The sequence below is a fragment of the Micromonospora sp. NPDC047527 genome, from assembly GCF_040643015.1.
Lineage (GTDB): Bacteria > Actinomycetota > Actinomycetes > Mycobacteriales > Micromonosporaceae > Micromonospora.
Genome location: NZ_JBEYTK010000001.1, coordinates 55,290 through 112,960 on the forward strand (window position 1 = coordinate 55,290; position 57,671 = coordinate 112,960).

Sequence of the window (57,671 nt, forward strand, 5' to 3'; positions counted from 1 at the left end):
GCGCGGCAACCCGCTGGCGCTGCTGGAACTCCCCCGCAGTACGCGGCCCACCCAGCTGGCCGGCGGGTTCGAGCTGCCCGACACCCTCAGCGTCCCGTATCGCGTCGAGGACGAATTCCGGCGCCGCTCCGACGATCTGCCCCCCGACACCCAACTGCTACTGCTGGTCGCCGCCGCCGAGCCGACCGGCGACGTGACGCTGCTGTGGCGCGCCGCCGCCGAGCTGAGGATCGCCCGCGAGGCGGCCGCACCCGCAGAAGCCGCCGGACTGCTCGAGATCGATACCAGGGTGCGGTTCTGTCATCCGTTGGCGCGTTCGGCGATCTACCGGGCCACCACGCCGCCCGACCATCGCCGCGCCCACGGCGCCCTGGCCGCCGCCATCGACCCGCAGACCAACCCGGACCGGCGCGCCTGGCACCGCGCACAAGCGGTCCTGGGCACCGACGAGGAAGCCGCCGCGGAGCTGGAGCGCTCGGCGGACCGGGCGCGGGCCCGTGGCGGGCTGGCCGCCGCAGCCGCATTCCTGCAGCGCGCGGCAGCCCTCACCCCCGATCACGCCACCCGTGCTCGGCGGATGCTGGGAGCCGCCCGCGCCAAGCACGAGGCCGGCGCGTCCGACAGCGCGCTGGACCTGCTCACGACGGCACCGCTCGAGCCGCTGGATTCCCTGCAACGCGCGCATCTCGACCTATTGCGAGCCCAGATCGCCTTCCACCTGACCCGAGGCACCGAGGTGCCGGGCATGCTGATGGATGCCGCCAAGGCACTCGCCCCGTTGGACGCTGCGCTGTCCCGCGAGACCTACCTACATGCGCTGGATGCGGCGATCATCAACGGAGGGGGTGACGCGGCGCGCATCGCCGAAGCGGCCTTGGCCGCCCCCGCACCCGGGACGCCGACGCGACCGGTGGACCTGCTCCTCGACGGGCTCACAACGACCTTGAGCAAGGGCTGTGCGGCGGGAGTGCCAGGTCTACGGCTCGCGTTGGAAGCGTTCCGCGACGGCCCGCAGGCGGAATCTGTGCAGTGCAGCCAGAGCGACCGGTGGCTGTGGCTGGCCGGCCGCAACGCCGTGGCGATCCTCGACGACGAGCTGCTCCATGTGCTGGCCAGCCGCAACGTCCAGCTCGCTCGTGAGGCCGGCGCGCTGGCGACGCTCCCCGCCGCACTGAACTTCCTGTCCATCACATCGGTCCTGACGGGCGATCTCGCCCGCGCCGACGAGCTGGCCACCGAGGCCACGGTGATCACACAGGCCACCGGGGGCGTGCCGTTGCGCCATGGTCGCGTCATTCTCCACGCCTGGCGTGGTGACCAAGCCGAGACCACCGCGCTCGACGCCGCCGTCGCCAGCGATGACACCTACCCGGACGAGGGCGCGGAGGTCTCCCTGGCTCAGTACGCGATGGCAGTGCTCCACAACGGGTTGGGCAACTACTCGGTCGCGCAGGAAGCGGCGACGAGGGCGTGCAGGTCTGACGAACCGTCGATCAGCAGCGCGTGCCTACCCGAGCTCATCGAGGCTTCCGTCCGTGCCGGCGAGCCGGCACGAGCAGCGCTCGCACTAGAGCAGTTCACCTCACTCGCAGTTGCGTGCGGCACCACGTGGGCGCTGGGCCTGGCCGCGCGCTCACGAGCGCTGACCAGCGCAGGGCCTGATGCCGAGGAGCACTACCGCGAAGCGATCGAACGGCTCGGAAAGTCCCGGATGGCCGGCGACGCGGCTCGTGCTCGGCTCGTCTACGGCGAGTGGCTGCGCCGCGAAGGGCGGCGCCAGGACGCGCGCGACCAACTCCACACCGCCCATCAACTGCTGTCGGACATGGGCGCGGGCGCATTCGCCGAGCGGGCTGCCCGCGAACTCCGCGCCACCGGCGAACACCCACGAAAGCGCACCACCCACCCGACCGACGCCCTCACCCCACACGAGGTGCACATCGCCCGGCTGGTAGCCACCGGGGCGACCTCCCGGGAGATCGGCGCACAACTGTTCCTCAGTCCCCGCACCATCGAAGCCCACCTGCGCAACATCTTCCGCAAACTCGGCATCACCTCCCGCCGGCAACTCAAAGATGTGCGGCTGCCCTGAGCGGGCCGGCACCCCGCCGCCGTCTGCGAGATTCACAAGCGTCAGCCGGGACGGGTGAAAGGTGCCGTCAGTGGCGAGCCCAAGCCAGGGCTACGAGCGGTCGCGATGCTCGCATCGTCCTCTTCCCGTACAGGGCAGCGACGGCGACGCCCTCGGCGGCTCGGCGTACGATCTGGATACGCTCGATGCTCAACCCGTCGACGGCGAACTGCTCGCTCCACCAGGCGCTGCGCGACCGCAGCTACAGCGGGGATCGAGTGAAGACCGATCCAGATCGCCGCTGATGGGACGTCTACGCGGCGCCGGCATCCGAACGTCCCGCGCAGAGTACGCGAACGTAGGCACGGAGCATTTTGCCGGGATAGTTCTCCGACACCCCGACGACAGCAACTGCGAGTGCCACTGGGGCAGCGCGCAGGACCTTGCCCTGCTCAAGACCGCGGACGTCGAGTTGCACCCGGATCTGCTGCGCCGCACCTACTGGGCCGTTTGCACTCGGCCGTTGGCAGCAGTGGCCCGGCGAGTGGTCGGGGCCGGTCCGCGACTTCCTGGACGCCTGGTGGTTCGTCGTGCTCACGGAGCAGGACGCCGAGGTTCCGGCGTACTCGGTTCTGGCCATGCTGGTGGAGACCTCCGGCGGGCTCGACCGCTGGCTTCGTGCCTGGGCAACGGCGACCAGTCCGGTGGCGAACCAACGGCTCGCCGAGGCGTTCGGAACATGGGAGTACGACCTGCTCCGCGACGATCTGCCGTGGCGAACCTGGTCGTTGACGGACGACCAGGAGGAGGCCCTTCGCGCGGAACTCACCGGTTGGCTGCTCCAGCACGCACCGGCCCGGCTGCGGATGATCGGCGCCGACCCGGACCTGCTGGACCGGATCAGGCTGCTCGGCATTCCCTGTCCGGCCAGGTGGGACGACCCGCACTGGCCGGACCATGCCTACTGACCGGGCCGCCCACCCACCAGCCAGCCCAGCCGGGCGAGGCCTCGCCCGCCGTGGCGGGCTCCCCTCCCGGGAGGCGGGCCGGTGGCACGGGACGACGCGTGCGGCGGAGAGGCGGTGATGCCCACAACCTCACGGACAGCAGCAATGCCCGTGTCACTCAGCGTCGAGCGACCAACTGGGTGACGACATCGGCCGCCGGCATCGACGGGCGAGCAAGCATTGCCCGCTGGTCTGCGACGCGTCCGACTGGCGCAGCGAGCGGGTGAGTGGCCAACCGGGTGACGATCGTCATCCCTGTCATCAATGGGCTTCGCGGTGCGGGCCGCCGCCGCTCACTGCGGTCGTTGCCAGATCGTTCAAGGAGAGGTTCCCAGGGCGGGCAGGATCACGTCACGTGCGCTGGTCTCGTATCCGGCCACCTGCCGGAAGCTTCACGTGGCGCGCCGCTATAGCCGCAGGTCGCGTCGCCGGTATCCCGCAAGGCCGATCGCCACGGCGATGACCGCCACCGCGACCATGGCGGCCATCGCAGGCCAGTCCGGCCCCGCCGAGGGCACGGCCGCGAGATGGGTGTACGGCGACAGCCCACGCACCCAGCCTGGCGCGTCGAAGCTGTCGGCGGTGACCGTGAGCAGGAATCCACCGGCGGTCGGCACGACCCCCCACGCGACCACACCCTGCGGCGTGTGGCCGAGGGTGAGGACCGCGGCGGCGAGGCTGAGCAGCGCGACCGGCAGGACGTTCCAGGTGCCGGCGAGCGCCGCCGGCAGTGGCAGATCCGCGCCGACCAGGGTCGAGCCGAGCCATGCCGCCATCCCGGCGACGGTGACGAGGACCGCCGCGCCTGCCGTGGTGGTGAGGATCTCGGCGCGGAGCAGTCGGACGCGGGTGGTCGGCCCGGCGTGCAGCAGGGTCAGGCGCCCGCCGGTCTCGGCCGAGGCGAACGCGCCGAGACGGACGGCGGTGAACGCGCCGACGGGTACGGCGAGCAGGGCGAAGAGTGTCGCCGCGTACCCGCGGACAGTGTCGAGACCGGCGAAGCCGGCCTGTGCCGCCAGGTCGGCGAAGCGAGGATTGTCGGCGAGGAAGCCGGTCAGGGAGTCCGCGAGCAGGCCGATCAGCAGGAAGTAGGCGCCGATCCCGGTCGACCAGCCGGCCAACGACCCGAGCATCCGTCGGATGGCGAAGGTCTCCACCGAGCCGAGGAGCCGAAGCCGGCGCGTCCGGCGGGTAGCGGGGGTGAGCAGTCCGGCCCTGATGTCCCGCCGCCCCGCCAGGGCGAGCGCGCCGACGGACAGCGCGACAGCGGTGAGCGCGAGGACGACCAGCGGTGCCAACCGGTCGTCCCGGTACGGACTGAGCAACGCCAGCGGACCGTACGGTGGCAGCCAGCGCAGCCAGCCGAGGGCGGTGACGCCGTCGCCGATCATGCGGGCCAGCAGTCCCACGCCGAGGAACGCCAGCGTGGCTCCGGTAGCCGCGGATCGGGCCGGGAAGACCTGCGCGGCGAGGGCCGCCGCCGTGACCGCCACCGCACCGGCCAGCGCCAGACCCGTGGCGTGCACGAGTGCCCCACGGGCCGGGGTGCCGACCGCGGCGAGCGCCACGGCGAGTGCCAACCCGATCATGATCATCACCGCCGTCAGCACCGCGAGGTGCCGGCCGAGCACCGCCGTCCGGCTCAACCGTCCGGCCAGCAGAAGGTCCCACCGGCCGGTCTCCTCCCCGCCCCGGGTGACACGCGTGGTGACCAGCAAACCCCACACCGACAACAGGATGGCGAGGATGGTGCCGGTGCGCCAGACCGTGAACCCGCCGACGGTGTCGAGGCCGACGGGCTCGCCGAACAGCGTGCGGATCGCGGGATTACCGGCCAGGGCGGCGAGTGCCTCCGCGCCGTCCCCATCCCCGACGGTGCTGGCATAGGTGGCGGCAACCAGCACCGACATGCCGACCACCACGATCAGCACGACGGCCGTCCCACGGCGTGGCGGCGAGCAGTTCCAGGGTCTCCGCGCCGGTGAGCTGTGGCCACAGCGCCACGTCGGCGGGCACGTACGCCAGCAGCCGGTGAGCCGCGCCGACGTCACCTGCGTCGACGTCGAAGACCCAGGCCCGGCCGGCGGTCGGTCGGGCCAGCCCGAGCAGCAGTCGGATCGTGGTGGACTTCCCGGCGCCGTTCGGGCCGAGGAACCCGAACACCTCGCCGGCCGGCACGGTGAGGTTCAGCCGGTCGAGGGCCAGCAGCCTCCCGTAGCGCTTGGTCAGGTGTTGCGTGCGGATGGCGGATGCGGCCACGGGTGCCTCCGGTCGACGACGTGTCACGACTGCCGACCAGGCTTCCCGGCGCACCGGGAATCACCGTACTCCGCATGCCACGTCCCGCTCGGTCATGGGGATCCCTTCCTCGGTCCTGACCAGCGGCGGTACCCGCATGAGCGACCGGGAACCGGATCAACGACCGTCCTTCGTCCAACTCGCCACCGCGGGGAGCAAGGCCCGCACGGCGGCGATCAACCAGGTGCACGTGGCGTCGACCTTTTCGCTGGAGTGGCCGAGCTGCGCGGCGGTGGGTTCTGGCGCGGTACAGGGGCCGTCAAGGGAGGTTCGCGCTGACGGCGATGGCGATCGGCGTTGATCCTTGAGTGAGTTCGAGGATCTGACGCCGGATCCGTGGTTCGTGGAGCAGCGCTGCTAGCGTGGCGGCGACGTCCTCGCGCGCGATCTCGTCGTGCGGCTGGGCTGGGCCGAGGGACACGCTGCCGGTTCCCGGCCGGTCAAGCAGCATCGACGGCCGCAGGATCAGCCAGTCGAGGTGGCTCTGGCTCACCACGACATCGACGATCTTTTTGACCGCGAAGTAGAATTCCTCGTCGTCGCTGAGGTCCTGGTCGCGCCCGGCCTCGGGCATCACGGACACCAGTGTGAAGCGGTGCACCCCCGCCAGAGTTGTGGCCTCAAGAACTCTGATGACGCCTTCGCCGTCGATCGCTGCCGTGACATCCCTGGCGCCGCCGTTCGATCCCGCTGTGTACACGACTGCATCGACCCCACGGAGCATCGATCCCAGGGAGTCCACGGTCATGTCCGCGAGCTGACCTACGGATGCGTGGACGCCCCGCCTCATGAGCTCGAACTTCTGCTCGTCCCGACGCACCAAGCCGGATACGGTGTCGCCGCGCTTGGACAGGTCATCGGCGAGCAATCTGCCCACGGCGCCACTGATGCCCAGGATGAAGACCTTCATCGCGGTCCGATTGGGCCGTGCAGCGTTTGGAGCGTGGTGATGACCTGCGCTTCCTCAAGGACGAAGGATGTGCCTGCCGGGAAGGGCGATTCGGATTGGAGCATCTCATCAGGCTCGCAGCAGCGGTGCGGCTTCGCGTCGGTAGAAATCACCGATACTCGTGATGCCCGCGCCCGCCTGGTCAGGGAAGGTGCAGCTCCTTGAGTTGACGGCGTGAGGTGATGCCGAGCTTGCGGAAGATGTTGCGCAAGTGGGCCTCGATGGTCCGAGGGCTGAGGAACAGCTGTGCGCCGACCTCACGGGATGTCGCTCCGGTGGCCACCAGGCGCGCGACGTGTAGCTCCTGGGCGGTCAGTTCGTCGGTCGGCTGCGAGGATCGCGTGCTTGGGTGCTCGCCGGTCGCGCGCAGTTCGCGTGCGGCGCGGGCCGCGAACGCCTCCGCTCCCATGTCGGTGAGGAGTTGGTGGGCGGTGCGGAGCTGATCTCGGGCGTCGCGGCGGCGGCCCTCACGACGTAGCCACTCACCGTAGACGAGGTGGGCGCGGGCGAGGTAGCCGCGCATCCGGCTGTTCCCGAGGTGTTTGATCGCCGTACGGTACTGATCTTCGGCCGACGATCCGGTGCTCATGAGCGCCCGTGAGTTCGCCGCCAGCCCCAGCGCCCACGACGTGCCGCTGGCGCGAGCCCGGGCGTCGAACTGCTCCATCGCCTGGGTCGCGCGCTCCGGCTGCCCCGCACGGACGCAGGCCTCTATGAACTCCGTGAGGCTCGCGCCGATGATTGGCATTTCACGCGACGTGCAAGCCTGGGCCGCAGCCTCCTGGGCCACCGAGTAGTTCCCCAGCCCGTTGTGGAGCACCGCCATCGCGTACTGGGCCTGGGAGGCGTCAGTGCTCCCGTCGGGATAGGCGACGTCTTGGGCGGTGCTGGCGCTGAGCGCTGTGGTCTCGGCCTGGTCGCCACGCCAGCCGCCCAGGATGACGCGAGCATGCCGCAGCTCCACGCCGCTGGTGGCTTGCATGATCGCATCCGCCTCGGCGGCGAGCTGTTCGGCTAGGGCGAGCTCGCCCATCAGGACCGATGTGATCGAGAAGAGGTTCAGCGCGGTGGGGAGCGTCGCCAGCGCGCCGGCCTCACGAGCCAACTGGACGTTGCGGCTTGCCAGGAGGTAAAGCAGCTCGTCGTCGAATATCGCCACTGCGCTGCGGCCGGCCAGCCACAGCCAACGGTCGCTGTGAGGGTCCCGCCCAGCACCGTCGTACGAGCTGTCGCGAATCGCTTCAATGGCGCGCCGTAGCCCGGGTGCTCCCGCCGTGAATCCCCTCGTCAGAGCCGTCGCGAGGCCGTCGAGGAGCAGGTCCACGGACCGAGCCGGCACGTCGGCTGGAGGAGCGTCCAGGGCCGCTGCGGCGATGTGCGTCGCGTCGTCGCCGCCGTTGATGACCGCCGCATCCAGCGCGTGCAGATAGGTCTCGCGGGAGAGCGCGGTGTCCAGCGGGGCGAGCATCTTGGCCGCGTCCAGCAGCCTCCGTGGCACGTCGCTGTCTCGTGTCAGGTGGAACCCGATCTGGGCGCGGAGCAGTTCCAGCCGGGCGCGTGGCAGAGGGTCCAGAGGCCCGACAGCCGCGACCGCCAGCAGCTCAAGGGCGGCCTCGGGCGCACCGGACTCGTGCTTGGCGTGCGCGCCCGCAAGCGCCCGCCTCGCGCGGGCGCCGGGCTCAGGGGACAGCTCGGCTGCGCGCTGCAGGAACGCGGCCGCGGCGGCCAGGCCCCCGCGGGCACGCGCCCGATCGGCCGAGCGCTCCAACCCTTCAGCTACCTCTTCGTCAGCTCCGGGCACCGACTGTGCGCGGTGCCAGGCACGGCGATCAGGGTCGGCCTGTGGGTCGGTTGCTTCGGCCAGCGCGCCGTGGGCGCGGCGACGGTTCGGAAGGGTGGCCGCCTGGTACACGGCGGACCGCACCAGCGGGTGACGGAACCGTACCCGGACGTCGATCTCCAGCAGCCCGGCGACCTCCGCGGGTGTCGCAACCTCGCGAGCCAGGCCCAGGTGCGCGGCCGCACGCCACAGCAGGGCCACGTCGCCTGTCGGCTCGGACGCGGCGACCAGCAGCAGTAGCTGCGTCTGCGGGGGCAGGCTCGCTGACCGACGTCGGAAGCTCTCCTCCAGGCGCCGCGGGACGCTCAGCGCGTCGGGCAGCTCGAACCCGCCGGCCCAGTACGGCGACCGTATGTTGCGGGGCAGCTCCAGCAGCGCCAACGGGTTGCCGCCCGCTTCGGCGAGGATCCGTTCGCGCACACCCTCGTCCAGCGGTGTGCGTACCGCAGCGTTGAGCAGTACCCGCGCATCGGACGCGCCGAGCCGCTCCAGGCCCAGCTCTGGTAACCCGGCGAACGGAAGGCGGTCGCCGTCGTCGGAGTCGCGCACCCCGAACAGGAGGGCCAACCTTTCGGCTCCCACCCGTCGGGCCACGAAGGCCAGGACCTGCGCCGAAGCCTCATCCAGCCACTGCGCGTCGTCGACGAGACACAGCAGCGGTTGTTCCTCGGCGACCTCGGCCAACAGGTTGAGGACGGCCAGCCCGACCAGGAACCGGTCCGGTGCGGCGCCAGCGTGGAGTCCGAACGCCACCCCAAGGGCGGTCCGCTGCGGCTCGGGCAGCGTGCCGGTGCGTTCCAGCAGGGGAGCACACAACTGGTGCAGCCCAGCGAACGCGAACTGCGTCTCGGACTCGACGCCGGCCAAGGGCTCCACCCGGAAGGCCGAGGCGAGTGCCGTCTGGTGGGCGTGCTCGAGCAGGGCGGTCTTCCCGATGCCGGCTTCTCCGCGCACCACGAGAGAGCCGCTGCGCCCGAACCGAGCCAGAGAGAGGAGCTTCTCGACCGCGTCACGCTCTGAACGCCGGCCTACGAGATCCGTCACGTTGTGCCTCCCGTCAACGCGCCAGATGTAAGTAGCCGACACCGTAGGCGTCCCTGATGCGAAGTGCGGAAGCTGCAAGTTAGCACCTGCCACCTCAGTGGTTCTCGGTGGCGCTGGGCCGTGAGGACCTACGTGGTGGTGACCGACGCGAGGGCTCGGCCTGCGGTGCGAGCCTGATGACGTCGCCAGGATCGGGCATCCGGACCCCGGCGTACCCGGAGTTGATGGACTCCGGAGCCCGGGGCGGGCGTCTGAAGACCAGACGTCGAACCCGTTCCCGGTACACCGACAACGAGAAAGTTGGGAGGACCCATGAGTACGGATCGTGTGCTTGGCGGACGCTATGAGCTCTGCGACGTCCTGGGCAGGGGCGGCATGGCCGTTGTTCACCTGGCTCGTGACATCCGGCTCAAGCGCTGGGTCGCGGTCAAGGTGCTCCGCGCAGAGCTAGCCCGCGATCCGCTGTTCCGGTCCCGGTTCCGGCGGGAAGCACAGGCCGTCGCCCGCCTCAATCACCCCGGCATCGTCGCTGTTCATGACGTCGGACATGAGAACGTCGAAGGCAGCCGGGCGGACGAGCCGACCGTTCCGTTCATCGTCATGGAGTACGTCGCCGGCCAGTCGCTGGGGGCCCGACTCCGCGAGGGCGCGCTCACGCTGGAGGAGTCGATCCAGCATCAGATAGCGGTCCTGTCGGCACTCGAGTTCAGCCATCGTGCAGGCGTTGTCCATCGCGACATCAAGCCCGCCAACGTCATGGTCACTCTCGACGGCGCAATCAAGGTCGTGGACTTCGGCATCGCGCGTGTCGAGGGTGGTGCCGCCCCGGCAACGCAGACCCACGAACTCCTCGGAACCGCCCAGTACCTTTCTCCCGAACAGGTGCGCGGTGAGGTCGCCGACGCCCGCAGCGACCTGTACTCCGCGGGTTGCCTGCTCTACGAGCTGCTGACCGGGCGGCCACCCTTCGTCGGTGACAACCCGGTTGCCGTCGCCTATCAGCACGTGCACCAGGAGCCCTCGCGCGCCAGTGCCTACCGCACCGAGGTGACTCCGGCGATTGACGCGGTTCTCCTCACGGCGCTCGCCAAAGACCGAAAGGACCGGTTCCAGAGCGCCCGATCCTTCAGGGAGGCGCTCCAGTCCGCGGCGAAGGGCCTGGTCCGTGCGGACGAGCGCACCGACATGGACGCGTTGGACAACGCGATTCCGGTCCACCCGTCGTGGCGCACTGCGCTGACATCGACGATCTCCACCGCATCGCCATCGGACCACTCGCCTCGTCGACCCGCCCGTGACAAGGACAAGGCCACCCTGTGATCCACCTAGGCAACGGTCCGCGCTGGCTCACCACCTCTGGCCGCTCTGGACGCACGCAGGCGAGGTCAACGCCACCTGCGCACCTTTCGTGACTCCCTCGACGGCGAGGACTGCCGCGCCGCCACACGACGCACCCACATCGCAGGAAAGTGAGGACCAGACATGAGTCCCATCGAGCAGCTCATCAGCAACTTCCAGGAGCTCGTCGCCCAAGTGCCCGGGATCGTCCAGCCGTTCATCGTCATGCTGGCGGGCGCGATCCCGTTCGTCGAAGGTGAGGGAGCGGCCATCATCGGCATAGCCGGTGGTCTCCATCCGATTGTCGCAGGCGTCGCAGCAGCCGCGGGGAACTTTCTGTGCGTGCTGCTGGTCGTCGCGGTCACCTCACGCGCCAGGACGACCATCGTCGATCGCCGAGACAGCCTGGTCGGGGTGGGCGGAGGCGCAGGAGCGCGATCGAGCGCCCTCGGGGAGACGTACCAGGAGACGGCAGCCACGAAGCCGGAGTCGAAGGGGCGTCGGCGCTTCAACAGATGGCTCGTGCGTTTCGGCGTCCCCGGCGCGAGCATCCTCGGTCCTCTCGCCATTCCGACCCAGATCATGTCGGCGATCCTCGTGGGCGGCGGAACTCCACGCCGGTGGGTCCTGCTCTGGCAGGCCATCTCCATCGTCATCTGGACGACGTTTGGCACCCTCTTGGCGTGGGCCGCGCTCACCTACGTCGTCGAGGTGGCGTGAGCCATGACCGAGCAAACGCATACCGTTCCGCACGATGTCGAGTACCACAGGGTGCTGGCCGGGGAGAGACGTCGTATCGGTCGTGGGATCCTCGCGATCGTGCTTCTGATCGGCGGGATGACGCTGTCCGGCGTCGCTCTCAGCCTGATGGCGGCGTTCGTGGATTCCGCCGTCGACACCGACGGCCGCACCGAGTGGACGCCTCTGATGCACACCGCCGGCATGGTTTCCGTCGCACTGATCATCCCGTGGAGCATGCTCATCCAGCGGTGGCTCTACGGCGTGAGAGGCCCGTCGCTGCACTCGGTGATCTCGCGGTTCCGGTTCGACATCTTCGGGCGCGCGCTGCTTCTGATCACCCCCGCGTGGGTTGCCGTCATGGCGTTCCACTACTGGGTCCCGCTGCCGCAGACCGAATGGAGTTACACCGACGTCCTGTGGATACTCCTCGCCACGCTCCTGCTCACGCCCCTGCAGGCCGCGGGTGAGGAATACGGGTTCCGTGGGCTCATCTTCCGCGTCGCCAGTGGCTGGACGCGCGGAGCGCGGACGGGCCTCGCCGCCGGTGTGCTTGTTTCCAGCGTTGCCTTCGCGGTCGTCCACCTGTCGACCGACATCTGGCTGAACCTCTGGTACCTGATCTTCGGCATCGGGCTCACGCTCATCACCTGGCGCAGCGGGGGTATCGAGATCGCAGTGGTGCTACACGCGGGGTACAACACCCTGTCCTTCGTGTTCGATGCTGCGCTGCGCACCGATATCGCCAACGTCGTCACGGATCGCGCAGCGGGCGCCGCGACGATCGGTGTCCTCGTTCCCAGCGCAGTTGTCGTCATCACCGCCTTGGTGGTCTGGCTGCGCACCCGGCGCAGCGGCCCTCTGCGAACACCGGACTCGGCGGCCGTTCGACCCGCGTCCGCGCTCTCGAGGGCCGCAGCTCGCGGATAGCCAACGATGGCACCCGTGACGTTCTCGTGGAAGGGTCTCGACCCTGATCAACAGCGCACGCCGTACCCCGTCCAGGTTTCCGAGTTGCGAGAGACACGGAAACCGAAGATCGGGGTACGGCGTGCGCTGCTGAGCGGGTACTGACCCGCAGGTGAGCGGTTCGCTGCGGCGTTCACCGCGAGGGACAGGCCGGTGGAATGCCACGGAGTCGGTCCTACGGAGGGCTCGGCCAGCGCAGCTGAGCAGGGCCGTACGTGGCAGGGCCCCTTGCCGGCAAGGGGCCCTGCCACGTAGCTCAGTCGAGTAGTTCGGTCACGGTGCCGGCGGCCACGGTACGGCCGCCCTCCCGGACGGCGAAGCCGAGCCCGACATCCATCGCGATCGGCCTGCCAAGCTCCACCGACAGGTCGACGGTGTCACCCGGCAGGACCATCGTCAGATCACCGAGGTCTACCGACCCGACCACATCGGTGGTGCGGAAGTAGAACTGCGGCCGGTAGTTGGCGAGAAACGGTGTGTGGCGCCCGCCCTCGGCGGTGGTCAGCGCATAGAGCCTGGCCCGGAACCGCTGGTGCGGCGTGACGCTGCCCGGCAGCGCCACCACCTGACCCCGCTGCACCTGGTCACGCTTGACCCCGCGCAGCAGCACGGCGGCGTTGTCCCCGGCCTCAGCGGTCGCCAGGGACTTGCCGAACGTCTCCAGCCCAGTGGCCACAGTGGACAGCGTTGAGCTGAGACCGACCACCTCGACCGGGTCGCCGACACGGAGCACGCCCCGCTCGACAGCGCCGGTCACCACCGTCCCCCGGCCGGAGATCGTTATCACGTTCTCGATCGGCATGAGGAACGGCTCGCCGAGCTCGCGGGGTGGCACCGGGACGTACCGGTCGACCGCGTCGAGCAGCTCCATGACGGAGGAAACCCAGCGTGGGTCGCCCTCCAGGGCCCGCAGCGCCGACACCCGTACGACCGGAACCTCGTCTCCGGGGAACCCGTACTCGGACACCAACTCCCGCATCTCGAGTTCAACCAGGTCGAGAAGTTCCGGGTCTTCGACGGCGTCGGCCTTGTTCATCGCCACCACCAGGTAGGGCACGCCGACCCGCCGAGCGAGCAGCACGTGCTCGCGGGTCTGCGGCATCGCCCCGTCAAGCGCGGAGACAACCAGGATCGCGCCATCGACCTGCGCCACCCCGGTGATCATGTTCTTGACGAAGTCGGCGTGGCCGGGCATGTCCACATGGGCGTAGTGCCGGGTCTCGGTCTCGTACTCGACGTGGGCGATGTTGATGGTGATGCCGCGCGCCGCTTCCTCCGGCGCCCGGTCGATGCCGTCGAAGGACACGAACCGGTTGACGGCGGGGTCGCGGTCGGCGAGGACCTTGGTGATGGCGGCCGTCAGGGTCGTCTTGCCGTGGTCGACGTGACCCATCGTGCCGATGTTGAGGTGTGGCTTCGCGCGCACGAATTGGCTCTTGGCCATGATGAGCTCCACACTGGAGACGAATTGGCGGACGACGAACGCGGGCGGATGCCACTCCGCGAGAAACCGCGCCAGAACCGCATGTCACGGCGCGCTCACCAGCGCGCCGGACCACCGGGCCACCCTCCTCCGTGGTTCTGCCGGAGCGGGAGGAGGGTCAGCCTCGGGTATCAGCCAGCCATGCGCACACGTCAGCGGCAGCCGGCAGGTGGAAACCTGCGGGCCGCACAGAGCCGACGGTGCCGAACATGGCGATCACGCTAGCTCTGAACCTCGGGAGGGGCGACTGATATTCCCGGCCCTTCTCTGCCAGTCATCGGCGTCGAAGCCGCAATCGAGATCTTCGAGTGCGGCTGCCCCCGATGATTGGTGCGACGCGACGCCGTCCGGTCGAACGTTCCTGATTGTCGGCGCGTTGGGAGAGGTCTCACATGGCGGTGAGGGCGGTGACCGGGTGCAGGGCGTGGGTGGGGCTCGGCCGAACGTCGCCGACCGTGGTCGATCCCCGGGAGGCGTGGACAGCCGTACCCGGCGATGAGAAATGAATGCTGCCGGCCCTGGCGGCGCCCGCACCGGCAGGTCGTACGACACCTCGGAAAGCACCGACCGCGGCAAGGAAGGCACCTCTTGACGCCTGCGGTAGGGGGATCTGTTATCAGACGCACAACGGTGCCCGGGCCGCCGTCCGCGCCCACTAGTACGTCCCGTCCGACTGCTCGCGCAGCTTGCCGAGGGCCCGAGCCAGCAACCGGGACACGTGCATCTGGGGCACGCCTATCTGCTCGGCGATCTGCGACTGGGTCAGGTTGCCGTAGAAGCGCAGCGTGAGGATCCGCTGCTCGCGTTCGGTGAGCGTGGCCAGCACCGTGCCCAGAGCGACCCGCAGGTCGGACAGCTCGAACTTGCCATCCTCACCGCCGAGCAGGTCATCCAGTTCGGCGGCCCGGTCGCCGTCGCCGGTCGGCGTGAACAGCGACACCGCGTTGTACGCGCGGGCACCCTCCAGGCCTTCCAGGACCTCGTCCTCGGTGAGCTTGAGGTGGGCGGCGATGTCGGCAACCGTCGGCGGGCGGCCCAGGACCCGCAGCAGTGAACTGTTGGCGTCGAGGATGGTCAGCCTCAACTCTTGAAGACGGCAGGGCGCCTGGACGTCCCAGGTGCGGTCGCGGTAGTGCCGCTTGGGCTCCCCTGCGAGGGGCAGGTCGGTGGGCGGGCGCGGGTCGAGTTTCTGGGCGGCGCACGGTCTGGTCCGCTGCTCGCTGATCGTGTGCGCGGTCATTGATGATCCTCCCTGCACCCTCATCGCGGAGAAGAAACGTGGGGCTTCGTAGCACGCCTGACGAGCGCGAAGTCGGCAGGTGTCGGAGGACGGAACTTGCCGCCATCCGCGACGAACTCATGACCATGCCTTTTTAAATGGTCCGCAAACAGCGGGCACACCGGAACGACGGTGACACTCGTGCGAATGCTGTCCGCGAGCACCTCGCGGACCAGCAGCCCGGCCAGGCCCCGTCCACCGAACTGTCGGTCCACTTCGGTGTGGAATACGATTCGCTCACCATCCACCTTGGCGGAGTCGACGAAGTCCACACGCCCGACGGGTGATCCCTCAGTGAGGCTGATGGTGTAGGTGCCGATCGGGCGATTTTTGTTGAGTTCTACCGTTACGAGCGCCCCGGTGTTGTCATGGATTTCCCTAATCATTCGATGTCCTTTCGAGATGCTGATTGCGTCCGTGTCAGCTGCAATCCGGCCATGATTAGCCGCCACGGCGTGCCGCCTCGTTACCGCAGCGCTGGCCGTGAGGTCTCCACTGCTCAGTTTCTTCCTGGTCGAAGAATCATCTACCGGAGACCTCGCCGTCTCTCGATCACCGACTCGCCACGTTGATACAAGTCCGGTCGGCGACCCAGCCGCACTCGTGAAACACGACTCGGCACGAACACCGCTGCGGCTGAGGTTCCGCCTGGCAACGTCGATGACAGCGCTGACAGACATGGCGGTTCCTTTCGCGTCGACGGTCCGAAGCGGGGGGCGACCTCGCGGGTCAGGGCCGTTCCCGGACGGACGAGGTCTGGCGCTGGTCCGGTCGTTGCCGGTTATGGCGTGTTTTCAGGCTGGCATCGGCGGCGACGCCTTCGCGTCGGTGGAAGCCCCTGATGTCGTCGCCGGTCGCCACCGTGCAGAGAGGTGGATGGCCGTTGCCAGGGCGTGCCAGACCAGCAAAAGGGCCGGTGTGCGGGCAGGCCCGGCATGCGGCGACCGAATCGCCCACCCGTCCACGGTTTAGAACGGGGGTTGGCGGACGGGGTTCGCGTCGGTGACAATTACCTAATTTTTACAGTGCCGACAGATTCGAGTGGGAATGAAACTGGCGAATCTTCTAGGCCGGCACGCGGAGCGCGAAACGGTCAAGCAACTGCTCGCCCGGGCGCAGGCGGGGCGCAGCGGGGCGCTCGTGGTGCGCGGGGAAGCGGGCATCGGGAAGACGGCGCTGGTGGAGTATGCCCGCGACGTCGCGGCTCCTTTGGGGTTCCGGGCGGAGATTCTGGCCGGAGCGGAGTCTGAGACGCAGTTCGCATTCGCCGGTTTGCACCAGCTGTGCGGGCCGTTGCTGGACCGCGCGGGTGCGCTACCCGAGCCGCAGCAGGCTGCCCTGGGCGTGGCGTTCGGGCAGCGAGCCGGTGCCGCGCCGGACCGGTTCTTGGTCGGGCTGGCGACCCTTAACCTGCTGGCCGAGGTCGCCGAGGAGGGGCCACTGTTGTGCCTCGTCGACGATGCGCAGTGGCTCGATCAGCCATCCGCCCAGGTGCTGGCGTTTGTGGCACGTCGGGTGGCGGCCGAGCAGTTGGCGCTGGTGTTCGCACTGCGCGACCACGACGGAGGCGACGTTCGCCCGTTCTCCGGGCTGCCCGAGCTGCGCCTGGATGGGCTCGGCGAGACCGACGCGCAGGCGCTGCTGGCTGCCGCGGTCCCCACACCGCTGGACGACGGGGTCCGCGACCGGATCATCGCCGAGTCGCGCGGCAACCCCTTGGCGCTGCTGGAACTTCCCCGAAGCACGCCGCCGACGCAGCTGGCCGGCGGGTTCGAGCTGCCGGACGCGTTGAGCGTTCCTCACCGCATCGAGGAGAGCTTCCAGCGCCGTTCAGGTAGCCTGCCCGTCGAGACGCAACTGCTCCTGTTGGTCGCGGCCGCCGAGCCGACTGGCGAAGCGGCGCTGCTGTGGCGCGCGGCCGCACACCTGGGGATTGCCCGCGAAGAGGCCGCACCCGCCGAAGCCGCCGGACTGCTGGAGATCGACACCCGGGTGCGGTTTCGCCATCCGCTGGTGCGCTCGGCGGTGTACCGGGCCGCCACACCACCCGATCACCGCCGCGCACACCGCGCGCTGGCCGCTGCCACCGACCCGCAGCTCGACCCCGACCGGCGCGCCTGGCACCGTGCGCAGGCCGTGCTCGGCACCGACGAGGAAGCCGCCGCAGAACTTGAGCAATTGGCCGACCGGGCGCGAGCCCGCGGCGGGTGGGCTGCCGCAGCGGCGTTCCTGCAGCAAGCCGCCGAGCTGACTCCCGAGCCGGCCGACCGTACGAGACGGGCGCTGGTAGCCGCGCACGCCAAGCACGAGGCCGGTGCGCCCGAGAGCTCCCTGAGGCTGTTGACGATCGCGGCCGCCGGGCCGCTGGACGCGTTGCAAGCAGCCCGCCTGAAGTTACTGCGTGCCCAGGTCACGTTCCACACCACGCGCGGTAGCGAGGTGCCGGAAATGCTGCTGGACGCAGCCAGGACCCTCACCCCGCTCGATGCGGCCCTGGCCCGTGAGACCTACCTGCACGCGCTCGACGCGGCGCTCGTGGCCGGTGACTCCGACCGCGGCGTCCTGGAGGTCGCCGAGGCCGCTCGGGCCGCACCTGCACCGCCAGGGTCGCCGCAGCCGTCGGACCTGTTGCTTGATGGCCTCACGAAGACCTTGACGGGTGGATATGCGGCGGGAGCGCCTAGGCTGCGGCACGCCCTGGAGGCGTTTCGCAACAGCCCGCTCACGGACCCCGAGCAAGACCGCCAGAGCGACCGCTGGCTGCGGCTGGCCGGCCGCAACGCGGTGGCAATCCTCGACGACGAGCTGCTCTACCTACTGGCCAGCCGTAACGTCCAGTTGACTCGTGAGGCCGGTGCGCTGACGAAGCTCCCGGACTCGCTGCGCTTCCTGTCCATCACGTTGGTCCTGATGGGCGAACTCGCCCGAGCCGGCGAGCTCGCCACCGAGGCGACGACCATCACGCAGGCCACCGGCGGCGTACAGCTGCGGCACGCTCACATCATCCTGAGTGCCTGGCGTGGCGACCAGGCGGAGACCACGGCGCTCAACGCCCTCACCGCCCAGGACCCCGCCTTCTCCGACGAGAGTACGGAGGCCTCCTTCGCTCAGTACGCGATGGCGGTGCTCCACAACGGGCTGGGCAACTATCCGGCCGCGCAGGACGCTGCGGCACGGGCGTTCAATTCCCCAGAGCTGGCGCTCAGCAACCTCGTCCACTTCGAGCTCATCGAGTCAGCTGCCCGCGCCGGTCGACCAGAACGAGCGGTCGAGGCGATGAAACAGCTCTGCTCCCGGGCTCGTGCCAGCGGGACGCCGTGGGCGCTGGGAATGGCGGCGCGCTCAGAGGCGCTCACGAGCACCGGATCGGCAGCCGGGGATCAGTACCGCGAGGCGATCGCGCAGCTCAAGCACAGCCGAATGGGCGGTTACCTCGCTCGTACCCATCTCGTCTACGGCGAGTGGCTGCGCCGCGAGGGCCGCCGTCGGGAGGCCCGCGAACAACTTCGCACCGCCCACGAGCTGCTGTCCGATATGGGTGCGGAGGCGTTCGCGGAGCGTGCCGCCCGCGAACTACGCGCCACCGGTGAACACCCACGAAAACGCGCCGCCCAGCCGACCGACGCGCTCACCGCCCATGAGCTGCACATCGCCCGGTTGGTCGCCACCGGAGCGACCTCCCGGGAGGTCGGCGCACAGCTGTTCCTGAGCCCGCGCACGATCGAAGCCCACCTGCGCAGCATCTTCCGCAAGCTGGGCATCACCTCCCGCAGGCAGCTCAAAGAACTTGCACCTGCTGATTGGGCAGGCCGCGGGTAGCACCGGCCGGCGGTGGGTCAGCGCCCGACGTGCTGCCATGAATCACGTCCTGGCAGCTGTCGCGGCAACGTCCGCCCCAGGCCGGGCCCTCTACGGCGATCGACGGTGCCATCACGGTCAGTGTCTCCTCGCTGACATCTCGCCATTGTCGCCCGTCCGCAACCGGGGACGGGTCGACGGCGCCGGACCGGGACCGGGCGGCGAGAAATGCGCCGCACCGACGCCATCACGTCCGGGCCCTGACCCGCTAGTGTGTGGAAACAGCGTTTCCATTCATGCCATCACAGGGCAGGGGGACCAGCGTGCATCGCAGCCAGGAAGACACCGCCGCCGCGCCGGAGGCCGGCGAGCAGACCACCACGTTCGGCCCACTCCAGCTCTCACCGGGCACGACCCGGACCAACATCAGCGGGTTCTACTGGCTGGCGCTGACGTCGATCATGACGTTCACGTTCATCCCGGCCGCGCAGACGGCACTACTCACCTCCGTCCTGGGTGTGCCCAAGGGGGAGCAGGGTTCGATCGTGGGCACCGCTGGGCTGATCAGCGAAATCGTCCTGATCGCGGCGGTCGGCCTGGCCGGTGCCTGGTCCGACCGCCTCGGACGGCGCCCGATCGTGGTCGGCGGCTACATCCTGCTCGGCCTCGGCGTCGGCATGGCACCGTTCCTCGGCTCGGTCCTGCCCTACTACCTGGCCCGGGGCGTCGCGGCCGTCGGCGTGGCGATGGTCACCGTGATGCTCACGGCCGTGGTCGCCGACTATGTCCGGGACAGCACCCGCGGCAGAGCCAACGGCATTCTCGGTTTCTGCAACGGTCTCGGCGCGCTCGTCACGTTCTTCGTGCTGATCAAACTGCCCGACATCTTCGAGGGCATCGGGATGGACGCGATCGCCGCGCTGCGGGCGACCTACCTCATCGTCGGCGGGCTGGCCCTGTTCACCGCGATCCTGATGCGGCTCACCCTCCGGGGCGGGCTGGCGACAACGCACTCCGAGCACATCCCGATCCCCAGGCTGCTGCGCGAGGGCGTAGCCGAAATCCGGCGCCCCGGCGTCTCCTTCGCCTACCTCAGCGCCTTCGTCGCCCGAGCTGACCTGGCGCTCGTCGGCGCCTACCTCACCCTCTGGGCACAGCAGTACGGCACCCAGCACCTCGGGCTCAGCGAGGCCGAGGCGCTGGCCAAGGCGGGTCTGTTGCTGGGAGTGGCCAACGGCATCGCGCTGATCGGGGCACCGGCCATCGGCATCATCGCCGACCGGCTGTCCCGCACCGACGCGGTGCTGATCTCCCTGGGGACCGCCGCCCTCGGCTACACCGCCACGATCTTCGTCGGGGACCCGTTCAGCCCGCTCGGCTACGCCGTCGCCGCGCTGATCGGGCTCGGCCAGGTCAGCGCCGTCATCTCCAGTCAGGTGCTGATCGCCGAACAGGCTCCCAGCCGTACCCGGGGCTCGGTCATCGGAACGTTCGCGCTCAGCGGTGGCATCGGCATCATGATCGCGTTCGCCGCCGGTGGCACCCTGTACGACAACTGGCGCCCCGCCGGCCCGTTCGTCCTGTTCGGCATCCTGGCCGGGCTGGCCTGCCTGTACGGCCTGGCCGTCCGATCGAGGATCCCCAACCACCCGGTGGACTGAAAGTCCCCCGCTATGCGACTGGAGGGCCGGAGGTGGGTGTGCCAACCACGATCGTTGTGGGCGCCGGGCCGGGTGGCCTGGCCTGTGCCATCGCCGCCGCCGACGCGGGCGGCACCGTGCTGCTGTTGGAGAAGGCGCCGGACGTTGGGGGCGCCCTGCCCTACTCGGGCGGGCACCTGTCCGCCGGCGGCTTCTCGCTGCAGCATGAGCGGGGCATCAGCGACGACCCCGAGCGGCACTTCGACGACGTCTGGCGGATCAGCCGGGGCGCCGCGCGGGCCGACCTGACCCGGCTGACGCTGCGCGAACAGCCGGCGGTGCTGGAGTGGCTGCTCGCCGCCGGGCTCACCGTCGATCCGGGTACGCCCCGCATCGTGTACGGGCACGAGCCATACCGCACGCCGCGGACCGTCCACGCCACCACCGTCCCCGGCGGTCCGGCCATTCTGGCCGTGCTGCGCCCGATGCTCGACGCGCATCGGGCCGCCGGCCGCATCGATCTGCGCTGCGAGGTGCGCGTCACCGAGCTGCTGACCGAGGGCGGCGCGGTGGTCGGGGTGGCCACCGCCGACGGCGCGCGGTGGCGGGCACCCGCCGTCGTGCTCGCCACCGGCGGATTCGGGTACGCGCCGGAGTTGTTCGCCGAGCTGGAGGGCGCGCCGCTGACCACCTCGGCGGCGCCCACCTCGACCGGCGACGGCCTGCTCATGGGCCGGTCGGTCGGCGCCGGCCTGCAGGGACTGGGCCGCTACATCCCCACCTTCGGCGGGCTGCCCCCGGTCGACGGCGACCTTCGGGTCGACTGGGCGCACCGGCCGCACCTGGTGGCGCCGGAGCGGCCGCCCTGGGAGATCTATGTCGACCGCGCCGGAAGTCGCTGGATCGCCGAGGATGAGCCCAGCATCGACCACAAGGAGCGGGTGCTGACCACGGTCGACCGGATGACCTTCTGGACGGTCTTCGACGCCCACGCCCTGCGCGAGTCGCACCCGATGGTGCACGGCTGGAGCGCGGCCGAGCTGGACGCCCAGTGCGGCCGGCGCCGCGGCGTGCACCGGGCGTCCGGGCTGGCGGAGCTCGCCGGGCTGGCCGGCATCGACCCGGCGGGGCTGTCGGCCACGGTGGCCCGCTACAACGGTTTCGTCGCCGACGGCCGGGATGCCGACTTCGGCCGGACGTACCTGCCGGCGCCGATCGTCGAGCCGCCGTTCTACGCGCTGGAGAACCATCCGGTCACCCTGATCACGTTCGCCGGCCTGGACGTGGACGAGCTGCTGCGGGTCCGCCGTGCGGACGGCACGACGATCCCCGGCCTGTACGCCGTCGGCGAGGTGATCGGCTCCGCCGCCGTCAATGGCAACGCGTTCTGCTCCGGCATGTGCCTGACGCCGGCCATGGCCTTCGGTCGGCTGGTCGGGCGTCGGCTCGCGGGGACCGCCGGCTGAGCCGGTATTGGCCGGACAGTCCAGAGCGGACAGAGGTTCCGGGCCGAGTCAGTGCGCGAAGGCGAAGCCCTCCGCGCGCAGCTTGCCGGAGCTGATCGGCACGAACGGGGTCCTGATCTCACCCCGGTAGGTCAGCGCGGGCCAGCCGCCAGCGGCGCAGAGTTCGTCGAGGACGGCCTGGTTGGTCTGCGGCACGACCGCGTCCGGTACCGCGTTGAACACGCCCGTGAGGTCGCGGGTCACCACGAAGTCGAGCGCGGCGGCGGCGTCGCGGTAGTCGATGCGGTAGTGCAGGGCTTCGGCCGAGAACGGCACGCTGCCGCCGAGCATCTCGTGGGCCAGCTTCACCCGGGTCGGATAGTCGAGGTCGCGCGGATGCCCGTACACGTCGGGGATCCGCAGCGCGGCGCCGCGTGGGGCGGCCAGCACGGCGGCCTCGGCGGCGATGAAGTTGCGGGGGGAGGCGTCCGGGTCGTCGGTGACCGGGGTGGCCTCGTCGACCAGCGCGCCATGGCCGGCACCGTAGACCGACACCGAACTGGTGAAGACCACCCGGGGATGCACGGCGGCGGCGGTGCGCGCGGACGCGGTGAGCGTGTCGGCGTACTCGGCGATGCGCTGGTCGGCGTCGAAGGCTCGGGCGATGCGCGGGCTCACGGTGAGCACGACCGCGTCGGCGCCCCGGGTGGCCTGCTCGACGGCCGCGCGGTCGCTGCCACGGAGGACCGCCACCTCGGTGCAGACGGGCGTCAGCTCGGGCACCCGCTCGGGGGAGGTGGTGGTGCCGACCACGTGGTGGCCGGCTGAGACCCAGTGACGGGCCAGCTCCATGCCGACGTTGCCGCATCCGATGATCACGTAACGCACCTGAACCTCCCTAAGGGAAACGCTGTTTCCCACTCTGCCCGATCTCCGGCCCCCTGCCAAGACCGAGGCCTGCCGGCGACGCTGCGGCGTCGGTGGAGTCGATCAGATCGGCCGGCGCAAATCGCCTGTCGGGCTATTGACAGGAGGGCGCCACGGCTGCCTTTATGGGACCTATCCAATTTTGGAAACCGCCGTTTCCATCAGCGAAACGGCGGCCAGGGGTGCACCGTTCCCCACAGGAAGGAGAGCGGGACCGCAATGGGATTGCTCAGAACTACGGCTACAGCGGTGGGCGTGGCGGCGTTGGTCGCCGCCGCTACCGCGGTCTGCGTGTCCCCCGCGCAGGCGTACGGCCCCACCCCGGGCAACCTGGGATGCCGGCTGTACTTCAACGACGCCGGTACCGGCAGCTCGCCGACGAACTGGGCCGACTCGTTCGGGCTCACTCAGACGCCGGCGACGCCGAGCCCGGGGCAGACCGTGACGGTGACCTTCACCGCGGCGACCGGTCCGAGCAACGGCCCGGTCGCGATCAACCCCGGTGACGTGCCGATCCTGGTGGAGGCGGTGCTGGGTGGCTCGCAGAGCGGCCCGGTCACGCTCACCCAGCCCAACTACCCGGCCGGTCCGATCCCCGGCAATGCCCCCACCGGCCCGATCACCGCCACCGGCACCTACGTGGCGGGAGCGACGGGAGCCGCAACGCTCACCGTCAACCGGGTGATCCTCAACAACCCGATCGCCAAGACGTACTGCTCGGCGGCGGGCGACCGGGACCACAAGGCAGCGCCGGTCCCGACACCCATCGTGGAGAGCTTCACCGTCTTCGGTGGCACGGTCTCGGTCACCTCGGTGACCGGCCAGACCGTGACCGGGTCCGCCCGGGCCGGCAACGTCATCAACTACGCGGTGACCGGTCTCGCGCCGTCCACCACCCTGACCGCGACGCTGCGCGCGGCCAACGGCACCGGAACGCCCGAGGGCACGGGAACGGGCACGACCGACGCCACCGGCGCCGGCACCGGCACGCTCACGGTGCCCAGCGGCGCCACCACGGGAGCACGTACCGTGGCGGTCTCGGACGGGACCAACACGGTCTCCGTCCCGATCACGATCCTCGGCTCGCCGAGCATCGCGATCACGCCCAGCGGTGGCGGCTCCGGCACCGTGGTGACGGTCACCGGCACCAACTGGAACCCGGGCAGCACCGTCACGATCGGCGGTTACAAGGCGCTCACCGGCGCCCCGCCGCCGCCCGCGACGAGCGACCCGGCAACGACGGCCACGGCCGGCGCCACCGGTGGGATCAACGCCACCTTCACCGTCACGGACAGCACCACCGCGTACATCGGCGCGCAGTCCGGCGCCCTGTTCGCAATCTCCGCCTGGACGGGGTCGGCTGACTCGTGCACCGCCAAGTCCGGCTCGGCCACGACCGGCAACTGCACCCTTTCGTACAACCTGTCGCAGACCGTGACCGCCGGAAACCTGTCGATGGCTCGCGCCGCCGGCAGCGGCAACATCGCGTTCTCCGGCGTCACCGTCGGCGGCAGCGTACAGACGACGACGGGCAACCTGTCGACCGTCACGGTGACCGACTACCGGGGCAGCACCTTCGGGTGGAGCCTCGTCGGCACGGTCACCGACTTCACCGGCACCCCGGGCGGAACCATCGCCAAGAGCAACCTGTCCTGGACGCCGGCCTGTGTCGGCACCGCCGGCGCGACAAACGCGGTCACCGCGGTGGCCGGCACCCCGGGCACGGTCGACGCGGCGACGCTCTGCTCCGCGCCGACCAGCGCCACCGGTACGGGCGGCAGCTTCGACGCCTCGGCCGGGCTGTCCCTCTCCGTGCCGGCGAACCAACTCGCCGGTGCCTACGCCGCGACCCTCACGCTCACCCTGAGCTGAGGACCGCCTTGAGGTGTGGGGCGGTCGGCCGAGCCGGCCGCCCCACACCGACCAGTCGAAGGGTGGAACCGCGTGCGTCACCCCCTCTGGCCACGTCACCGCCGCACCGTTGCGGTGGCCTTCGCCGCCGCTGTCGCCGTTGCCGCGCTGACCATCGTCCCGGTCGGGCCGGCCGCCGCGGCGGACAACGGCGAGTGGGCCGTCGTGCCCACCCCGCCGGCCAACGCCGGGCCCACCCCCCGGCTCTACTTCTTCCTCGAGTCACCCGCCGGCCGGACCCTCACCGACTCGGTACGCGTGATCAACCGCACCGACACCGAGCGCACCTTCACCGTGTACGGCGCGGACGCCTACAACACCGCGCGCGACGGCGGGTTCGCGCTGCGCCGGGTCGACGAGAAGCAGTCGGACATCGGGGTGTGGACGGCGGTCGGCGCCGGCACGGTGGCGATCCCGCCGAAGGCGCAGGCCGACATCCCGTTCTCCATCACCATTCCGACGAATGCCAGCCCTGGCGACCACGTCGGTGGCGTCGTCGCGATGGAGGCCGTCCCGGGCGGACGGAGCGAGCGCGACGGCGTGGTCATCGCGGTGCAGCGGGCCGTCGGCGCCCGCATCTACCTGCGGGTCGCAGGGCCTGAGGTGCCCGGCCTCAACGTCGCCGACCTGGACCTGACGCACCCGACGCCGTGGCTGCCCACGCCGGTCGACGGTGCCCTGGAATACACCCTCGCCAACACCGGCAACCTGCACCTCGCCCCCACCCTCACGGTCACCGCCTCCGGCATGTTCGGGCATCAGATCCGTCAACGTGGCGCCACTCCCCAACTCGACCTGGTGCCGGGCACCGAGGCGCGGATGCGTGCCCAGTTCACCGGGCTCTGGCCGGTCGACGTGGTCACCGCCACCGTGACGGCGAAGGCCGACGGCGGCGTGCTGGCGGTGCGGACCACCCGTACCGTGGTGGTCTCCTGGACCGGCCTCGCCGCACTCGCCGCGCTGGTCGCCGCCGGCGTCATGGCCTGGCGCAGACGCCGCCGCGCCCAGGTGGCCCGCCCCCGGGGCGTCCGGCCCGCCCGCGCGCCTGCGGAGGTCGGATGACGAGGATCGCGCGCACCCTGACCGCCGTCGCCTGCGCGCTGGCCTGCGGGCTGGCACTGCCCACCGGCCCGGCGTGGGCCGCCGCCGAGGGACTCACCCTCGCCGCCCCGGCAGCGGCACCGGGTGACCCGCTCGGGGTGACCGGCACCGGCTGGCCCGGCGGCGCGCTGGTCCAGATCGTCACCTGCGGACAGCTTGCCATCGCCGGCTCGGCCTCCTGCGACACGCGGGCCGCCCTGGCCGTTCCGGTGCGCCCGGACGGCACCTTCGCGGTGCAGTACGTGCTCGGCACCCCGCCGGTGCCCTGCCCGTGCGTCGTGCACGCCACGCTGGTCGGCGGAGCAGCGCGTGGCCAGGTCGACGCCCCGCTGGAACTCACCGGGCACGCCATGGGGGACACCCCCACGGTCTCTGCGGCCCCGGTGCGCCTCGACGTGGTCGAGGCGGGAATCGTCGGCCGGCCTGGCTGGCGGAGCCTGTTCGGCGCGGCGGCGACCCGGACCCTCGTCTACACCGTGCACAACCCCGGGCCGCAGCCGCTGCCCAACCCGCCCCTCAACGTCCGGGTCGGCCGGGACGGCAGTGGCGACCGGGTCAGCACGCCCGGCGCCGACGCCATCCGGCCGGGCGAGACGCGCACCTACCGGGTGCCCGTCACCACCCCGTTCGCCGCGTTCGGCCGGTACACCGTGCAGGCCGACCTGGGCGGGTTCGGCCCGACCGAGGTGACGCTCCGGACGTACCCGTGGGGCCTGTTCGTGGTGCACCTGCTCGGCGGGGTGCTGATCGTCGTGGGCGTCGCCCGCCGCATCAAGAACCACCGCAACCGCCCGCCGCTGCCCGCGATGGCCGCCGCCCCGGCCGGCACGCTGCTGCCGTCCGTCGTGCGGGTCGGCTCGCTCGGTGCGTACCTCGTCTTCGACGACGCTCCCGGTGCCGGTCAGCTGCGTCGGCGGGCCGGTGCCCACCTGAGCGTCGCCGCGCTGCGGGACCTGCTCGGCGACGCCGGGCTGCCGAACGGATCCGGCGCCGATCCGGCCGCGGGCGCCGCGATCGTCGACCTCGCCGCGCTCGACGCGGTGCTCGCAGCCCGCCCAGGCGCGGACACGCGGGCCGGAGCCGGCGGCGGCAACCAGTCCGCCGCCGCCGTGATCGATCTGGCCGCGCTCGACACCTACCTCGGGAGCCCTCGATGAGCCGCGATCCTGGCAGCCACGCCGACGGCGGGGACCGGACTTTGACGGTACGGGCGGCCGTCGCCGCCGTCGCCGCGCTGCTCGCCTTCGTCAGCTGCGGCGCGGTGCTGCCCGGCGCGGGTGGCGCGGACGGCACCGGCGTCGGGCCCGGCGTCACCGCCGACGAGGTCACCGTCGTCTTCGTCGGCACCGACCTCACCAAGACGGCGAACCTGACCGGGTTCAACACCGCCTCGGCCGGCGACCCGGCGCGCCAGATGCGGGCGCTGGAGAGCCACGTCAACGCCAACGGCGGCATCGCCGGCCGACGAATGCGGGCGGTCTTCCGCAACTTCGAGGCGAGCGACGACTCACCGGCCACCGAGGAGAAGCTCTGCAACCAGATCACCCAGGACGACCGGGCGTTCGCGGTCGTGCTCACCGGTCAGTTGCAGGCCAACGCCCGCCCCTGCTACGCCCAGCGGCGCACCCTGGTGCTGGACGCCACCCTGATCACCATCGACCAGGCGACGAACGAGCGGCTTGCTCCGTACCTGTTCGCCCCGGCCTACCCCCTGTACGACGACTTCGTGCGCGCATACCTGCCGGCGCTGGCCGCACAGGGCTTCTTCGACGGGGCCCGGCAGGCGGGCATCGTCGCGGTGGACGCACCGGCCAACCGGGCGATGTACGAGCAGCACGTGGTGCCGTACCTGAAGCAGCGGGGAATCACCCCGACCTCGGCCTGGATCGACACCACCGACCTGGGCACCCTCAACACGGGGCTCAACCAGGCTGCCGTCGACCTGCGGGCCAAGCGCGTCGACCGGGTCTTCTTCCTCGGCGGAACCCGGCTGGCCTCCTTCTTCCTCACCTCGGCCGCCGCGCAGGACTTCACCGCCCGGTACGGCATCTCCAGCTACGACAATCCCAGCTTCCTGATCGGCAACCCGGGCATCATTCCGCGCGAGGCGCTGACCGGGGCGGTGGGTATCGGCTTCAATCCCAGCCAGGACGTCGCCGACCGGGAGTACGCCTTCCCCGCCACCGACGCCGAACGCACCTGCCTGGGCATCTTCGCCGCGGGAGGTGAGTCGTTCGGCACCCGCGAGAACGCGCGCGTGGCCTTCCCGTACTGCGACGCGGCCCTGCTGCTGCAGGCCGGCGCGAAGGACCTCGGCGCGGACCTCAACGCGCACCGGTGGCTGGCGGCCGTGGGCAGGCTCGACACGAGTTTCCAGCCGGCGACCGGATTCTCCGGGCGGCTCGGTCCGGGCCGGTTCGCCGCCTCGAACAGCTACCGGGCGTTCGGCTACGACAGCGGCTGCGCCTGCTTCACCTACCGCGGGGAGGACGTGTCCTTTGCGACCCGATGACAGCATCCCGCCGGGCATCGCCCGCGACGGTGCGGGGGCATGGCGTTCCCGGAGCGCGGGCTGGGCCGCGGGCACGGCCGGCGGCCTGCTGACCGGGGTGCCCCTGCTCGGCGCTGCGGGACTCGCCCGGGGCCTCGGTGTCGACCTGACCAGCGTGCTGGCTGCGGTGATCGCCGCCGCGGTGGTTGGCGCGGCCGCGACCGTCGCGGTCGTGCAGCGGGTGCCGCACCGCCATCCGGTACGGGCCGCGCTGCTCGCCGGCGCCGGGTTGGGCGCCGCGCTGCTGCTGGTGCTCAACGTCGCCGCACCGATGCCGGGACTGTTCGCGCTCACCGCGCTGGGGCTGCCCTGGGCCGTCCTGGTGGTGGCTGGCCGCGCGGTCGTCGCCGCGACGGCGACCCTGCGGTACTGGCACGTGGGGCTGCTGAACGGGCTCGGCCTGGCCGCGCTGCTCGTTGGCGGCACCGGCGGCGGCGCCGGTTACCACTGGGCGGCGGCCGGCGTCCTCGCGGCGCTCGGCGCGCTGGCCGGGGCGGCCGCCGCGGACCTGCCGAGCGATGCCGGGTGGCCACCGGCGCTGCGCACCCTGTTCGACAACGCCACCCGTCCACCCACCGCGCGTGTCGCCGTGCTGGCCCAGGCCGGCCTCGGCCTGGTCGTGCCCGGCGCACTGATCTTCGCCGTCGACGTGCTGCGCGCCGAGTTCGGCCTCGGTCCGCGCGGCGCCGTCGGTGTGGTCGGCGACGCGCTGCTCGCTGGGGCCGCGCTCGCGGTGCTGCTGCGGGGCGAGCGGGCGAGACGCCTGGCCGTCGCCGCAGCCCCGGCCGGGCTGCTCGTCGCCGCCGGTGCGGTGCTCGTCGGGGCCACCCCCGCCGCGGTCGGCGTCGTGCTGTTCGCATCGGGCCTGGCCGTGGCCGCCGGTGCGCTTGTCGCACTCGCCATCTCGGGCGAGCGCGTCGCCGCCGAGGTGCTCCACCCGGACGCCCGCCCCGCGTTCGCGGCGGCGGCGTCGGTGCTGTCCCTGGCCGGTGGCCTGGGCGGCGCCGGCCTGCTCGCCCTGCTCGGTACCCGGTACGGTGCCGGTCCGGCGTTGGCGGTGGCCGCGGCGGCGGTGCTGGTCGGCGCAGGCTACGCCCGGCGGCTCCAGCGCACCGCCTCGGCCGACGCCGAGCGGCTGGCCCGGGTGCTCGCCGACGAGGCGGAGGTCGCCCGGCTACGGCGCGGCGGCGCGCGCCCGGCCGCCCTCTCCTGCTCCGGGATCGACGCCGCGTACGGTCCGGTCCAGGTCCTCTATGACGCCGCCATACGCGTCGACGACGGCGAGATGGTGGCGATCTGCGGCCCGAACGGGGTCGGCAAGACCACTCTGCTGCGGGTGCTCTCCGGGCTGCACCGCCCCGCCGCCGGGGTGGTCCGGCTCGGCGGGGTCGACGTGACCGCGCTGAACGCGCCCCGCCGAATCGAGCTCGGGCTCTCCACAGTGGTCGGCCAGGCGGTGTTCGGTTCGCTCACCGTCACCGAGAACCTGCGCATGCACGGCTACGCGCTGGGTCGGCACAGCGACGCGGTGCACCGGGGGGTCGATGCGGCGTTCGCCGTCTTTCCCCGCCTCTACGAGCGGCGGGACCAGGTCGCCGCCACCCTGTCGGGCGGTGAGCGGCAGCTGCTCGTGCTCGCCAAGACGCTGATCCAGCGCCCCCGGATGCTGCTGGTCGACGAGCTGTCGCTCGGCCTGGCCCCGGTCGTCGTCGGCGGCCTGCTGGAGATGCTGCGCCGGCTCAACGCGCGGGGCACCTCGCTGCTGGTGGTGGAGCAGTCGGTCAATGTGGCGCTGTCGCTGGCCGACCGGATCTATTTCATGGAGAAGGGTGCGATGGTCGCCGAGCACACCGCGAGCGAACTGGCCGGCCAGCCGGACCTGGTCCGGGCCCTGATGCTCGGCGGCCACGCACCGGCTGAGGATGCCGAGCCCGCCCTCCAGGCACCGGACACTGAGCTTGCGCCCCAGGCCGCCCCAGCGGACGGGGCGGTGCTCCGGTGATCGGCGGTTTCGACTTCGGCCCGGACCGCATCGTGCTGGGTCTGTTCACCGGCCTCACGTACGGGCTGCTGGCGGTCGGGCTGGTGCTGGTCTACCGGTCCAGCCGGTTCGTCAACTTCGCACACGGCGCGGTCGGGGTGTTCGGCGCCGCCGTGGTCGGCCGGCTGGTCGGTGACGACGTGCTGTCGTACTGGCTAGCCCTGCCGGTCGGGATGCTCACCGCCGCAGCGGTCTCCGGCGCGATCGAGCTGAGCGTGGTCCGCCGGCTGCGGCACCGGCCCCGGGTGATCGGCATGATCGCCACCCTCGGGCTGTCCCAGTTCGTACTCGTGCTCGCACTGCTGGTGAACAGCTCGGGGGCCAGCGGCCCGGCATTCCCGGCGCCGCCCGGCATGCCGTCGTTCACCGTCGGCAACACCCCGGTCGGCCCGGCGTTCACCGCGATGCTGCTGCTCACCCCGGTGCTGCTGGTCGGGCTCGCCATGTTTCTCAAGCGCAGCCGGTTCGGGCTGGCGATCCGGGCCGCCGCCGACGCCCCCGACGCGGCCACCCTCAACGGTGTCACAGCGGCCCGGATGGCAACCCTGGCCTGGTCGATCGCCGGCGCCGTCGCCGCCTTCTCGGCGATCCTCGTGGCACCGACCCAGGGCACCCAGTCGATCGAGACGCTCGGCCCGGCCCTGCTGGTGCGGGGCCTCGCGGGTGCGGTGATCGCCCGGTTCTCCTCCGTACCGATCGCGTTCGCAGCCTCGCTGGGCATCGGGGTGGGGGAGCAGATCCTGCTCTCCGGTCAATCCAGCGGCGGCCTCGTCGAGCTGGCCCTGGTCGGGGTCATCCTGGTCGCGCTGCTCGCCCAACCGGTCCGCGCGCGCCGCGACGGCGAGGACGGTGGCTGGGGCCGGATCGGCGCACCGCCGTTGCCCGCCGCGTACCAGCGGGTCTGGCTGCTGCGAAACCTGGGCCGGGTCGTCGCCGGGGTGGGGTTCGCCGTCGCCGCCGTGCTGGCCTTCGTGATCAGCAACGAGAGCGCCTCGGTGCTCATCGCGATCATCGGCTTTACCCTGGTCGGCCTCTCGATCGGGCTGGTCACCGGCGTGGCCGGCGAGCTGTCCCTGGGCCAGTTCGCGTTCGCCGGCATTGGCGCCGCGGTGTCGGTGCAGGTCTCCGTGCGGACCGGCAACCTCTTCCTGGGGATCCTCGCCGGCTGCGCGGCGGCGGCGCTGGCCGCAGTCGCGGTCGGGGTGCCAGCGCTGCGCCTGCGCGGGCTCGCCCTCGCCGTCACCACGCTCGCCTTCGCGCTGGCCACCAGCGCGTTCCTGCTGCGGCAGGGGTGGCTGCTCGGCGACGGTGCCCAGGTGCCCAAGCCGCGCATCGGGGGCCACACCTTCGACCTGGCCACCGACTACTACCTGTTCGCGCTGGCGACGCTGCTGCTCGGCCTGTGGGTCACCGCGAACCTGCGTACCGGTGCCTTCGGGCGGATCCTGGTGGCGCTGCGCGACAATGCCGACGCCGCCCGAGCTTTCACCGTCGCGGTGCCGGTGCGGGTCCTGCAGGCGTACGCGGTCGCGGGCGCGCTGGCAGGTCTCGGCGGGGCGGTGATCGGCCACGGGCAGACCCAGCTCACCGTGAACACGTTCCCGGCCTCGGCCAGCATCGACGTCGTCGCCACCGTGGTGGTCGGCGGGATCACGTTGCTGGGCGGCCCGCTGCTCGGGGCGTTCCTGATCATCGGTGTGCCCGGATTCCTGGAGCTGGACATCATCGGCCAGGCCGCGCTGACCCTGGTCTGGCTGGTCGTGGTGATCGCACTGCCGGCCGGGCTCGGCGGGCCGGTGCTGTGGCTGCGTGACCGGTTCGCCGCGCTGATCGTCCGAGGCCGCGGCGCACCGGCGCCGCCCGCCGCCGATGAGGTGGCCGAGCCCGTGGCCGGGCCATCGCCGGCCGCCGCCGGATCCGGTGGTGCGATCACGCTGCCGCCGCGCACCGTCCCGCTGCGACCGGCGGTGACCGGCGAGCCGCTGCTCTCGGTGCGCGGGGTGGCCCGCTCCTACGGCGGCGTGCGGGCCGTTGCCGGCGCCAGCCTCGACGTCACCGCCGGCGAGGTGGTCGGCATCATCGGCCCGAACGGGGCCGGCAAGACCACGCTGTTCGAGATCGTCGCAGGCTTCACCCGCCCGGACCGGGGCGCGGTCCTGTTCGCCGGCCGCCCGGTCACCGGGCTGTCGCCGCAGCGGCGGGCCAGCCTCGGGCTGGTGCGCTCGTTCCAGGACGCCCGGCTCTTCGCCACCATGACGGTGCTGGAGACCGTCATGGTGGCCGGCGAACGCACCGCGCCGACGAGCCTCTTCGCCGCGGCTCTCGGTGCAGGCGGCCCGGACCGGGCCAAGCGCCGCCGGGCCGAGGAACTCGTCACGCTGATGGGTCTGGCCCCGCTCGCCGATCGGTTGGTCGGGGAGCTGTCCACCGGTACCCGCCGGATCGTCGAGATCACCTGCCTGCTGGCGCTGGAGCCGGCGCTGCTGCTGCTCGACGAACCCTCGTCGGGGGTGTCCCAGACCGACGGCGTCGCGCTGGGCGAGGTGCTGCGCCGGATCCACGACGAGCTCGGCGTCACCATGGTCATCATCGAGCACGACCTGCCGCTGCTCGCCCGGCTCGCCGACCGGCTGGTCGCGATGGACGGCGGCCGGGTCATCGCCGACGGCACTCCGCAGGAGGTCCGCACCCACCCCGACGTGGTCCGCTCCTACCTCGGTACCGACCACGCCGCCGTCAACCGCTCCGGCGCGCCCGCCCAGCGTGCGGCGGTGCCGTCGTGAGCGCTGTCCGCGTCGCCCCGCCCCTTGCCCGTGCCGGCCCGCGCCGAACCTGTCAGGAGATCGCCGTGCGAACCTTCCGCCGCCGGGCGCTCACGCTCGCCGCCCTGCTCGCCACCAGCAGCGCCCTCGCCGTCGTGGGGGCACCCCCGGCCGCGTTCGCCGCGCCGACCCTTACCGTCAGCGTGACCACCGGGCTGTCGGACAAGCAGCAGGTCGTCGTCAACGGTTCGGGCTTCACCCCGGACCTGAAGCAGATTGCCGTCGGTCAGTGCGTCGCCGGATTCAAGGGCCCGACCGACTGCAACCTCGCCGGCGGTGCCGCGTTCGTCAACGCCGACGGCAGCGGGAAGCTGCCCACGGTCACCCTGAAGCTGGCCCAGAAGTTCGGCGCGTTCGACTGCACCAAACACGAGTGCGTGGTCGCGGCGCAGATCCTGCCCGCGAGCGGCAACGCCGACCAGGTCGAGGCCAACAAGGTCTCGGTGCCGTTGACGTTCGGCAAGAAGCCGGCACAGAAGCCCTCACCGGCAACCCCATCCGCGACCCCCGCCGCGCCCTCGGCACCGGCGGCCACGCCGGAAGCCACCACGGCACCCTCGACCGGGCCGGCGGGCGCAGCCGGCACGTCGACCCCAACGCTGGTCAACGCCAACCCGGTGAGCGCCGGCCCGGACCGCTACGCGGTCACCGTGCTGGTCGGCTCCGGCCTGCTGTTGCTCTGCATCGGCCTGCTCGTGCTGATGCCCTACCGGAACCGGAGGACCCAATGACCCGACGTCGTCATACCGTCCGGGTGGCAGCGCTCGCGCTCATCCTGGCGCCGCTGCTGCTGCTACTCGCGATCCCGGCGGCGGCCCCCGCCCGGGCGACGCTGCCGGCCGCGGCGGTCGGCCCCACGGCCGGGACGCTGGGCTGCCGGCTCTACTTCAACGACGCTGGCACCGGCAGCTCGCCGACGGTCTGGCAGGACACCTTCACCCTGACCCAGTCACCGGCCGAGCCGAAGGTCGGCGACACCGTGACCGTCACGCTCACGGCGAAGACCGGCCCCGACAACGGGCCGGTGGGGCTGAACGCCGGTGACGTGCCGGTTAACGTCACGCTGGCCCTGGGTGGATCCCTCTCGGGCAGCGCGACGCTGCGGATGTCCTCGTACCCGGCGCGGGGCGTCGCCCCGGAAGCGCCGCTCGGCCCGATCACCGCGACCGGCACCTACTTCGCCGCCGCCGCCGGAGCGGCGACGCTCACCGTCGGGCGGGTCACGTTCACCAACGCCTCGGCGACGACGCACTGCTCGGCGGCCGGCGACCGTGACCACAAGGCGGCACCGGCGCCGACCTCCATCGTGGAGAGCTTCACCGTCGGAGGTACCGGCACCGCGACCCCACCGCCGAGCCCGTCCGCCTCCGCCTCCGCGTCGCCGTCGCCGTCGCTGCCGCCGCCCACGACGAACGCCCCGCCGCCCACGACGAACGCCCCAGCGCCGACCGCAACCGACGAGGTCGACACGCCCGCCCAGCCGTTCGGCCCGAAGAGCGTGAAGCTGAACTGCAAGACGCTGAGCAGCCTCTCGTCGTGGACCGCCACGCACACGCTGAGCATGTCGCCCAGCAACCCTGGGCGGGGCGCCAAGGTGACGGTGAGCCTGAAGTTCTCGGCCGGACCGAAGAGCGGACCGGTGCCGGTCGGTGGCGGCGATCTGGTGCCCAAGGCGACCGTCAAGGTCGGCGGGGTGGGCAGTGGCACGGTCAACCTGCACGGCCCGGCGTACGGCGCGATCGACGCCAACGCCATCCTGCCCGGCGCGACGCTGACCGGGACCTACACCACCTCGCAGGCAGGGCTGGTGTCGCTGACGGTCACCAACATCGTCTTCGACCACCCGCAGGTCGACACCGAGTGCAACGCGGGCGCGGACCCGGTGACCGGCCCAGCGGCGACGTCGATCGTCGCCAAGTTCACGGTGAAGTCGCGGGCCGCGACCGGCGACGAGGGCGAGGGCGGCGGCGGTGGCAATGGCGATGGGTCGCTGCCGACCACGGGCGAGGGGGGCGTGACGGCGCTGCTGCTGCTCTGGTCCAGCGCCGTGCTCCTGCTCGGTGTCGGCCTGGTCGTGGTGCTGCCGAGGCGTCGCGGAATCCCGCGGAGCTGAGCCGGCGAACGGCGCGGGCCGGGAAACATCCCCGGCCCGCGCCGTTGTCTATATCGCCGACCGCGCCGGTGTCAGTACTCGCGCAGCAGGGAACCGGCGCCATACACCTTGTCGGCGATCCCGTTATCGCGCAGCGCCATCCACCAGGTTGCCGCGTTGATGGCGATCACCGGCTTGCCGAGCCAGCGTTCGGCCTCGTCGGCCAGCCCGACCATCGACAGGTTGGTGCCGCACTGGACCAGGGCGTCCACGTCCGGGCCGTCCACCGCCAGCAGCGCCCGGCGCAACTCGTCCTCGGTGACGTGGGCGATGGAGACCGCAGTTGGGCACTTGAGCCCCTCGATCGCGGCCACCTCGAAACCGATCTCGGAGAAGAACTGCACCACGTTCGTGTCGCCGATCGGCTGGTACGGCGTCACCACGCCGATCCGGCGCGCGCCGTAGAGGCGCAGTGCCCGCTCGCACGCCTCCGCCCCGGTCGCCACCTCCAGCCCGGTGGCTGCCTCGATCTGGGCGACGAATTGCCGGTTGCCCTCGACACCGCCCCAGAACGTCTCGGCGGACATGCCCATCACCATGTAGTCGGGCTCGCAGGTCAGTACCCGCTCGCAGGCCGCGCCGATCTCGTCGCGGATCTGCGTCAGGAGGTTCTCGAAGTTGCTGTCGCTGGACAGGTCCTGGTTGCGGATGTGGATCCGGGAGAAGTGCGCGGTCACACCCGGCACCGTCATTCGGTAGAAGTCCGGCTCCACGATGGTGTTGGTGGACGGGGCGATGACGCCAAACTTGCGGCGCCAGCCGAGCGCGTCGGTCATGACCTGACAGCTCCTTCCTGGGTGGGGTTCGGGTGAGGGCTGGCCGTGGCCAGGGTGTGGGCGCGCGCGGTCAGCCACGCCGCGACCAGCAACGCCGCCTGGCCGAGGGTGTTCGTGCCCTGCTCCACCCACTGCATGGCCAGGGTCTCGTGATCGGGGTGGTTGCGCAGCGGCACCAGCAGCAGCACGCAGGCCAGCCCGACGGCGTAGAGCGCCACCGCGCCCCAGGCGCGCCGCTGGGCGGCGATGATCGCGGCCAGGACGCTGATGGTGGTCACGCCCGTGGTGGCGAGGGCGAAGATGGGGGCGAAGATGGCGTACGCGGTCGCCACGCTGGCGGTAACGACCAGCACGGCGGCGAACGGCCACCACGGCACGCTGCGCCCGCGCAGCGCACCGGCCAGGCCCCAGATCAGTCCGACCGCGCCGACCGCCATCAGCGGGAACAGCGCCGCCTCCAGCCAGGGCAGGTCGATCGAGAACCCGGCCAGCAGCAGCTTCCAGGTCGACTTGGCCAGGCCGCCGAGGCCGATCAGGACGGCGCCGATGCGGGCGACCGGGCCCACCCGGGGCACGATCCGACCGGACAGCCCGGCCAGGATCCAGAACCCGACCAGCGCCAGACCGGTCGGCACGAAGTCCTCCAGCGCGAGAACGACGGTGTAGTCGTTGCTGTTCACGATGTGTGCTCGCGTCGGGTCACCCAGGGCCTCCGACAGAGTCGCCGAAGAGGTCGCGCTTGCGGAAGCTGGCGACGGCGAACCGGGCGGCGGCCTTGCGGCTGGTCAGCCAGGCTGCCCGGCTGCCGTTGCGGCCCCCGGCGAGGATCTGGTCGGCCAGCCACGGGGTGACCGTCTCCACCCGGTCGCCGAGGATGTTGAAGATCTTCTTGGCCTTCGCCAGCTCGTCCGGCGGGTAGTCGTGGGTGAGCAGGTCGGTCACGACGATGCCGGGCGAGAGGTGGTGCACGGTGACCTTGTCGGCGACCCCGGCTGCGGCGAGCTCCTTGGCCAGCCCGTCGGTCAGGTAGGTGACCGCGCGCTTCGACGCCCCGTACCCGGTCAGCCCCGGCCGGGCCTGGCCGTTGGAGCCGAAGCCCTCCATGTTCCACAGCGCGCCGTGGCCCTGCTCGACCATCGCGGCGAGCACCACCGCGCTGGCCCGGGCCACCCCACCGAGGTTCGCCGCGAGCACCCCGTCCAGCTCCGCCGGTGCCAGCTCCCACAGCGGGCGGCGGGCATGGTTCGTGCCCGCGTTGTTGATCCAGATGTCGACGCCGCCGAACGCCTCGGCGGCAGCCGACCACAGCGCGGCCACGTCGGCGCGGTCGGTGACGTCCGCACGCACCCCGAGCGCCTCGGCGCCGGCCGGCGCCGAGGCGTCGGAGGGCAGCGCGGCGAGCGCCGTGGACACCGACTCCGCGCTACGTCCGCAGAACGCGACCCGGGCGCCGCGGGCCAGCAGCGCGCGTACCAGGCCGGCACCGATCCCACGAGTGCCGCCGGTCACCACCACCGCGGTCATCTGGCCGGCTCCCAGGTGAGCAGGCCGTGCAGGACGCTGTCCAGCACGTTGCCCCGGAACAGCTCGTACACCACGGCGAGGCGCCCGCCGGCGGACATGCCCGGCTCGGCGTCGATGGCGAATTCGCGTCCCTTGACCTTCCATACGTCGCCGCCGTCGGCGTGGAAGTGCCAGGACGGGTAGCTGGCCCGGCCGAAGCCCTGGGCGTTGCCCCAGGCGTCGGGGCCCTCGAAGAACAGCCGGTCGCCGTCGCGGCGCTGCTCGACCGTGTACCGCCGGTCCAGCCCGGCACCGGCCCAGCTCACCACCCGGCGGGTGCGGAGCAGGTCGATCGGCTCCAGGCCGAGCCGCACGGCGACCTCGCCGCGCAGCTGCTGGTCGGCGCCCCACAGCTCGCAGTTGCCGGTGAACGCGCCGGCCTGCTTGGTCGGCAGGATGTACGGCACCGGACCGCGCCGCTCCTCGGCGGACAGGAACCGCGCCACCCGCTCCCGGGTGTCCGGGTTGGTGTCGTGGTCGAAGCTGCGGGTGTAGACGCCGTTGAAGCAGCCCACGACCGCCCAGCCCTGGTAGAGCATGGACGAGTAGACCTGGGTCTCGCCGTCGGGCAGCACCTGGTTCCAGGTGTTCAGGTCGACCTGCCAGCCGGGGCCGTAGTAGTGCGAGTCCACGAAAGACCCGTACGGCTGGCCGGTGCCGAAGAAATCGGGGCCGGTGTAGACCCGGTCCGCGTCGGAGTCGAGCACGCCGAAGGCGAAAGGCGCGCCCAGCCGGTAACGCCCGGCCAACTCGCCCCCGCCGACCAGCCCGCCGTCCATGTAATAGGTGGTGACGCCGTCGGCGAAGACCGACGAGCGTCGGATGTCCTCGAAGCCCTTCCAGACGCCGGTGGCGGTGAACAGCGACGGCCGGCCGTGCCAGTCGCCGGCGATCCGCTGCTGCCACTCGCTCGGTTCGGCCTCCGTCGGTTCGGTCGTCGGTGCCGTTGGTTCACTCATCGCCGATCAGCTCCGCCCGGATCCGGTCGGTCGCCGGCTCGCCGATCAGCCGGGTGACCCGGGCCCAGACCGGGTCGACGTCGGGGCTGAACAGGTTGACCCGCACGGCGGTGTCCCGGGCGGCCAGGTCGGTGTCGGCCAGGCCAGCCAGCACGTCGGTCGGCAGGCCGTCGGTGACCAGCGTGGACCAGTGCTCGACGTACGCGGAGACGGCGGCTCCGATCTTCCGGAACGCCTCCTCGGTGGCCCGGCCGACCAGCATCCAGGGCGACATCAGCGCGTACTGGCGCGGCCCGATGTCGGCCCGGCTCAGCCCGTCCATCGCGCTGGCCTCGGTGAAGACCTCGGTGAGTGGCTGGTACGCCGCGTCCATGTAGGGCAGGTGGCTGCTCAGCTCGGCCCGGGGAATCAGGTCGAGGTGGTACGCGTAGTAGTCGCCGCCGTACACCGAATCCAGCGTGAAGTGCGGGACCGCGCTGTCGGCGGCGGTGAAGGCGAAGACCATGTGGCTGTCGAGGCGGATCATCGGGACGACCAGCCCGACGTAGACCACCTTGGCCACCGGCTGGCCGGGTGCGCCCTGCCAGACCCGCAGCGCACCCACCGGGTCGGGCGACATCGGGCTGCTCAGCGGCTCGTCGATGACCGTGGTGAGCGGGTGCCGGGCGGTCAGATGGGCCACCGCGTTCTCGCAGAGTTCCAGCGGGAGGCTCATGCCTGCTCCTTCGTCGTCGCGCCGTTGGTCGGTTCGGGGCTCGCCTGCGCCTGCGCTCCCGCGGCGGCGTCGGCGCCCTCTTCCTCGGTGATGCGCTTGAGCCCGATCCGCTGCGCCTCCGCCACGGTCGGGTGGTCGCCCTTGGCCTTGTGCACCCAGGCACGGGCCAGCTCCGGGTTCTCCCGGCGGGCCGGCGAGGGGATGACGGTCGCCTCCCGGCGCGGGACGTCGCCCGTGATCCGGTCGGCGTCGGAGAGCATCCAGCCTCGTTCGGCCAGCTCCTGGCGGCGTCGCCGGTAGTGCACCGCGATGAGGTCGCTCTTGACGTGCAGTTCCGCACCGAGGTCGAACGGGAGCAGCTCGGGGCGGACGTTGTTCACCACCTCGGCGTCCTGGTAGAAGATCTTGAGGACGCGCTGTACGGCGTTGCGGTTGGCCCACGCCCCGGTGAAGAAGGTGCGCAGCGCGACCCACTTGACCAGCGTGGTCGTCTCGTCCACCGGGATGTTGGTGTCGTAGATGATCAGCTCACCGATCGGCAGCCGGACATGCAGCTTGATCATGTTGGGCAGCATCCAACCGGCCGAGGTGACCACCGGCGGGCGGTTGGCCAGGTCCGCGTTGTTGCGGTTGATCAGCGACCAGAGGCCCTTGGAGCGCGGCGGGTGCAGGCTGACCGTGGCGTACGCCGACCACTCGTCGGGTATTTCGAGCTCGTACTCGGGAACCTCGGGCTTCTGCGGGTTGCCGAATGCGCCGCCGTGCACGAAGGGCGCGTGCGCGATGTCGCAGCCGTTCTCCAGGATCCGCTCGTAGTTGGCCTTCCACAGGAACTCGCCGGTCACCGCGCGGAACTTGCCGCCGTTCTCCACCAGGTTGTCGAACTCCGGCCAGACCGGGATCGGCGGTCGCTCGGCCTCGGGCAGGTCGCCCATGAAGACCCAGACGAAGCCATAGCGCTCCTGCACGGGGTATGAGTCGACCCGGGCCTTGTTCGGGATGCCCCGGCCGGGCTGGTTCGCCGGGATCTTCGTGCACGCCCCACCCGGCTCGAACTCCCAGCCGTGATACGGGCAGACGATGTTCTCGCCGGCCGTCGAGCCGCCGGAGAGCGCCGCGCCCCGGTGCACACACAGGTCGGACAGGGCCACCACGCGCCCGCGCGGGGTGCGGTAGAGGGCCAGGTACTGGCCGAGCACGGTGATCCGGGCCGGCTTGGTGGTGACCCGGTCGGAGAACTCGACCGCGTACCAGAAGTTCTTGAGCATGGTGGCTTACCTCCGACGGAACGAGGCGATCGAAGAGGTGGTGTCGAGCTGTGCCAGCAATCGGTCGAAGCCGTCGGCCGGTTCGCCGCGAAGGTGGACGGCGAGGAACCCGGACAGCAGGTCGACCAGGAGCGCGCGGGTGGCTTCTGGCTCGGCGGTCGCCTCCTCGTCGAGGAAGGCGCGCGCCGAGGTGGGATCGAGCGGGTGCACGATGCCGAAGTGGTTGGCGCCGGCCAGCCGCACCAGCAGGTTGGTGCCGCCCGCGTCGGGCAGCGCCTCGTCGAAGGTGCGGGTGATCGGGTCGGCGCGGGTGGCCGCGTCCTCGCCGTACCGGTCGGCGGAGCCGTTGATCACGCCGTCGTGGGTGCCGGCGAGCAGCATGACCGGGCAGTTCACCTGGGCCGGCAGCACGGTGCCGGCCGGCCAGCCGAGCATGGTCGCCACCATGGTGTGCGCCCCGTAGGTGGCCACCGCACGGACCTCGGGCAGGAACCGCGCCGACTGCAGCGCGACCGTACCGCCGGCCGAGTGGCCCACCAGCGCCACCCGGTCGAGGTCGAGCAACCCGTCGAGCGGTCCGGTGAGCTGCGCCAGCGCGTCGAGCACCGGGCGCAGCGACGGGCTCGTCGGCCGGCTGCCGTAGCCGTCCGGCCGGGCCGCGTCCAGGTCGACGCCCGGCGTGATCCCGTGCAGGCCGGCGAAGAGCACCCCGACCCAGTCGTAGGTCACCGCGACGACGCCACGGGCGGCCAGCTCCACCGCCAGCCAGCGGTAGGTGTCCTGCCCGACGTTGACCCCGGAGACCAGCAGGACCACCGGGTACGGCGCCCCGGCCGGATCGGCTGCCAGCACCCCGCTGAGCCGCTCGGCGTCCGAGCCGGTGGGCCGCGCCGGGTAGTAGACCCGCAGGTGTGCGGTGTCGAACGGGGCTGGTGCACCGGGGACGCGTGCGGCCCACCAGAGCGACCGGACACCACTTCGCCGCGGATCGCTCATGCCGACGGCCGGGGGAGTTCGCGGTCGCCGCCCCAGAGCGCACGGACGAGACGGTTGGTGGTCTCCTCGCCGAAGTAGCGCACGCCCATCACGTTCGCCGGGTCGCGGTCGGTGATGTTGCGGCGGATCCGCAGGTCGGTCTCGGCGAGCGCGGCCCGCTCCTCGGCCGGCACGGGCTCGGCCTCGTCGACCCAGCGCAGCCAGCGGTCGACGTGGGCGTGGGTCAGCTGGCTGACCTTCTCGATGTTCTCCGGGCTGCGGTCGAAGGAGTAGCAGTGCGCCGTCGGCGAGAGGCTGGCCCGGATGAACCCGGCCCGGCTGACGAAGTAGTTGAACGCCGGGTCGTCGCGCAGTTGTAGCCACTCCTCGTTGACCGGCTCGTAGTACCGGTCGTAGTAGTCGCCGTGCTCGACCATGTTGACCCGAGGTACCGAGTCGACGTAGAACCAGCCACCGGGCCAGACCAGCAGGGCCAATCCCAGGTGCGGCACCCTGACCTGCGGGCCCAGCCAGCACGTGAGGTGCAGGTTGGCGAAGCTGGCCGCCGGGTTGCCCAGCCAGGAGCGCACGAGCCAGTCGACCTCGGGCCCGGTGTACGCGGCGAGCGAGCCGCCCGGCCCGTTCGGGTAGTCCCCGTAGTGCTCCAGCGGCTCTGTGGACGGGTCGCGGGTCAGCTCGAACCGTGCGTCGATCTTGGCCTTCAGCTCATCCAGGAGCACCTGGTACCGGTGGAACGTCTCGTGGACGTCGACCGTGGGGGAGTCGTCGAGCATGTCCTCGACATGTTTCAAGGTGTCGGCCACGGGTCAGCGCCTTTCGGTGAGAGCCTGGACGAGCCGCCACGGGCGGCCGTCGACGAGGTCGGTGCGGCGGGAGACGAGCCGGTTCGCCGCCTGCGCCGGGGCCACCACGGCATGCGTGACGGGCCGGTCGGCGGCGATGTCGGTGCGCAGCGGGCTGCTGATCCGGCCGGTGAACGGTCCGGCCCAGGTGGTCCAGAGGGTGAAGTCGGCGCTGAGCGCGAAGACCGCGGCGCCGGTTCCGAGGGGCCCGGCGGCGATCACGTTGAGCCGGTTCTCGGCGGCCCGCTCCGGCAGGCCCAGCGCCAGCTCCCAGGGCTCGCGCGGAGTGAACGGCACGGCGACCACATCGGCGTCGGCGAGCGCGGCGAGCCGGAACGTCTCCGGGAAGATCGCGTCGTCGCCCACCACGATCGCCAGCCGCCCCCAGGGAAGGTCGAAGGTGCGCAGCGCGTCGCCGGGCCGTGCGGCGTCACGGGCCGCGCCGGCCCGATGCAGTTGTGGCTGCTCGCCGATCACGCCGGACGGGCCGATGAGCAGCCCGACCGGGCCGTCGGCGCCGTGGGCGGTGGCGACGGCGTACGCGTCGGTGCCGCGCAGTGCCGGTGCCAGCGCCGCGGCCACGTCGGCCGGCCCGGCGTGCGCGCCGAGGGCGTTCTCGGCGAGCACGCCGAGCAGCGCGCCCTCGGCGACCGCCTTGCCGAGCAGGTCGGCCGCCTGGCCGGGGTCCCGCGGCCGGACCACGGCGACCGGCAGGCTCGACGCGCCGGCCGGCCGGCGGCGACCGGTCGGTGCGCCCCCGAGTGGGCCGTAGAGCTCTGGTCGGCGGGCCGTGCGGATGTCGGTGCCGTCCGGGCGGTGCTTGTCGTCGGCGCGTTCCGGAGCGATGTCGGCGATGACGATGGCCTCACCGGTGCGCGGGCCCCTGGCCACCACCGTGCCGTCCGGTGCGACGATCTGCGACTCGCCGGCCCCGTGCAGCCACTGCTCCGGCACGCCGAGGCCGCGGCTCATGGCCGGTAGGTGCTCGGCGGGCAGCAGCGGGCCGACCTTGTTGGCGGCGATCACCCAGGCCCGGTTCTCCGCGGCCCGTACCGGGATGTGCAGCGCGGCCTCATCCGTGGCGAACGAGTTCAGACTGTTCAGCAGCACCTGCGCGCCGCGCAGCATGAGCCCGCGGGTGACCTCGGGAATGACGCCCTCCATACAGGCGTACATGCCGATCCGGCCGATCGGGGTGTCGAGCACCGGTCCGACCTCGGTCGCCGGGTCGAGGTGGTCGTTCTCGGCGCCCATCAGGACCTGCTTGTCGCAGCTGCCGAGCACCGCCCCGTCCGGTCCGAAGAGGAAGTTGGTGCCGCCGGTGCGCCCGTCGGGGTAGGCGTGCGTGACGTTGATTTTGATGTACATCCGGTGCTCGGCGGCGCTCGCCGAGATCGCGGTGAGGAACGTGTCGCCCGGCCGGGTGGCCAGGGCGTGTGCCTGGGCGCGGTCGGTGTACCAGGCCAGGTGGTTGCAGAACTCGGGCAGCACCACGAGCTGCGCGCCCTGTCCGGCGGCGTCGGCGACCAGGCGTAGGCAGGCGGCCAGGTTGGCATCGATGTCCTGGCCGGCCTCGAACTGTACGGCGGCAACCCTGATGGTCATGCCCGCTCCGGTTCCCCTAGCGAAACGCTGTTTCCAGAACATACACTCGGGCGACGCTGGGGAACAGGGGGACGAACAGGTGTTTACGCACGTGGTACTGATGAAGTTCGCCGATTCGGCCGATGCTGCCAAGGCGAAGTCGTTGCTGGAAGGTCTGGCCAACACAATTGATGAGATCGCGACGCTGACGGTCGCCCTGGACACGCTGCGGACCGCGGTCTCCTACGACCTGTGCATGATCAGCACACACACCGACGCGGACGCGTTGCGCGCCTACCAGGCCCACCCCGCCCACCTGGAGGTGGCGGGCTGGCTCAAGCCGCGCCTCGCGGCCCGCGTCGTCGTCGACTACTGAAACAGGGCCCGCCCGACGCGGCCCGGCCTCAGCCCGGGTACGCGTTGGCGGCCAGCCCGGCACCACCGGGCCGGAACGGGCCGGGGGCGTGCACGACGCAGGTCTGCGCGTACTCGGCCAGCCCCTCCTCGGCGTACTCACGGCCGTAGCCGGAGCGCTTCACCCCACCGAACGGCGCCCGCAGCGACAGCCCGGTGCGGTTGTGCGTGTTGACGAAGACGAAGCCCGCCTCGACCCGGCGGGCCAGCGCGAACGCCCGCTCCTCGTCGGCCGACCAGACGGAGCCGCCCAGGCCCAGCTCGTCGGCGTTGACCCGGGCCAGCAGTTCCTCCTCGTCGTCGTAGAGCAACAGCGGTACCGTCGGCCCGAACTGCTCCCCGGCGACCACCTCGGCGTCGTCCGGTGCGTCCAGCACGAGTGTCGGGGTCACGAAGTACCCGCCGGCCAGGTCGGTGCCGCCGTCGACGGTGCCCAGCGGCAGCGCGGTGGCTCCCCGGTCAACGGCCGCGGCCACGATCCGCTCGATCCGGGCGGCGGCGCCCGCCGAGACGACCGGGCCCATGCTCACCCCGGGCGTGAGCGCGTCACCGACGCGCAGCACCTCCGCTGCGGCGGACCGGTACGCCGCCACGAAATCGTCGCGGCGGCTGCGGTGCACGTACAGCCGCTTCGCCGCCATGCACACCTGGCCGCTGGTGGCGAAGCTCGCCAGGACCAGCCGGCGCATCGGCTCGGCGTCCAGGTCGGCGTCGGGCAGGAAGATCGCCGCGTCGTTGCCGCCCAGCTCCAGCACGACCGGCGTGGTCTGGGTGGCCGCCGTCGCTGCCACCTGCCGGGCCGCCGCGCTGCCGCCGGTGAACGCCACCTTGCGCACCAGCGGGTGCCCGACCAGCGCCGCTCCGGCTGCGGCGTCGCCGTGGACGACCGCCAGCGTCCCGTCCGGCAACGCCCCGGCGAGCAGGCGCAGCGCCTCCGAGACTGCCAGCGGGGCAAGCGGCGAGGGCTTGACCACCACCGCGTTGCCGGCGGCGAGGGCCGGGGCCACCTTGAGCACGGTGAGGATGATCGGCGCGTTCCACGGCGTGATCGCGGCGACGACCCCGTAGGGCCGGGGCAGCCGCAGGAGCCGGCCGGCCGCGTCGTCGATCTCCCGCTCCGCGTATGCCGCCGGGGCGTGCTCGACGACCCAGCGCAGGTACGTGGCGGCGAACCCGACCTCGCCGCGGCAGTCGGCGAGCACCTTGCCCGACTCCCGGGCCAGCAACTCGGCCAGCGCCTCGCACCGTCCGGCGATCGCGTCGGCGCCGGCGGCCAGCGCGGTGAGCCGCCGTGCGATGCCGGTGACCGCCCAGCCCCGCTGCGCGGCGTCGGCCCGGCGGACCAGGGCGTCCACCCGCTCTGGCCCGCTCACACCGACCGTGCCGACCAGCTCGGTGACCCTGGACGGGTTCTCCCGCTCGATCACCGGGCCGTCGTCTGGCGCCGTCATGCCCGCGCCACCGGCTGCCCGGAGTCGGGGCGCAGCGAGGCGATCATGGAGCTGCGCAGCAGATACGCCCGGGCGGCCGCCGGATCCTCGGCCAGCGCGCGCAGGCCGGCCAGATGCGCGGAGCGCAGCTGCGGATCGGTGACCCGCATCCGGCGGTAGTTCTGGTCGGAGACCTCCTGCACGTACGTCAGGGCGATCCGGCGCCGCTCGTCGGCCACCGTCGTCACCGCCCGGTCCAGCTCCCCGTCGTCCGGTGCCGTGCGGCCTGAGGCCAGCACCTGCGCGTAGGCGACCGCGTCGTGGATGCCCGAGTTCATGCCCAGCCCGCCGAGCGGGTTGTTGACGTGCGCGGCGTCGCCGGCCAGCAGCACCCGCCCCTGCCGGAACGCCGTGGCGACCCGCTGGTGCACCCGGTACAGGCTGGCGTGCGCCACCCGCCACGGCCGGCCCGGGTCGGCGATCGCCCGCAGCCGCTCGTCGAGCCGGCCCAGCTCGTGGGCGTCGGGGGTGTCCTCGGGGGTGGGCAGCAGCACCCGCCAGTGCTCCGGCGTGCGCAGCAGCACCGACCACTCGACCGGGTCGAAGACGTAGTTGACGTACGCCAGCGGGCCGAGCAGCGCAGGCAGGTCCTCGTCGGTGGAGGCCACCAGGAACCGTTCGGGGTAGGTGATCCCGTCAAACGGCAGCTCCAGCGCCCGCCGTACCGCGGAACTGGCGCCGTCGGCCGCGATCAGCCAGTCGCCGGCCACTTCCCGGCCGTCCTCGGCGACCGCGACCACGCCGCCTTCGGCCGGATCCGCGGCCTGCCGCACCGAGTCGACCGGCCAGCCGAAGTGGACCCGGGCCGCTGGATGCCGGGCCAGGTGGGTCAGCAGGATCTGGGTCAGCTTGGACTGCTCGCACTGCACCCGGTACGGGTACGGAGTGTCGGCGGCGAGCACCGAGAGGTCCAGCTCCGCGATCAGCCCGTCCCGACGGTCCCGGTAGGCGAACGTCGGCGCCACCAGCCCGCGCGCCAACAGGTCCACACCGACCCCCAACGCGTCGAGCATCTCCAGCGTCGGCGGGTGGAACGTGGAGGCACGGGACTCGGCGGCGAGGTCGTCACCGGCCTCCAGCACGGTCACCTCGCAGCCCTGACGGGCCAGCGCGAGCGCCGCGGTCAGCCCGACCGGCCCCGCTCCGGCGATCAGCACGTGCATCAGGCGTACCTCCGATCGAGAGTCAGCGCGTCGTCCTGGCCGACCAGCGCGGTGAACGACGACCAGGCAAGCCGGGGCACCGCGTCGGCGTGACCGTCCCGGCCGATCGCGGCGTAGGCGGCGGCAGCCGCGCGCAGCGCGGCCAGCATCGGCGCGACCGGGTGCAGCACGACCCGGACCCCGAGCGCGCCGAGCGCGTCGTCGGGCGGGAAGGCGCGCACACCAGCCGCCTCCGAGCGGTTCACCACCAGGGGTACGCCGGGCAGCGCGGTACGCACCGCCGCCAACTCCTCGGCGGTGTCCACACCCTCCAGGAAGACCGCGTCGGCGCCGGCCTCGGCGAACCGGCCGGCCCGCTCGATCGCCTCGTCGAGGCCGGCCACCGAGTAGGCGTCGGTGCGGGCGATCAGCACCAGGCCGGTGCCCGCCTCGGCGATCGCCCGGATCTTCGCCGTCGCACCCGCGATGTCCAACAGCTCCTTGCCGGCCAGGTGGCCGCAGCGCTTCGGGCTGACCTGGTCCTCCAGGTGCAGCCCGGCGACGCCGGCCGCCGCGTACCGCTGGGCGGTCCAGACCGCGTGCAGCGGATTGCCGTAGCCGGTGTCCGCGTCGGCGATCAGCGGCACGCCGGCCAGCGCCGGGACCAGCCGCGCGGCCCGCTCCGCGACGTGTGTGCCGTGCAGGTATCCCAGGTCGGGAAGGCCCAGCTCGACCGCGGCGCAGACCGCACCGGACAGGTGCACGACGCGGTGCCCGGCCTCGGCGGCCAGCGCGGCGGTGAGCGGGTCGTGTACGCCGGGGGCGTGCACCGGCGAGGCGCCGCCCAGCAGCGCCCGCAGCACGTCGGCCGGGCGTGCGGTCACCGCGCCGCCGGGCGCGACCGGGGGCGCATTCGACGGGACCGTGTCGCCCGGGTTCATGACCGGCCGTGCAGCGCGAAGCCGCCCTCGACGCCGACGACCCGCGGGTTGGTGAAGAACCGCAGGGTCTCGGCGGTGCCCTCCTCGCCGTACCCGGACAGCCCGAACGCCGGGCGCGGGCTGAACAGGTGCAGGCTGAGCACCGAGGAGCCGTTGACCTTGACCTCACCGGCCCGGATCCGGCGGGCCACGGCCAGCGCGGCCTCCTCGTCCGCGCCGAGCACGTACGCCTCCAGCCCGTACGAGGTGCCGTTGGCCAGCGCCACCGCCTCGTCCACCGTGGCGTACCGGTGCACCGCCGCCACCGGTCCGAAGATCTCGTCGCCTGTGTGCGCCGCGGCGACGCCGGTGACCAGCGTCGGGGCGAGGAAGTTCCCGCCGGCCAGCGGTCCGGCGGCCGGCAGCGTGGTGCCGGTGACCGCGGTCCCGCCGTGGGCCAGCAGGGCGTCGCGGGCGGCCAATACCCGGGCCAGGTGCCGGGAGTGCACCAGCGGACCGAGGTCGGTCGCGGGGTCCAACGGCGCGCCGGCGACCAGGCCGGCGAGCCGGTCGGCGATCGCGGCGACGATCTCGTCGTGCCGGTCGGCGGGCACGATCAGCCGACCCAGGGCCCGGCACCACTGCCCGTTGAGGGTGCTGAGCAGGTCGACCGCGGCCCGGGCGACATCGGCGACGTCGGCGTCGGGGAGCACGACCAGCGGGTTGTTTCCGCCGAGCTCAAGCTGCACCGGCTTGATGTCGTAGGCGCAGGCCGCCGCGACCGCCCGTCCGGCGGCGAGCCCGCCGGTGAAGGAGACCGCCCGGATCCGGGGATCGCTGACCAGGGCGGCGCCGGCCTCGGCCCCGCCGTGCACGAGCTGGAACACCCCGGCCGGTACGCCGGAGGTGCCGAGCGCGGCCCCGATGACGGCGGCGAGCCGTTGGCTGCCGTATGGGGCGTACTCGCTGGGCTTGAGGATCGTGGGGCAGCCGGCGGCGAGCGCGTTCGCGACCTTGTGCGCGGCCATCGGCGCGGGCGCGTTCCACGGCACCACGCAGACGGCCGGACCCCAGGGCAGCCGTTCGGCGTGCACGATCCGACCGTCCTCGCGGTGGAACTCCTGGCTCTGCGGGCCCTGCCGTAGCTGGGCGGCGGCGAGCCGGAACGCGCCGCCGAGGATCACGCCCAGCGGTGTGGTCTGCCGGATCGGCACGCCGGTGGTCGCCGACTCCAGCGCGCAGATCTCGGCCGCGATGCCCTCGACCGCCTCGGCGACGCCGTCCAGCACGTCGGCGCGAGCGGGGGCCGGCAGTGCGGCCCAGATCCCGGCCTCGTACGCCGCCGAGGCGGCGGCGACGGCGGCCTCGATCCGGTCCGGCGGCGTGCCGGCGGCGGGCCGCCGCGCCGCCCCGGTCGCCGGATCCTCCAGGTCGAACCCGAGCGGCGCGTCGCTGGGTGTCCAGACCCCGTCGACCAGGTCGGCGAGGTCGGGCAGGTCGGGCTGGTGGGGCCAGGTCACCCGGCCACCGCCGCGAACAGGTTGTTGGACCGGTCGCTGGTGACCATGCCGGCCGCCTCCAACCGGCCGCGCTCCGGCGGGAACGTCATCACCAGCCCCATCGCCAGGTCGCGAAGTGCCCGGCCGACGGGCCCGTTCATGGTGGCACTCGACGTGCCGGACGCCTTGAGCGCGCCGACCGCCACGTCGAAGCACGCCTCGCAGATCGAGCCCTTCGCCAACCGCCACTGCTGGTAGACCTCGGCGTGCGAGCGTAGCGGCGGCTCGCTGGTCTCCAGCAGCAACTGGCGGCGCAGCCAGAGGTACGCCGTCTCCAACCGTTCCGTCATATTGCCGATGATCACTTGGTGCATGGGGCTCTCCGCGATCGGCCGGCCGGTGTCGGCGAAGGTCTTCTCGGTGAGCCTGGTCAGCGTGTCGTCGTAGACACTCTGCGCCGCGCCGACGTAGACCGCCGTGATGGCCAACTGGTTGCCGACGAAGCTGCCCCGGCTGCACTGCAACATCTTCACGAACGCGCCGGGCACGGTGAGCGCCTCGTCGGCCGGGATGAAGACGTCGTCGAGCCGGATGCCGTGGTTGGCCGAGCCGCGCATGCCGATGCCGTCCCAGCTCGGCCGTGAGGCGACCCCTGCGGCATCTCGGGGCACGAGGAACAGTGCCAGCCCGTCCGCTGTCTCGTGCCCGGCGAGCCGGGCGGTGACCAGGTAGGTGTCGGCGACGCCGGTGGCGCAGCCGAACGACTTCTCGCCGCTGAGTGACCAGCCGTCGACGCCGTCGCGACTGACCGGGGTGGCGGTGGTGGAGATGGCGATGTTGGCCGACGAGCTCTTCACCGCCTCGCTGGCGAAGTTGGCCAGCCACACCCCACCGGCCATCCGGGTCAGCACCTTCTCGGCGAAGGCCCGCACGGCGGGGACGTCGTCGTCGTCGAAGAGGCCGCGTTCGATCGCCTCCAGCGGCAGCAGGCCCCGGGAGGCGCTGGTGTTGTGGAAGAAGAAGGCCAACGCCGTCGACGGGCACGCGCTGCCCATCGCGAAGGTGGCGGCGGCGAGGTCGCGCAGGCCGCCGCCGAGGCCGCCGTACTCCTGCGGAACCACCAGGCCGAGCAGCCCGGCATCGCGCAGCAGCGCGACGTGCGCGGCGGGGAACACCCCGTCGGCGTCGGCCTGCGCGGCGGCGGCCCGCAGCGCGGGCAGCACCTTCTCCACCCGGGCCGCACGATCCTGCTCGGCCGGGGTGAGGTCGTCGATGAGCCGTCCGCCGGTGGACATGTGGGTCACTCCTCTGGGTTGGTGGCGGGGAGCCGGGGACAGGACACCCCGAGTTGACGGGCGAGAAAGACCAGGTCGCGGGTGCGCAGGGCGTCCGCTCGTCCGCTGAGGGTGGTGTCGAAGCCGGTGACCCCGCTCTTCATCGCGACCATGGCGTTGACCAGGCCGAGCCCACGCTGAGTCCGCAGCCGCACCCGAAGTGAGGCGCGCCGGGCGCGCACGGTGGCGTCGGCGAGCACTGCCCGCACCTGCACCGGGCTGGCATCGGCCGCTTCGACCAGGGTGACGGCGGTGTGCCCGGCGCGCAGCAATTGGTCCAGCTCGGCGAGGGTGGCATCCTCGCCGCCGGCCCGGAAGGCGTCGGCGATCATCGGGCCGGGCGTTGCCCGCACCGTGAAGCCGGCCATCGCCAGGGTGTTCGCGCGCAGGCGGGAGAGCCGGCCCCCGATCGCGATGTCGATCCTCTCCGGCAGCGGGTCGGCGAGCTGGCTCCACACGCTGGAGTGGAACAGCAACGGGGCGCCGACCCGGGGGGTGCTGGCGGCGAGCACCTCGCCGACGAAGATCGTGTGGTCGCCGCCGGGGTAGGCGTGCACGATCCGGCAGTCCAGCCAGGCGGTCGAGTTGACCAGGACCGGGCAGCCGGTCTCGGCGTGCACCCAGTCCAGCCCGGCGAAGCGGTCGGTGATCTCGGGGCGCATGCCGGCGAAGCGCTGGCCGATGCCGGCCTGGCCCTTGCCGAGGAAGCTGATCGCGAAGACCCCGGCACGCTCCACCAGGGCGTGGCTGGGAAGGTGGACGCCCAGGCAGACGGAGACCAGCGGCGGGTTGAGGCTGACCGAGGAGAACGAGCTCGCGGTCATGCCGTGCGGTCGGCCGTCGACGACCGTGGTCACGACACCGACGCCACTGGGCCACTGGGCGAGGGCCGAGCGGAACGTGATGCTTTCGACCGACACTGACAGGCTCTCCGTTTCGCATCAGGAAACGCCGTTACCAGAAACGTAACGAGGGGTGGTGTCCCGTGTCAACCGTCGATTGGTCCGGGCGGCCGGCGACACCCCGGACACGCTGTTTCGCTAGGTGGAATCGTGCGACCTACACTGCTCTGGAGACCGGACAAAAACGAACAGTGCTGTGGAGGCCCAACCATGACCAGTCGGACATCCGCGGCGACGGCACCGGCCGTTGCGGAGGACGGCGACGGCCAGTCCCGCTCGATCGCGGCGGTCGAGCGGGCGATGGACGTGCTGCTCTACTTCGGGCGCAGCGGGCGACCGGACCTGGGCGTCACCGAGATCGCGACCGCGCTGGGCCTGACCAAGGCCGCCGTGCACCGCATCCTCACGGCGCTGCGCAGCCGGGATCTGATCATTGTCGACCCGAGCACCCGTCGCTACGCACTGGGCCACGCGGCCGTCACGCTCGGCCGGGCCTACCTGGCCCGCACCGACCTGCGCGCGATGGCCGGCCCGGAGCTGCGCGCGTTGGCGGCCCAGACGGGCGAGACCGCCACGCTGTCGCTGCGCCGGGGCGACACCCGGCTGTACGTCGACCAGGTGGTGCCCGAGCACGAGCTGCGGCTCGACGTCAACATCGGCATCCCGTACCCGCTGCACGCCGGCAGTTCGTCCAAGGCGTTCCTGGCCTTCGTCGCGGAGGACGAGTTCGACGCCTACCTGGAGCGGCACCGGCTCGTCGAGGTCACCGACCGCACCATCACCGACCCGGCGAAGCTGCGCAAGGAGATGGCGGCCATCCGCAAACGCGGCTATGCCACCTCGCGCGGCGAACGCCAGCCCGGCGCGACGTCGATCGCGGCGCCGGTCTACGACCACGACGGGCACGTGGTGGCGGTCGTCAGCGTGGCCGGGCCGGTGGGGCGGTTCAAGCCGGACTCGCCCGAGCTGGCGAAGTCGCTACTGGAGGCGACCGGCCGGATCTCCGCTCAGCTCGGCTACAGCGGCGCCTGACCGACCTGCCCGGGTCACAGCGCCGCGAGCGGCTTCAGCACGCCGAGCGCCGCGGCCGCGAGCACGCTGCCCCAGATGCCCCACACGTAGGGTAGGCAGCCGTCGATCGCCCGCCGCATCGTGCGCTCCACCTCCGGCGTGGAGCCGGTCGTCATCAGCGTGCCGAAGGCCGGTCCGAACGGGCGCAGGGTGAGACGAATGCCCAGTCCGCAGGCGATCGCGACGCTGTAGAGCAGGATCTTGCCGCCCAGCCACTTCGGGTTGGTGTCCACGCCGAACGGTGCGGCGGCGAAGAGTGTGTAGAGCGCTGTCCCGGCCAGCCCGGCGATCAGCACGATCCGGACCGTCCAGTCCGCCCGGCGCACCCACCGGCGGTGGCCCGGGCGGTGGTGGTCGGAGATCGTGGCGGCCAGCCACCCCGCCGCGAACACCCAGAGCAGTGCGACGATCGGCCAGCCGAACGGGTTGATTCCGAAGACCTGCGCGCCGTGCGGGTCCAGCGCCATCAGCGTGACGCCGCTGGGCAGGAAGAGCACCAGGCAGATCTTGGGCCCCAGGTCGAGCCCGCCCATGATCTTCAGTGCGGTGGCCCGGGCGGCCGGCGTGAGATCGGGCTTGAGGACGAACCGGCTCGACCAGAAGACCCCGAGATCCCCGCCCAGCCAGAAGACGAAGAGCACGATGTGCAGCAGAATCCACCAGCCGTACGGGTGCGGTCCCATGAAGCCTCCTTGACGTCTCGACCACCAATGGAAACACTGTATTCGCAGTCGAAACAATGGCCGCATCGCCGGGCGTTGTCGAGCGGAAGGGCCCGAAGCCGTTGAGGTCGTACCTGTACGTGCCCGGGGACGCGCCCGACAAGCTGGCCAAGGCGGCGCGGCGCGGCGCAGACGCGGTCATCGTCGACCTGGAGGACGCGGTGCCGCCGGCCGGCAAGGACGCCGCCCGCTCGGCGGTCGCCGCCTTCCTGCGCGCCGCGCCGCCCGGGGTCGCCTGGTGGGTGCGGATCAACCCGGGCCCGTTGGGCCACGTCGACGCGGCGGCCGTCGTGGGGCCGGGGCTTGCCGGGCTCTGTGTGGCGAAGGCCGAGTCCGCCGCCGAACTGGCCGCCCTCGACGAGGTGCTCGGCGCGGCCGAGTCGGCGGCTGATTTGCCGGCGGGCACGACCCCCGTGGTGCCGCTGCTGGAGTCGGCGGCGGCCGTGGTCGCGGTCCTCGACATCGCCCGCGCACCTCGGGTACGACGGCTGCAACTCGGCGAGGCGGACCTGCGCGCCGACCTCGGTGTCACGCTCGGGCCGGACGAGCGGGAGTTGCTGTTCGTCCGCTCGCAGGTGGTGCTGGCCAGCGCGGCGGTCGGCATCGAGCCACCGGTGGCACCGGTCAGCACCGACTTCCGGGACCTGGTCGCGCTGCGCGCGTCGACGATCGCGCTGCGACGGCTCGGCTTCGTCGGCCGGGCCTGCATTCATCCGGCGCAGATCGCGGTGGTCAACGAGGCATTCACCCCAACACCGGACGAGGTGGCGGCGGCGGCTGACCTGGTGGCCCGCTTCGACGCGGCGGTCCTCGACGGCGTGGGGGTCTGCCTCGACGCGCGGGGCCGGCTGGTGGACGAGGCGGTGGTCCGCTCCGCCCGGCGACTGCTCGCCCTGGCGGTGTAGGCGCCCGCGCATTCCCGGCGCGGCGTCGGTGTGGGTGCGGCGGTGGGCATGGCCGGCCGGGTCCGGCCTCAGCGAGCCGGCGCGGTCAGCGCGAGTAGCGCCGATGGCGTCACCCCGGTGCCGAGCACGGCGTCGCGCAGCGCGGCGATCCGCGCCGGTGGAATCGCCCGCTCGGCGTTGAGCTGGAACTTCGTCGCCAGATCGGCCGCGCTCAACGGATGCTGTGGCCCGCCGCGCGACGAGTCGACCCGGTGCTCCAAGAGGGCTCCACCGCGGGTCCGCACCCGCAGCACCGCCGCGAACGCACGCGGGAACAGTTCCGACGCCCGGGGGTCGGCCACGCACCGGACGCGGGCCGCCAGCGCCAGCCGGTCGGCCGCCAGCTCGCCGACGAAGTCGTCGAGCGACAGCCCCAGGCCGCCACCGCCGAGCAGCGCCGCCGCGATCGTGTACGGGCCGGAGAACTTCGCGTGGTACGCGCTGCGCGGGCGGGTCTTCTCGGCGGTGGGTTCGGCGATGGTACGCAGTACCGGGGCGGCCACCCCCAGCTCGATCTCGGCGACGTCGGCCGGGTCGAGCCCGCCAGCCCGCAGCGCCAGGGCGCAGTCGACGCCGGGGTGGGTGAAGTGATTCGACGGGTACGGCTTGTAGACGGTGCGCAGCACCTCCCAGTCGGTGCCCAGCCCGCGCAGCAGCGCGTCGGCGGTGAAGTCGCCGGTGTGCGCGGCGAAGAAACCGAACCGTCCCTCCAGCACGGTCGGTGGCCCGGTCAGCCCGTCGGCCGCCAGCACCGCCGCGCTCACCCCGGCGTGGGCGGCCCAGCCGCAGTGGGCCTGCTTGACCGAGCCGCCGGTGCGGTTGGCCTCCAGGATGCCGGCGCCCATGCTCGCGGCGATCCCGATGGCATGGCCGATGCCCGCGGCATCCAGGCCGTAGAGGAGGCCGGCCGCGACGGCCGCGCCGATCGTGCCGCAGATCGAGGTGGCGTGCTGGCCGCGCTCGAAGTAGACGTTGACCCCGGTTCCGGGCAGGTAGCCGGCCATGCCGAGCCGGTTGGTGATCTCGATCCCGGCGGCCACCGCCGGGACCAGGGCCGCGCCGTCGGCAGCCGCACCGCCCCCGACCGCCTCCGCGGCGGCGAGCGCGGCCGGCACGACGCTGGCGCTCGGGTGCAACACCGAGGGGAGGTGCGTGTCGTCGAAGTCCAGCGAGTGGGCCAGTACCCCGTTGACCAGCGCGGCGGCCGGGGCGGGCAGCCGGTCGCCGGAGCCGATGACGGTGGCCTCGCCGATGCCGCCCCAGCGCCGCACGGAGCGCAGCGCGGCCGCTGCGGCGTCGGCACCCGGGTCGGCGTGCGCGGCCAGGGCCAGCCCCAGGATGTCCAACACCCGGCCGGGGATGTCGGCGCGGACGACGTCGGGCACCCCGTGGTCGCGGCAGTCGACCGCGAAGCGCGCCAGCCGGGCGCTGAGCGTGGGCTCGTCGCCCGGCGCGGCCGTGGTCCCGGCCGTGCTTCCGCCCGCCGTCACGGCAGGACCGCCAACGGGCGGACCGGGGCGCCGGTGGCCCCGACGATGGGCAGCGGGTTGAGCACGAACAGGAACTCCCGGGCTCCGGTGTCCAGCAGCGGGGCCAGGTTCATCGTCTCCACGATGTTGATCCCGTGCTCCACCAGCAGGATCCGGTGCACCGGCAGGGTGGCGTGGCCTCGTCCGGGCGCGAGGTGCTCGAAGGCGATCGTCTCGCCGCCGACCACCCTGGGGGCGCGCTCGGCGAGCCAGCGGGCGGCGGCCACCCCCGGGCCGGGAACGCCGTCGGCGAGCCCGACGAACGCCGCACCGTCGCCCCACCGTCGCGACCATCCGGTGCCGACCAGGACCGCGTCGCCCGGTGCGATCCGAATGTGCCCGGCGGCCCGCTCCAGGTCGTCCGGAGTGATCTCGTAACCCGCCGGCAGCACGGCGGTGGAGTGCACGGCGGCGACGTCGAGCAGCACGGCGCGTCCGACGTACGGGTCGAACGTCTCGATGCCCAGCTCCGCGAAGCCTTCGTGGGACTGCGCTGCCCCGGCCGGCCGGCCGGCGTGCACGAATCCGTCCTGCGAGACGTGGGCCAGCGCGTCGACGTGGGTACCGACGTGCCCGCCGGTGATGATGACCTCGTTGGCGGCGCTGCCGCCGTCGGCGCGCACCAGGTCGCCGTGGCGGCGCTCGATCACCATCCGGAACGGCGGGTGGTTCGGTGACTGGGGCATTCCCCGGCGCATCGGGTGGGCCAGGTCGATGATCCGGGCCCCAGCCAGCGCCGGCCACAGAGCGGTGGCGCCGGGGTCGAAATCGGGTTGCGGTCCAGCGGTGCGTGGGCCCACTCAGATCACGCCTCTCGACTGCAGGTCGGCGAGCTCGTCGGCGCTGAGGCCGAGCCGGTCGCCGTACACGGACTGGTTGTTGGCGCCGGGCGGACGCCCGTGACCGTCTGCTTGTTGCGGCCGAGCATGGTCCACCACAGCGGCACGCCGTCCCTCGTTGGTCCGGTGTACGTCACCCGCTAGGTGTGACCGGGGTGTGACGCGGCGGTGGTCGTGGCCGCGTCACACCCCGTCGCCATCACATCCCGTCGCCGGACCAGGGGCCGCGCGAACGGGACCGCACCGGCAGGGTGGAGATGACCGGCGCCTCGTCGTGTTCGTGGTAATTGGTCGCCGTGCCACCCCACTTGATCCACTCATCGGTGGTGTACCAGTTGATCAGCTCGCCGTCCGATCGGATGATCCAGTCGATGTCGGTCTCGGCCACGAAGTGGCCGTGCTTCACCCCGGCCGGCCGGAAGCAGTAGGTGCCCTCGTCGATGTCGCCGAAGTTGTACGCCATCTTCCCGCCGAGCGTGTAGAACTCCTCGTAGCAGGGGTGGTGGGCCAGCCGGTGGTCGCTCCAGCCCTTGTGGGCCCGGATCAGCCGGGTGTAGAAGTTGGTCACCGGGTCGCGGTGCAGCAGCTTGATGTAGAGCGGGGTGATCGGCCCGACCGTCGGTGCGGCGGTCCACTCCATCTCGTTGGAATCCACCACCGTCACCTCGCCGACGGCGCTGTCCCACCGTGCTGAGGCCGGATTCCACTGTGCCTTCTCGACGTCGAAACCGCAGTCGCCGTACTCGCGCCAGTGCAGC

Annotated in this window: 46 protein-coding genes (2 of these 46 cut by a window edge); 19 read left to right on the top strand and 27 right to left on the bottom strand. The window is 72.0% G+C overall.

Annotated elements, in window-relative coordinates; translation table 11 throughout:
• Together ABZ808_RS00310 and ABZ808_RS00315 are read left to right on the top strand one after the other, a co-directional pair.
• Positions 1-2,092 carry the 3' portion of an AAA family ATPase gene (locus ABZ808_RS00310; protein WP_356998730.1) on the top strand. Its footprint begins 830 nt before the window's first position, so only the last 2,092 of its 2,922 coding nucleotides appear in the window; its start codon lies beyond the left edge, outside the window; it ends in the stop codon at positions 2,090-2,092.
• 569 nt (positions 2,093-2,661) lie between these two features.
• On the top strand, positions 2,662-3,039 hold the full coding sequence (locus ABZ808_RS00315) for a hypothetical protein (protein ID WP_356998732.1): 378 nt from the start codon (positions 2,662-2,664) through the stop codon (positions 3,037-3,039).
• 446 nt (positions 3,040-3,485) lie between these two features.
• On the opposite strand, the gene ABZ808_RS00320 is transcribed toward ABZ808_RS00315, so the two are convergent.
• From ABZ808_RS00320 to ABZ808_RS00335, 4 genes are all read right to left on the bottom strand, one after another.
• Positions 3,486-5,009 carry a hypothetical protein gene (locus tag ABZ808_RS00320; RefSeq protein ID WP_356998734.1) on the bottom strand — a complete coding sequence of 508 codons (1,524 nt, stop codon included), beginning with the start codon at positions 5,007-5,009 and terminating at the stop codon, positions 3,486-3,488.
• Positions 4,906-5,337, bottom strand: a complete 432-nt coding sequence (locus ABZ808_RS00325) for an ATP-binding cassette domain-containing protein (RefSeq protein ID WP_356998736.1) — start codon at positions 5,335-5,337, stop codon at positions 4,906-4,908. Before ABZ808_RS00325 ends, ABZ808_RS00320 begins: the two co-directional genes overlap by 104 nt.
• A gap of 298 nt (positions 5,338-5,635) precedes the next feature.
• Positions 5,636-6,286 (bottom strand): NAD(P)H-binding protein, encoded by a 651-nt coding sequence (locus ABZ808_RS00330; RefSeq protein WP_356998738.1) that lies wholly within the window; start codon positions 6,284-6,286, stop codon positions 5,636-5,638.
• A 181-nt stretch (positions 6,287-6,467) separates the two neighbouring features.
• Positions 6,468-9,287, bottom strand: a complete 2,820-nt coding sequence (locus tag ABZ808_RS00335; RefSeq protein ID WP_356998740.1) for an AAA family ATPase — start codon at positions 9,285-9,287, stop codon at positions 6,468-6,470.
• Positions 9,288-9,521: 234 nt separating this feature from the next.
• On the opposite strand from ABZ808_RS00335, the gene ABZ808_RS00340 reads away from it, so the two are divergent.
• The 3 genes from ABZ808_RS00340 (at position 9,522) to ABZ808_RS00350 (ending at position 12,215) form a co-directional block, all read left to right on the top strand.
• Positions 9,522-10,529, top strand: a complete 1,008-nt coding sequence (locus ABZ808_RS00340; protein ID WP_356998742.1) for a protein kinase — start codon at positions 9,522-9,524, stop codon at positions 10,527-10,529.
• A gap of 162 nt (positions 10,530-10,691) precedes the next feature.
• On the top strand, positions 10,692-11,267 hold the full coding sequence (locus ABZ808_RS00345) for a hypothetical protein (RefSeq protein ID WP_356998744.1): 576 nt from the start codon (positions 10,692-10,694) through the stop codon (positions 11,265-11,267).
• Positions 11,268-11,270: 3 nt separating this feature from the next.
• Positions 11,271-12,215 carry a type II CAAX endopeptidase family protein gene (locus tag ABZ808_RS00350; protein WP_356998746.1) on the top strand — a complete coding sequence of 315 codons (945 nt, stop codon included), beginning with the start codon at positions 11,271-11,273 and terminating at the stop codon, positions 12,213-12,215.
• Positions 12,216-12,510: 295 nt separating this feature from the next.
• On the opposite strand, the gene tuf is transcribed toward ABZ808_RS00350, so the two are convergent.
• From tuf to ABZ808_RS00365, 3 genes are all read right to left on the bottom strand, one after another.
• Positions 12,511-13,698 (bottom strand): elongation factor Tu, encoded by a 1,188-nt coding sequence (gene tuf / locus ABZ808_RS00355; protein WP_356998749.1) that lies wholly within the window; start codon positions 13,696-13,698, stop codon positions 12,511-12,513.
• Between the two features lie 694 nt (positions 13,699-14,392).
• A complete protein-coding gene (locus ABZ808_RS00360) occupies positions 14,393-15,001 on the bottom strand; it encodes a sigma-70 family RNA polymerase sigma factor (protein WP_356998752.1) in 609 nt (202 codons plus the stop codon).
• Positions 14,998-15,402, bottom strand: coding sequence for a GNAT family N-acetyltransferase (locus ABZ808_RS00365; protein ID WP_356998754.1), 405 nt, complete (start codon positions 15,400-15,402; stop codon positions 14,998-15,000). Before ABZ808_RS00365 ends, ABZ808_RS00360 begins: the two co-directional genes overlap by 4 nt.
• Positions 15,403-16,063: 661 nt before the next feature.
• Between ABZ808_RS00365 and ABZ808_RS00370 the strand changes: the two genes are divergently transcribed.
• The 3 genes from ABZ808_RS00370 to ABZ808_RS00380 all read left to right on the top strand — a co-directional run bounded on the left by ABZ808_RS00370 (position 16,064) and on the right by ABZ808_RS00380 (position 21,920).
• Positions 16,064-18,835, top strand: coding sequence for an AAA family ATPase (locus ABZ808_RS00370; protein WP_356998757.1), 2,772 nt, complete (start codon positions 16,064-16,066; stop codon positions 18,833-18,835).
• Positions 18,836-19,137: 302 nt separating this feature from the next.
• Complete coding sequence (locus ABZ808_RS00375) at positions 19,138-20,475, top strand: MFS transporter (RefSeq protein WP_356998760.1); 1,338 nt, start codon at positions 19,138-19,140, stop codon at positions 20,473-20,475.
• A gap of 38 nt (positions 20,476-20,513) precedes the next feature.
• Complete coding sequence (locus ABZ808_RS00380; protein WP_356998763.1) at positions 20,514-21,920, top strand: FAD-dependent oxidoreductase; 1,407 nt, start codon at positions 20,514-20,516, stop codon at positions 21,918-21,920.
• 48 nt (positions 21,921-21,968) lie between these two features.
• Here the strand turns inward: ABZ808_RS00380 and ABZ808_RS00385 are convergent, their stop codons facing one another.
• Positions 21,969-22,787 carry an NAD(P)-binding domain-containing protein gene (locus ABZ808_RS00385; protein ID WP_356998766.1) on the bottom strand — a complete coding sequence of 273 codons (819 nt, stop codon included), beginning with the start codon at positions 22,785-22,787 and terminating at the stop codon, positions 21,969-21,971.
• A gap of 294 nt (positions 22,788-23,081) precedes the next feature.
• On the opposite strand from ABZ808_RS00385, the gene ABZ808_RS00390 reads away from it, so the two are divergent.
• The 8 genes from ABZ808_RS00390 to ABZ808_RS00425 all read left to right on the top strand — a co-directional run bounded on the left by ABZ808_RS00390 (position 23,082) and on the right by ABZ808_RS00425 (position 35,365).
• Entirely contained in the window at positions 23,082-24,698 is a 1,617-nt protein-coding gene (locus tag ABZ808_RS00390) for a hypothetical protein (RefSeq protein WP_356998768.1), read from the top strand.
• A gap of 72 nt (positions 24,699-24,770) precedes the next feature.
• The gene (locus tag ABZ808_RS00395; RefSeq protein ID WP_356998771.1) at positions 24,771-25,799 is read left to right on the top strand and encodes a DUF916 domain-containing protein; all 1,029 of its coding nucleotides are present in this window, start codon (positions 24,771-24,773) and stop codon (positions 25,797-25,799) included.
• Positions 25,796-26,995, top strand: a complete 1,200-nt coding sequence (locus ABZ808_RS00400) for a hypothetical protein (protein WP_356998774.1) — start codon at positions 25,796-25,798, stop codon at positions 26,993-26,995. Before ABZ808_RS00395 ends, ABZ808_RS00400 begins: the two co-directional genes overlap by 4 nt.
• Positions 26,992-28,350: a hypothetical protein gene (locus ABZ808_RS00405; protein ID WP_356998776.1), complete on the top strand. Its 1,359-nt coding sequence runs from the start codon at positions 26,992-26,994 to the stop codon at positions 28,348-28,350. Before ABZ808_RS00400 ends, ABZ808_RS00405 begins: the two co-directional genes overlap by 4 nt.
• The gene (locus ABZ808_RS00410; RefSeq protein ID WP_356998778.1) at positions 28,337-30,391 is read left to right on the top strand and encodes an ABC transporter ATP-binding protein; all 2,055 of its coding nucleotides are present in this window, start codon (positions 28,337-28,339) and stop codon (positions 30,389-30,391) included. Before ABZ808_RS00405 ends, ABZ808_RS00410 begins: the two co-directional genes overlap by 14 nt.
• On the top strand, positions 30,388-33,213 hold the full coding sequence (locus tag ABZ808_RS00415) for an ATP-binding cassette domain-containing protein (protein WP_356998780.1): 2,826 nt from the start codon (positions 30,388-30,390) through the stop codon (positions 33,211-33,213). Before ABZ808_RS00410 ends, ABZ808_RS00415 begins: the two co-directional genes overlap by 4 nt.
• A gap of 65 nt (positions 33,214-33,278) precedes the next feature.
• Positions 33,279-33,983: a neocarzinostatin apoprotein domain-containing protein gene (locus ABZ808_RS00420; RefSeq protein WP_356998783.1), complete on the top strand. Its 705-nt coding sequence runs from the start codon at positions 33,279-33,281 to the stop codon at positions 33,981-33,983.
• 23 nt (positions 33,984-34,006) lie between these two features.
• Entirely contained in the window at positions 34,007-35,365 is a 1,359-nt protein-coding gene (locus tag ABZ808_RS00425; RefSeq protein ID WP_356998786.1) for a hypothetical protein, read from the top strand.
• A 71-nt stretch (positions 35,366-35,436) separates the two neighbouring features.
• On the opposite strand, the gene ABZ808_RS00430 is transcribed toward ABZ808_RS00425, so the two are convergent.
• From ABZ808_RS00430 to ABZ808_RS00470, 9 genes are read right to left on the bottom strand one after another with little or no spacing between them, the layout of a single operon-like run.
• Positions 35,437-36,180, bottom strand: coding sequence for an arylmalonate decarboxylase (locus ABZ808_RS00430; protein WP_356998789.1), 744 nt, complete (start codon positions 36,178-36,180; stop codon positions 35,437-35,439).
• Complete coding sequence (locus tag ABZ808_RS00435) at positions 36,177-36,860, bottom strand: hypothetical protein (protein ID WP_356998791.1); 684 nt, start codon at positions 36,858-36,860, stop codon at positions 36,177-36,179. Before ABZ808_RS00435 ends, ABZ808_RS00430 begins: the two co-directional genes overlap by 4 nt.
• A 19-nt stretch (positions 36,861-36,879) precedes the next feature.
• Positions 36,880-37,704 carry an SDR family oxidoreductase gene (locus tag ABZ808_RS00440; RefSeq protein ID WP_356998794.1) on the bottom strand — a complete coding sequence of 275 codons (825 nt, stop codon included), beginning with the start codon at positions 37,702-37,704 and terminating at the stop codon, positions 36,880-36,882.
• Positions 37,701-38,702 carry a hypothetical protein gene (locus ABZ808_RS00445; protein WP_356998796.1) on the bottom strand — a complete coding sequence of 334 codons (1,002 nt, stop codon included), beginning with the start codon at positions 38,700-38,702 and terminating at the stop codon, positions 37,701-37,703. Before ABZ808_RS00445 ends, ABZ808_RS00440 begins: the two co-directional genes overlap by 4 nt.
• The gene (locus ABZ808_RS00450) at positions 38,695-39,417 is read right to left on the bottom strand and encodes a hypothetical protein (RefSeq protein ID WP_356998798.1); all 723 of its coding nucleotides are present in this window, start codon (positions 39,415-39,417) and stop codon (positions 38,695-38,697) included. The genes ABZ808_RS00445 and ABZ808_RS00450 overlap by 8 nt, the downstream gene beginning before the upstream one ends.
• Entirely contained in the window at positions 39,414-40,685 is a 1,272-nt protein-coding gene (locus ABZ808_RS00455; RefSeq protein ID WP_356998800.1) for an aromatic ring-hydroxylating dioxygenase subunit alpha, read from the bottom strand. Before ABZ808_RS00455 ends, ABZ808_RS00450 begins: the two co-directional genes overlap by 4 nt.
• Before the next feature lie 6 nt (positions 40,686-40,691).
• Positions 40,692-41,681 carry an alpha/beta hydrolase gene (locus ABZ808_RS00460; RefSeq protein ID WP_356998803.1) on the bottom strand — a complete coding sequence of 330 codons (990 nt, stop codon included), beginning with the start codon at positions 41,679-41,681 and terminating at the stop codon, positions 40,692-40,694.
• Positions 41,678-42,484, bottom strand: a complete 807-nt coding sequence (locus tag ABZ808_RS00465) for an oxidoreductase (RefSeq protein WP_356998806.1) — start codon at positions 42,482-42,484, stop codon at positions 41,678-41,680. Before ABZ808_RS00465 ends, ABZ808_RS00460 begins: the two co-directional genes overlap by 4 nt.
• Positions 42,485-42,487: 3 nt before the next feature.
• Positions 42,488-44,128 (bottom strand): nitrilase-related carbon-nitrogen hydrolase, encoded by a 1,641-nt coding sequence (locus ABZ808_RS00470; protein WP_356998809.1) that lies wholly within the window; start codon positions 44,126-44,128, stop codon positions 42,488-42,490.
• 79 nt (positions 44,129-44,207) lie between these two features.
• On the opposite strand from ABZ808_RS00470, the gene ABZ808_RS00475 reads away from it, so the two are divergent.
• On the top strand, positions 44,208-44,483 hold the full coding sequence (locus tag ABZ808_RS00475; protein ID WP_355597684.1) for a Dabb family protein: 276 nt from the start codon (positions 44,208-44,210) through the stop codon (positions 44,481-44,483).
• A gap of 28 nt (positions 44,484-44,511) precedes the next feature.
• Here the strand turns inward: ABZ808_RS00475 and ABZ808_RS00480 are convergent, their stop codons facing one another.
• From ABZ808_RS00480 to ABZ808_RS00505, 6 genes are read right to left on the bottom strand one after another with little or no spacing between them, the layout of a single operon-like run.
• Positions 44,512-45,972: an aldehyde dehydrogenase family protein gene (locus ABZ808_RS00480; RefSeq protein ID WP_356998812.1), complete on the bottom strand. Its 1,461-nt coding sequence runs from the start codon at positions 45,970-45,972 to the stop codon at positions 44,512-44,514.
• Complete coding sequence (locus ABZ808_RS00485; RefSeq protein ID WP_356998814.1) at positions 45,969-47,174, bottom strand: NAD(P)/FAD-dependent oxidoreductase; 1,206 nt, start codon at positions 47,172-47,174, stop codon at positions 45,969-45,971. The genes ABZ808_RS00480 and ABZ808_RS00485 overlap by 4 nt, the downstream gene beginning before the upstream one ends.
• Positions 47,174-48,037 carry an isocitrate lyase/PEP mutase family protein gene (locus tag ABZ808_RS00490; protein WP_356998816.1) on the bottom strand — a complete coding sequence of 288 codons (864 nt, stop codon included), beginning with the start codon at positions 48,035-48,037 and terminating at the stop codon, positions 47,174-47,176. Before ABZ808_RS00490 ends, ABZ808_RS00485 begins: the two co-directional genes overlap by 1 nt.
• 53 nt (positions 48,038-48,090) lie before the next feature.
• A complete protein-coding gene (locus ABZ808_RS00495) occupies positions 48,091-49,593 on the bottom strand; it encodes an aldehyde dehydrogenase family protein (protein WP_356998818.1) in 1,503 nt (500 codons plus the stop codon).
• Positions 49,590-50,867: an acyl-CoA dehydrogenase family protein gene (locus ABZ808_RS00500; protein WP_356998821.1), complete on the bottom strand. Its 1,278-nt coding sequence runs from the start codon at positions 50,865-50,867 to the stop codon at positions 49,590-49,592. Before ABZ808_RS00500 ends, ABZ808_RS00495 begins: the two co-directional genes overlap by 4 nt.
• 5 nt (positions 50,868-50,872) lie before the next feature.
• Entirely contained in the window at positions 50,873-51,826 is a 954-nt protein-coding gene (locus ABZ808_RS00505) for a flavin reductase (RefSeq protein ID WP_356998824.1), read from the bottom strand.
• Between the two features lie 192 nt (positions 51,827-52,018).
• On the opposite strand from ABZ808_RS00505, the gene ABZ808_RS00510 reads away from it, so the two are divergent.
• A complete protein-coding gene (locus ABZ808_RS00510) occupies positions 52,019-52,840 on the top strand; it encodes an IclR family transcriptional regulator (RefSeq protein WP_356998827.1) in 822 nt (273 codons plus the stop codon).
• A 14-nt stretch (positions 52,841-52,854) separates the two neighbouring features.
• Here ABZ808_RS00510 and ABZ808_RS00515 read toward each other — a convergent pair whose 3' ends face one another.
• Positions 52,855-53,562: a hypothetical protein gene (locus tag ABZ808_RS00515; protein ID WP_356998830.1), complete on the bottom strand. Its 708-nt coding sequence runs from the start codon at positions 53,560-53,562 to the stop codon at positions 52,855-52,857.
• 56 nt (positions 53,563-53,618) lie between these two features.
• On the opposite strand from ABZ808_RS00515, the gene ABZ808_RS00520 reads away from it, so the two are divergent.
• Entirely contained in the window at positions 53,619-54,506 is an 888-nt protein-coding gene (locus ABZ808_RS00520) for a CoA ester lyase (protein ID WP_356998833.1), read from the top strand.
• 68 nt (positions 54,507-54,574) lie between these two features.
• Here the strand turns inward: ABZ808_RS00520 and ABZ808_RS00525 are convergent, their stop codons facing one another.
• From ABZ808_RS00525 to ABZ808_RS00535, 3 genes are all read right to left on the bottom strand, one after another.
• Complete coding sequence (locus ABZ808_RS00525; protein ID WP_356998836.1) at positions 54,575-56,035, bottom strand: MmgE/PrpD family protein; 1,461 nt, start codon at positions 56,033-56,035, stop codon at positions 54,575-54,577.
• Complete coding sequence (locus ABZ808_RS00530) at positions 56,032-56,874, bottom strand: cyclase family protein (protein WP_356998839.1); 843 nt, start codon at positions 56,872-56,874, stop codon at positions 56,032-56,034. The genes ABZ808_RS00525 and ABZ808_RS00530 overlap by 4 nt, the downstream gene beginning before the upstream one ends.
• A gap of 238 nt (positions 56,875-57,112) precedes the next feature.
• On the bottom strand, positions 57,113-57,671 hold the 3' portion of the coding sequence (locus ABZ808_RS00535) for a DUF4437 domain-containing protein (RefSeq protein ID WP_356998841.1). 308 nt of this gene lie beyond the right edge of the window; the window shows 559 of its 867 coding nt (coding positions 309-867); the start codon falls outside the window, past its right edge — the gene reads right to left on this strand; its stop codon occupies positions 57,113-57,115.

Coding starts and splice junctions, on each gene's coding strand:
- ABZ808_RS00330 (WP_356998738.1), bottom strand. CDS start 6,286: ATGAAGGTCTTCATCCTGGGCATCAGTGGCGCCGTGGGCAGATTGCTC.
- ABZ808_RS00340 (WP_356998742.1), top strand. CDS start 9,522: ATGAGTACGGATCGTGTGCTTGGCGGACGCTATGAGCTCTGCGACGTC.
- ABZ808_RS00345 (WP_356998744.1), top strand. CDS start 10,692: ATGAGTCCCATCGAGCAGCTCATCAGCAACTTCCAGGAGCTCGTCGCC.
- ABZ808_RS00350 (WP_356998746.1), top strand. CDS start 11,271: ATGACCGAGCAAACGCATACCGTTCCGCACGATGTCGAGTACCACAGG.
- tuf (WP_356998749.1), bottom strand. CDS start 13,698: ATGGCCAAGAGCCAATTCGTGCGCGCGAAGCCACACCTCAACATCGGC.
- ABZ808_RS00360 (WP_356998752.1), bottom strand. CDS start 15,001: ATGAGGGTGCAGGGAGGATCATCAATGACCGCGCACACGATCAGCGAG.
- ABZ808_RS00365 (WP_356998754.1), bottom strand. CDS start 15,402: ATGATTAGGGAAATCCATGACAACACCGGGGCGCTCGTAACGGTAGAA.
- ABZ808_RS00370 (WP_356998757.1), top strand. CDS start 16,064: ATGAAACTGGCGAATCTTCTAGGCCGGCACGCGGAGCGCGAAACGGTC.
- ABZ808_RS00400 (WP_356998774.1), top strand. CDS start 25,796: ATGACGAGGATCGCGCGCACCCTGACCGCCGTCGCCTGCGCGCTGGCC.
- ABZ808_RS00405 (WP_356998776.1), top strand. CDS start 26,992: ATGAGCCGCGATCCTGGCAGCCACGCCGACGGCGGGGACCGGACTTTG.
- ABZ808_RS00430 (WP_356998789.1), bottom strand. CDS start 36,180: ATGACCGACGCGCTCGGCTGGCGCCGCAAGTTTGGCGTCATCGCCCCG.
- ABZ808_RS00440 (WP_356998794.1), bottom strand. CDS start 37,704: ATGACCGCGGTGGTGGTGACCGGCGGCACTCGTGGGATCGGTGCCGGC.
- ABZ808_RS00445 (WP_356998796.1), bottom strand. CDS start 38,702: ATGAGTGAACCAACGGCACCGACGACCGAACCGACGGAGGCCGAACCG.
- ABZ808_RS00450 (WP_356998798.1), bottom strand. CDS start 39,417: ATGAGCCTCCCGCTGGAACTCTGCGAGAACGCGGTGGCCCATCTGACC.
- ABZ808_RS00455 (WP_356998800.1), bottom strand. CDS start 40,685: ATGCTCAAGAACTTCTGGTACGCGGTCGAGTTCTCCGACCGGGTCACC.
- ABZ808_RS00460 (WP_356998803.1), bottom strand. CDS start 41,681: ATGAGCGATCCGCGGCGAAGTGGTGTCCGGTCGCTCTGGTGGGCCGCA.
- ABZ808_RS00470 (WP_356998809.1), bottom strand. CDS start 44,128: ATGACCATCAGGGTTGCCGCCGTACAGTTCGAGGCCGGCCAGGACATC.
- ABZ808_RS00480 (WP_356998812.1), bottom strand. CDS start 45,972: ATGACGGCGCCAGACGACGGCCCGGTGATCGAGCGGGAGAACCCGTCC.
- ABZ808_RS00485 (WP_356998814.1), bottom strand. CDS start 47,174: ATGCACGTGCTGATCGCCGGAGCGGGGCCGGTCGGGCTGACCGCGGCG.
- ABZ808_RS00500 (WP_356998821.1), bottom strand. CDS start 50,867: ATGTCCACCGGCGGACGGCTCATCGACGACCTCACCCCGGCCGAGCAG.
- ABZ808_RS00510 (WP_356998827.1), top strand. CDS start 52,019: ATGACCAGTCGGACATCCGCGGCGACGGCACCGGCCGTTGCGGAGGAC.
- ABZ808_RS00515 (WP_356998830.1), bottom strand. CDS start 53,562: ATGGGACCGCACCCGTACGGCTGGTGGATTCTGCTGCACATCGTGCTC.
- ABZ808_RS00520 (WP_356998833.1), top strand. CDS start 53,619: ATGGCCGCATCGCCGGGCGTTGTCGAGCGGAAGGGCCCGAAGCCGTTG.